Annotated in this window: 58 protein-coding genes and 1 other annotated feature (2 of these 59 running past the window's edge); of the genes, 44 read left to right on the forward strand and 14 right to left on the reverse strand. The window is 45.2% G+C overall.

Going from position 1 to position 57,671, the window contains the following annotated elements; translation table 11 throughout:
- Window positions 1-709: the 3' portion of a LysR family transcriptional regulator gene (locus ACVS9P_RS01075; protein ID WP_452103809.1), read on the forward strand. The gene continues 260 nt to the left of window position 1, outside the view; only the last 709 of its 969 coding nucleotides appear in the window; its start codon lies off the left edge, out of view; its stop codon occupies window positions 707-709.
- A 73-nt stretch (window positions 710-782) separates the two neighbouring features.
- On the opposite strand, the gene ACVS9P_RS01080 is transcribed toward ACVS9P_RS01075, so the two are convergent.
- Window positions 783-1,655 carry a DegV family protein gene (locus ACVS9P_RS01080; RefSeq protein WP_452103810.1) on the reverse strand — a complete coding sequence of 291 codons (873 nt, stop codon included), beginning with the start codon at window positions 1,653-1,655 and terminating at the stop codon, window positions 783-785.
- A 181-nt stretch (window positions 1,656-1,836) separates the two neighbouring features.
- On the opposite strand from ACVS9P_RS01080, the gene ACVS9P_RS01085 reads away from it, so the two are divergent.
- From ACVS9P_RS01085 to hflX, 16 genes are all read left to right on the forward strand, one after another.
- On the forward strand, window positions 1,837-2,142 hold the full coding sequence (locus tag ACVS9P_RS01085) for a hypothetical protein (RefSeq protein ID WP_452103811.1): 306 nt from the start codon (window positions 1,837-1,839) through the stop codon (window positions 2,140-2,142).
- On the forward strand, window positions 2,102-3,373 hold the full coding sequence (locus ACVS9P_RS01090) for a PBSX family phage terminase large subunit (RefSeq protein WP_452103812.1): 1,272 nt from the start codon (window positions 2,102-2,104) through the stop codon (window positions 3,371-3,373). Before ACVS9P_RS01085 ends, ACVS9P_RS01090 begins: the two co-directional genes overlap by 41 nt.
- Window positions 3,370-4,515, forward strand: coding sequence for a serine/threonine protein phosphatase (locus ACVS9P_RS01095; RefSeq protein WP_452103813.1), 1,146 nt, complete (start codon window positions 3,370-3,372; stop codon window positions 4,513-4,515). The genes ACVS9P_RS01090 and ACVS9P_RS01095 overlap by 4 nt, the downstream gene beginning before the upstream one ends.
- Window positions 4,508-5,377, forward strand: a complete 870-nt coding sequence (locus ACVS9P_RS01100; protein WP_452103814.1) for a hypothetical protein — start codon at window positions 4,508-4,510, stop codon at window positions 5,375-5,377. The genes ACVS9P_RS01095 and ACVS9P_RS01100 overlap by 8 nt, the downstream gene beginning before the upstream one ends.
- A 28-nt stretch (window positions 5,378-5,405) precedes the next feature.
- Complete coding sequence (locus tag ACVS9P_RS01105) at window positions 5,406-5,750, forward strand: hypothetical protein (RefSeq protein WP_452103815.1); 345 nt, start codon at window positions 5,406-5,408, stop codon at window positions 5,748-5,750.
- A 20-nt stretch (window positions 5,751-5,770) separates the two neighbouring features.
- Window positions 5,771-6,784 carry a phage major capsid protein gene (locus tag ACVS9P_RS01110; protein WP_452103816.1) on the forward strand — a complete coding sequence of 338 codons (1,014 nt, stop codon included), beginning with the start codon at window positions 5,771-5,773 and terminating at the stop codon, window positions 6,782-6,784.
- A gap of 3 nt (window positions 6,785-6,787) precedes the next feature.
- The gene (locus ACVS9P_RS01115) at window positions 6,788-7,123 is read left to right on the forward strand and encodes a hypothetical protein (protein ID WP_452103817.1); all 336 of its coding nucleotides are present in this window, start codon (window positions 6,788-6,790) and stop codon (window positions 7,121-7,123) included.
- On the forward strand, window positions 7,120-7,419 hold the full coding sequence (locus ACVS9P_RS01120) for a hypothetical protein (protein ID WP_452103818.1): 300 nt from the start codon (window positions 7,120-7,122) through the stop codon (window positions 7,417-7,419). The genes ACVS9P_RS01115 and ACVS9P_RS01120 overlap by 4 nt, the downstream gene beginning before the upstream one ends.
- 87 nt (window positions 7,420-7,506) lie before the next feature.
- Entirely contained in the window at window positions 7,507-8,019 is a 513-nt protein-coding gene (locus ACVS9P_RS01125; RefSeq protein ID WP_452103819.1) for a hypothetical protein, read from the forward strand.
- Window positions 8,019-8,903, forward strand: a complete 885-nt coding sequence (locus ACVS9P_RS01130) for a hypothetical protein (protein ID WP_452103820.1) — start codon at window positions 8,019-8,021, stop codon at window positions 8,901-8,903. Before ACVS9P_RS01125 ends, ACVS9P_RS01130 begins: the two co-directional genes overlap by 1 nt.
- Window positions 8,894-9,229, forward strand: a complete 336-nt coding sequence (locus ACVS9P_RS01135; protein ID WP_452103821.1) for a hypothetical protein — start codon at window positions 8,894-8,896, stop codon at window positions 9,227-9,229. Before ACVS9P_RS01130 ends, ACVS9P_RS01135 begins: the two co-directional genes overlap by 10 nt.
- A gap of 4 nt (window positions 9,230-9,233) precedes the next feature.
- On the forward strand, window positions 9,234-9,569 hold the full coding sequence (locus ACVS9P_RS01140; RefSeq protein ID WP_452103822.1) for a hypothetical protein: 336 nt from the start codon (window positions 9,234-9,236) through the stop codon (window positions 9,567-9,569).
- Entirely contained in the window at window positions 9,566-10,618 is a 1,053-nt protein-coding gene (locus ACVS9P_RS01145) for a baseplate J/gp47 family protein (RefSeq protein WP_452104652.1), read from the forward strand. Before ACVS9P_RS01140 ends, ACVS9P_RS01145 begins: the two co-directional genes overlap by 4 nt.
- Before the next feature lie 2 nt (window positions 10,619-10,620).
- Window positions 10,621-11,187: a hypothetical protein gene (locus tag ACVS9P_RS01150; protein WP_452103823.1), complete on the forward strand. Its 567-nt coding sequence runs from the start codon at window positions 10,621-10,623 to the stop codon at window positions 11,185-11,187.
- A 14-nt stretch (window positions 11,188-11,201) separates the two neighbouring features.
- Window positions 11,202-11,657, forward strand: a complete 456-nt coding sequence (locus tag ACVS9P_RS01155; RefSeq protein WP_452103824.1) for a hypothetical protein — start codon at window positions 11,202-11,204, stop codon at window positions 11,655-11,657.
- 64 nt (window positions 11,658-11,721) lie between these two features.
- Window positions 11,722-12,984 (forward strand): GTPase HflX, encoded by a 1,263-nt coding sequence (gene hflX, locus ACVS9P_RS01160; RefSeq protein ID WP_452103825.1) that lies wholly within the window; start codon window positions 11,722-11,724, stop codon window positions 12,982-12,984.
- A gap of 131 nt (window positions 12,985-13,115) precedes the next feature.
- On the opposite strand, the gene ACVS9P_RS01165 is transcribed toward hflX, so the two are convergent.
- A complete protein-coding gene (locus ACVS9P_RS01165) occupies window positions 13,116-13,616 on the reverse strand; it encodes a flavin reductase family protein (RefSeq protein ID WP_452103826.1) in 501 nt (166 codons plus the stop codon).
- 248 nt (window positions 13,617-13,864) lie between these two features.
- Here ACVS9P_RS01165 and ACVS9P_RS01170 point away from each other — a divergent pair, with 248 nt between their 5' ends.
- The 7 genes from ACVS9P_RS01170 (at window position 13,865) to argF (ending at window position 21,909) form a co-directional block, all read left to right on the forward strand.
- On the forward strand, window positions 13,865-15,112 hold the full coding sequence (locus tag ACVS9P_RS01170; RefSeq protein WP_452103827.1) for an argininosuccinate synthase: 1,248 nt from the start codon (window positions 13,865-13,867) through the stop codon (window positions 15,110-15,112).
- Window positions 15,113-15,230: 118 nt separating this feature from the next.
- Window positions 15,231-16,598: an argininosuccinate lyase gene (argH, locus tag ACVS9P_RS01175; RefSeq protein ID WP_452103828.1), complete on the forward strand. Its 1,368-nt coding sequence runs from the start codon at window positions 15,231-15,233 to the stop codon at window positions 16,596-16,598.
- Between the two features lie 54 nt (window positions 16,599-16,652).
- Window positions 16,653-17,693 carry an N-acetyl-gamma-glutamyl-phosphate reductase gene (gene argC, locus ACVS9P_RS01180; RefSeq protein WP_452103829.1) on the forward strand — a complete coding sequence of 347 codons (1,041 nt, stop codon included), beginning with the start codon at window positions 16,653-16,655 and terminating at the stop codon, window positions 17,691-17,693.
- 13 nt (window positions 17,694-17,706) lie between these two features.
- A complete protein-coding gene (gene argJ / locus ACVS9P_RS01185; RefSeq protein ID WP_452103830.1) occupies window positions 17,707-18,921 on the forward strand; it encodes a bifunctional glutamate N-acetyltransferase/amino-acid acetyltransferase ArgJ in 1,215 nt (404 codons plus the stop codon).
- Window positions 18,922-18,940: 19 nt separating this feature from the next.
- A complete protein-coding gene (gene argB, locus ACVS9P_RS01190) occupies window positions 18,941-19,798 on the forward strand; it encodes an acetylglutamate kinase (RefSeq protein ID WP_452103831.1) in 858 nt (285 codons plus the stop codon).
- 17 nt (window positions 19,799-19,815) lie between these two features.
- The gene (locus ACVS9P_RS01195) at window positions 19,816-20,985 is read left to right on the forward strand and encodes an acetylornithine/succinylornithine family transaminase (RefSeq protein ID WP_452103832.1); all 1,170 of its coding nucleotides are present in this window, start codon (window positions 19,816-19,818) and stop codon (window positions 20,983-20,985) included.
- 21 nt (window positions 20,986-21,006) lie between these two features.
- Window positions 21,007-21,909: an ornithine carbamoyltransferase gene (gene argF, locus ACVS9P_RS01200; RefSeq protein WP_452103833.1), complete on the forward strand. Its 903-nt coding sequence runs from the start codon at window positions 21,007-21,009 to the stop codon at window positions 21,907-21,909.
- Between the two features lie 73 nt (window positions 21,910-21,982).
- On the opposite strand, the gene ACVS9P_RS01205 is transcribed toward argF, so the two are convergent.
- From ACVS9P_RS01205 to ACVS9P_RS01215, 3 genes are all read right to left on the reverse strand, one after another.
- Window positions 21,983-23,218: a hypothetical protein gene (locus ACVS9P_RS01205; protein WP_452103834.1), complete on the reverse strand. Its 1,236-nt coding sequence runs from the start codon at window positions 23,216-23,218 to the stop codon at window positions 21,983-21,985.
- A 174-nt stretch (window positions 23,219-23,392) separates the two neighbouring features.
- The gene (locus ACVS9P_RS01210) at window positions 23,393-24,586 is read right to left on the reverse strand and encodes a pyridoxal phosphate-dependent aminotransferase (protein ID WP_452103835.1); all 1,194 of its coding nucleotides are present in this window, start codon (window positions 24,584-24,586) and stop codon (window positions 23,393-23,395) included.
- A 13-nt stretch (window positions 24,587-24,599) separates the two neighbouring features.
- Window positions 24,600-25,571: a hydroxyacid dehydrogenase gene (locus ACVS9P_RS01215; RefSeq protein WP_452103836.1), complete on the reverse strand. Its 972-nt coding sequence runs from the start codon at window positions 25,569-25,571 to the stop codon at window positions 24,600-24,602.
- Between the two features lie 334 nt (window positions 25,572-25,905).
- Here ACVS9P_RS01215 and ACVS9P_RS01220 point away from each other — a divergent pair, with 334 nt between their 5' ends.
- From ACVS9P_RS01220 to ACVS9P_RS01280, 13 genes are all read left to right on the forward strand, one after another.
- A complete protein-coding gene (locus ACVS9P_RS01220) occupies window positions 25,906-27,057 on the forward strand; it encodes a PucR family transcriptional regulator (protein ID WP_452103837.1) in 1,152 nt (383 codons plus the stop codon).
- A 617-nt stretch (window positions 27,058-27,674) separates the two neighbouring features.
- Window positions 27,675-28,832 carry an ABC transporter substrate-binding protein gene (locus ACVS9P_RS01225; protein ID WP_452103838.1) on the forward strand — a complete coding sequence of 386 codons (1,158 nt, stop codon included), beginning with the start codon at window positions 27,675-27,677 and terminating at the stop codon, window positions 28,830-28,832.
- Between the two features lie 93 nt (window positions 28,833-28,925).
- The gene (locus ACVS9P_RS01230; protein WP_452103839.1) at window positions 28,926-29,816 is read left to right on the forward strand and encodes a branched-chain amino acid ABC transporter permease; all 891 of its coding nucleotides are present in this window, start codon (window positions 28,926-28,928) and stop codon (window positions 29,814-29,816) included.
- A 14-nt stretch (window positions 29,817-29,830) separates the two neighbouring features.
- The gene (locus tag ACVS9P_RS01235; protein ID WP_452103840.1) at window positions 29,831-30,925 is read left to right on the forward strand and encodes a branched-chain amino acid ABC transporter permease; all 1,095 of its coding nucleotides are present in this window, start codon (window positions 29,831-29,833) and stop codon (window positions 30,923-30,925) included.
- A gap of 20 nt (window positions 30,926-30,945) precedes the next feature.
- Entirely contained in the window at window positions 30,946-31,728 is a 783-nt protein-coding gene (locus ACVS9P_RS01240) for an ABC transporter ATP-binding protein (protein WP_452103841.1), read from the forward strand.
- Window positions 31,721-32,428 carry an ABC transporter ATP-binding protein gene (locus ACVS9P_RS01245; RefSeq protein WP_452104653.1) on the forward strand — a complete coding sequence of 236 codons (708 nt, stop codon included), beginning with the start codon at window positions 31,721-31,723 and terminating at the stop codon, window positions 32,426-32,428. Before ACVS9P_RS01240 ends, ACVS9P_RS01245 begins: the two co-directional genes overlap by 8 nt.
- Window positions 32,429-32,444: 16 nt before the next feature.
- The gene (locus tag ACVS9P_RS01250) at window positions 32,445-33,275 is read left to right on the forward strand and encodes a hypothetical protein (protein ID WP_452103842.1); all 831 of its coding nucleotides are present in this window, start codon (window positions 32,445-32,447) and stop codon (window positions 33,273-33,275) included.
- A complete protein-coding gene (locus tag ACVS9P_RS01255; RefSeq protein WP_416232459.1) occupies window positions 33,272-33,601 on the forward strand; it encodes a (2Fe-2S)-binding protein in 330 nt (109 codons plus the stop codon). Before ACVS9P_RS01250 ends, ACVS9P_RS01255 begins: the two co-directional genes overlap by 4 nt.
- Window positions 33,598-34,734 carry an NAD(P)/FAD-dependent oxidoreductase gene (locus tag ACVS9P_RS01260; protein WP_452103843.1) on the forward strand — a complete coding sequence of 379 codons (1,137 nt, stop codon included), beginning with the start codon at window positions 33,598-33,600 and terminating at the stop codon, window positions 34,732-34,734. Before ACVS9P_RS01255 ends, ACVS9P_RS01260 begins: the two co-directional genes overlap by 4 nt.
- Entirely contained in the window at window positions 34,731-35,261 is a 531-nt protein-coding gene (locus ACVS9P_RS01265) for a 4Fe-4S binding protein (protein WP_452103844.1), read from the forward strand. The genes ACVS9P_RS01260 and ACVS9P_RS01265 overlap by 4 nt, the downstream gene beginning before the upstream one ends.
- Window positions 35,262-35,266: 5 nt before the next feature.
- The gene (locus tag ACVS9P_RS01270) at window positions 35,267-35,545 is read left to right on the forward strand and encodes a (2Fe-2S)-binding protein (RefSeq protein ID WP_452103845.1); all 279 of its coding nucleotides are present in this window, start codon (window positions 35,267-35,269) and stop codon (window positions 35,543-35,545) included.
- The gene (locus tag ACVS9P_RS01275; RefSeq protein ID WP_452103846.1) at window positions 35,535-36,698 is read left to right on the forward strand and encodes an NAD(P)/FAD-dependent oxidoreductase; all 1,164 of its coding nucleotides are present in this window, start codon (window positions 35,535-35,537) and stop codon (window positions 36,696-36,698) included. Before ACVS9P_RS01270 ends, ACVS9P_RS01275 begins: the two co-directional genes overlap by 11 nt.
- 26 nt (window positions 36,699-36,724) lie before the next feature.
- Window positions 36,725-37,357 (forward strand): cytidylate kinase-like family protein, encoded by a 633-nt coding sequence (locus ACVS9P_RS01280; RefSeq protein WP_452103847.1) that lies wholly within the window; start codon window positions 36,725-36,727, stop codon window positions 37,355-37,357.
- 90 nt (window positions 37,358-37,447) lie between these two features.
- Here ACVS9P_RS01280 and ACVS9P_RS01285 read toward each other — a convergent pair whose 3' ends face one another.
- The 3 genes from ACVS9P_RS01285 to ACVS9P_RS01295 form a co-directional block, all read right to left on the reverse strand.
- A complete protein-coding gene (locus ACVS9P_RS01285) occupies window positions 37,448-38,227 on the reverse strand; it encodes a TatD family hydrolase (protein ID WP_452103848.1) in 780 nt (259 codons plus the stop codon).
- A complete protein-coding gene (metG, locus tag ACVS9P_RS01290; RefSeq protein WP_452103849.1) occupies window positions 38,224-40,152 on the reverse strand; it encodes a methionine--tRNA ligase in 1,929 nt (642 codons plus the stop codon). Before metG ends, ACVS9P_RS01285 begins: the two co-directional genes overlap by 4 nt.
- Before the next feature lie 165 nt (window positions 40,153-40,317).
- Window positions 40,318-41,535, reverse strand: a complete 1,218-nt coding sequence (locus ACVS9P_RS01295) for an LCP family protein (protein WP_452103850.1) — start codon at window positions 41,533-41,535, stop codon at window positions 40,318-40,320.
- A 140-nt stretch (window positions 41,536-41,675) separates the two neighbouring features.
- Window positions 41,676-41,943: a binding site (T-box leader), on the forward strand.
- 158 nt (window positions 41,944-42,101) lie between these two features.
- Here ACVS9P_RS01295 and ACVS9P_RS01300 point away from each other — a divergent pair.
- Genes ACVS9P_RS01300 through ACVS9P_RS01310 form a run of 3 tightly spaced genes read left to right on the forward strand, consistent with a single transcriptional unit; the run spans window position 42,102 to window position 44,874 of the window.
- Entirely contained in the window at window positions 42,102-43,127 is a 1,026-nt protein-coding gene (locus ACVS9P_RS01300) for an ABC transporter substrate-binding protein (RefSeq protein WP_452103851.1), read from the forward strand.
- Between the two features lie 51 nt (window positions 43,128-43,178).
- A complete protein-coding gene (locus ACVS9P_RS01305; RefSeq protein ID WP_452103852.1) occupies window positions 43,179-44,096 on the forward strand; it encodes an ABC transporter permease in 918 nt (305 codons plus the stop codon).
- Window positions 44,097-44,100: 4 nt separating this feature from the next.
- Window positions 44,101-44,874, forward strand: coding sequence for an ABC transporter ATP-binding protein (locus ACVS9P_RS01310; RefSeq protein WP_452104654.1), 774 nt, complete (start codon window positions 44,101-44,103; stop codon window positions 44,872-44,874).
- A gap of 83 nt (window positions 44,875-44,957) precedes the next feature.
- On the opposite strand, the gene ACVS9P_RS01315 is transcribed toward ACVS9P_RS01310, so the two are convergent.
- The 6 genes from ACVS9P_RS01315 to ACVS9P_RS01340 form a co-directional block, all read right to left on the reverse strand.
- A complete protein-coding gene (locus ACVS9P_RS01315; RefSeq protein WP_452103853.1) occupies window positions 44,958-46,838 on the reverse strand; it encodes a serine hydrolase in 1,881 nt (626 codons plus the stop codon).
- Complete coding sequence (locus ACVS9P_RS01320) at window positions 46,835-47,317, reverse strand: hypothetical protein (protein ID WP_452103854.1); 483 nt, start codon at window positions 47,315-47,317, stop codon at window positions 46,835-46,837. Before ACVS9P_RS01320 ends, ACVS9P_RS01315 begins: the two co-directional genes overlap by 4 nt.
- A 31-nt stretch (window positions 47,318-47,348) precedes the next feature.
- A complete protein-coding gene (locus tag ACVS9P_RS01325; RefSeq protein ID WP_452103855.1) occupies window positions 47,349-48,635 on the reverse strand; it encodes a competence/damage-inducible protein A in 1,287 nt (428 codons plus the stop codon).
- Between the two features lie 61 nt (window positions 48,636-48,696).
- Window positions 48,697-49,869 carry a tRNA uracil 4-sulfurtransferase ThiI gene (thiI, locus tag ACVS9P_RS01330; RefSeq protein WP_452103856.1) on the reverse strand — a complete coding sequence of 391 codons (1,173 nt, stop codon included), beginning with the start codon at window positions 49,867-49,869 and terminating at the stop codon, window positions 48,697-48,699.
- Between the two features lie 45 nt (window positions 49,870-49,914).
- Complete coding sequence (locus tag ACVS9P_RS01335; RefSeq protein WP_452103857.1) at window positions 49,915-51,048, reverse strand: cysteine desulfurase family protein; 1,134 nt, start codon at window positions 51,046-51,048, stop codon at window positions 49,915-49,917.
- Between the two features lie 283 nt (window positions 51,049-51,331).
- Window positions 51,332-52,510 carry an MGDG synthase family glycosyltransferase gene (locus ACVS9P_RS01340; RefSeq protein ID WP_452104655.1) on the reverse strand — a complete coding sequence of 393 codons (1,179 nt, stop codon included), beginning with the start codon at window positions 52,508-52,510 and terminating at the stop codon, window positions 51,332-51,334.
- Window positions 52,511-52,727: 217 nt separating this feature from the next.
- On the opposite strand from ACVS9P_RS01340, the gene ACVS9P_RS01345 reads away from it, so the two are divergent.
- From ACVS9P_RS01345 to spoVAC, 4 genes are all read left to right on the forward strand, one after another.
- On the forward strand, window positions 52,728-54,209 hold the full coding sequence (locus ACVS9P_RS01345; protein WP_452103858.1) for a VanW family protein: 1,482 nt from the start codon (window positions 52,728-52,730) through the stop codon (window positions 54,207-54,209).
- 176 nt (window positions 54,210-54,385) lie between these two features.
- Entirely contained in the window at window positions 54,386-55,381 is a 996-nt protein-coding gene (locus ACVS9P_RS01350) for a glycosyltransferase family 2 protein (protein WP_452103859.1), read from the forward strand.
- An 11-nt stretch (window positions 55,382-55,392) separates the two neighbouring features.
- A complete protein-coding gene (locus tag ACVS9P_RS01355) occupies window positions 55,393-57,303 on the forward strand; it encodes an NAD(+) synthase (protein ID WP_452103860.1) in 1,911 nt (636 codons plus the stop codon).
- 74 nt (window positions 57,304-57,377) lie between these two features.
- Window positions 57,378-57,671, forward strand: partial view of a stage V sporulation protein AC gene (gene spoVAC / locus ACVS9P_RS01360; protein ID WP_452103861.1) — the 5' portion only. Its footprint extends 150 nt past the window's final position; the window shows 294 of its 444 coding nt (coding positions 1-294); its start codon is at window positions 57,378-57,380; its stop codon lies beyond the right edge, outside the window.

Here is a 57,671-nt window from a genome sequence, read left to right on the forward strand (position 1 = left end):
GAAAACCGGAACGATTACAATCGGGGGAACTCATTTTTATTCCTCTTACCTTTTGCCGCCGATTATTAAGGAGTTTAAACGTCGTTTCCCTGGAATTCAAGTACAGGTGGTGGAAGGAGATTCGGTATCTCTTTACGAAAGAATCAAAGAGCATCCAATCGATTTGATTATGGATGGTGGTACCGTAAAAGAATCTGCTTACGAGATGGTCCCTTTTATTGAAGAAACCGTTTTGCTCTGTGTGCCCCAAGAAAATCCCATCAATCAAAAATTACGCAAATATCAAATGACGGCAAAGGATATTTATAAGAATCGATATCAGCTTCCCAAAATGCCGGCAGTTCCTTTAAAGTGCTTTTCGGAAGAACTTTTTGTTTTGATGAAGCCAGGACATGATCTCTATGCAAGAGGAGTGGAAATTTGTGGGGAAGCAGGCTTTGTACCCCGTTCTTCTATGCGCCTAAGTCAGATGATGACTGCCTATAATTTTTGCAGTCAGGGATTAGGGGTTACGTTTGCTACTGATTTGTTAGTAAAAATGCAGCCGGGAAATTCCCATCTGGTTTTTTATCGAATCGGAGATCCACGCTCTAAACGCCCAGTGTTTTTGGCTTATCGGAAAGGCGCTTATATGACAAAATCAATGGCATCGTTTATTGATATTGCACGCAAACAACTTTTCCTTGACCCACAACAAAGTTCTCTGTAATTATTTTATAAATATAAAAAAAGGCCTGCCGCCGAATGATTTTTCGGGACAGGCCTTTTTATTATTTCTTAATTTAACGTTCCGTTCCAAGGAAAAACAAAGCAATCGTTCCCGGGCCGGAATGAGCACCGATCACGGGACCTATAAAATTGATAAAAACCGTTTTTGTTCCTAATCGCTCTTTTATCTGATTTGCTACATATTCTGCATCTTCTTTGGAATCTCCATGGCTGATAAAGACCGTTTCATTTTTCGGATTAGTTGCGGTTTGAGCCATATGATCCACTAAAGCATCCAGAGAAGCTTTGCGGCCGCGTACCTTACTGATCGGAATTAAGTGGCCATTATTATCTACATGCATGACCGGTTTAATGCCGAGAACAGTTCCAAAAAGTGCCGCCGCACCGTTTACTCTTCCGCCGCGTTTCAGAAAGTTTAAATCATCAACCGTGAACCAATGGCAAAGATGAAGTTTGTTTTCTTCAATCCAATCCCGTACTTCATCAATTGATTTTCCGTTTAAACGCTGATTAGCAGCATACCAAATTAAAAGTCCCTGCCCAAGTGATGCACAGAGAGTATCAATTACATAGATTTTTCGTTCCGGATAGAGAGCAGTTAGCTCTTCTCCAGCCATTTTAGCCGCTTGGTAGGTACCGCTCAGCCCCGAAGAAAAACAGGGACATAAAACATCCTGACCCTTTTTTAAATAGATTTCCATCAAATTTTTAAAGGATTCCATATTGACGGCACTAGTCGTACAGGTAGAACCTTCACGCAGCTTTTTATAGAATTTTTCCGGTGTGATTTCTGGCCAGTCTAACTCGTTTTTATGCTCTTTTCCATCAATGTGAAACGAAAGTGGCAAAACCTTTAAATCCAGCTGTTCGGCTATCTCTTGGTTGAGATCACAGGAAGAATCAGTGACAATTACGTAATTGGGCACAGAAGGAAACCTCCCCTTTACATTTTATTAAAATGATTGTATCACGCTTTGAAAACAAAATCAATTCGTTTTTAAAACCAGATGAAACATTTTGATAAAAGAATATTAATATTTTTAAAGAATTCGCTGATTAAGGCGAATTCTTTTGTTTGTTTTCCGGTGGAATGAAAGGAGGAATGAAATGAAATATCCAAAGACCGTGGAAGACGGCTACCGGAAACTGGCCTTCGGCGGAATCGGAAGTGCAGTACGGCTGCTCTTTTTACGAGAAGAGGAATCACTGCCGAATTTTGATAAGTTGGATCTCTATTGTGTGCAGGAAATTCGCAGAGGAAAAGATGGCATTTTGGAAATTAAATTCTACGACCGACTGCGTGCAATGGAATGTCTCGAAGCTTATCAAAACCATTCGGAAGGAGAACCACTGCAGGAAGCTTTATCAGCTTGTGCGAAAGCGCTCAATCACGATCATGATTCTGCACTTTAGCAAAAAGCAACTGACGGCGATGACGTGGTGGTGCAGAGAAAGCAAAACCGAAAATTTTGATGCAATTATCTGCGACGGTGCGGTGCGAAGTGGCAAGACGCTGTCAATGGGACTGGGTTTCATCTTTTGGGCAATGAGTACTTTTAACCATGGAAGTTTTGCGTTCTGTGGAAAAACCATTCGGTCCCTTTGGCGAAATCTAATGGGAAATCTTCTTCCTATGCTCAGTACCGCCGGGTTTTCGGTTTCCCTTCGCCGGAGCGAAAATAGGTTTCTCGTAAAAAAGGGAGACAAGCAAAACTGTTTTTTTCTCTTCGGAGGCAAAGATGAAAGCAGTGCCATGCTGATTCAGGGATTAACACTCTGCGGAGTCTTTTTCGATGAAGTTGCCCTAATGCCGCGTTCCTTTGTGGAACAAGCACTGGCGCGCTGCAGCGTGGATAATTCTCGATTTTGGTTCAACTGCAATCCGGAAGATCCTACTCATTGGTTTTACCAGAAATGGATCAAAAAATGCAAAGAAAGGAATGCTTTTTATTTACATTTTACAATGGAGGATAATCCGGGGCTCTCAAAAAAGGTGCGTTTGCGCTATGAACGGCTCTATGAGGGCACTTTTTATGAGCGCTTTATTAAGGGACGCTGGGTATGCGCACAGGGATTGATTTATCCGTTTATGACCTCGCCGCAGATGATCTTTTCTCCACCGGGAGTTTGCTCTGAATATGCGGTTAGCTGTGATTACGGAACCAGAAATCCAAGTTCTTTTGGCCTTTGGGGAAGAAAGAAAAATGTTTGGTACCGGGTGGACGAATATTACTATGACGGACGCCAAAATGATTCCCGCACCGATGAGGAACATTATAAAGCACTTGAAACGCTTTGTGAAGGGAAAAAGATTCATTGGATTACGGTGGACCCTAGTGCTGCAAGTTTTATAGAAGTGATTCGCCGCCACGGGAAATTTCGTGTGATCCCTGCTAAAAATGATGTACTCGAAGGGATTCGAAAAACAAACCTTGCTTTAAAAGAAGGCAAAATTCGAATTTGCAGTACCTGCGGCAATACCATTCGAGAATTTTCTCGATATCGCTGGCAGGAAAGCCGCGAGGCACCGGTGAAAGAGGAGGATCATGCGATGGACGATATCCGGTATTTTGTTATGAATCTATTGGGCAGAGAAGAAAATGCATGGGCGTTGGCTCTGCCCCGCGGAAAGGAGGATTCATGAAATCCTTATTCAAAAAGAAACAGGAACCTTCGGCAGTTGCAGTTCAGACGAGAAATAGCCTTTATCCTTTTCAATCTTTACGGGACTATATTCCACAAAACTCCGGTGAGCTGCAGCTTTATGACCAACTGCGCCAACTGGTCCCTATTATTGATGCTGCGATCGATAAGATCCTACGGCTGATTGGCTCTTTCCAAGTGCATTGCAGCGATGCTGACAAAGAAGCACCTTTGCAGAACTTTTTGCAGACGGTACAGGTGAACGCTACGAGTTGCGGGCTGGAACGCTTTTTATTGGAATATCTTGACCAACTGCTTACTTACGGCAATGCAGTGGGGGAAATCGTTTTACAGAACGGACAGATTGCGGCTCTTTATAACGCATCTTTGCGGGATGTAGAATTGGTTGCCAAAACACCGCTTTCTCTGGAGGTGAGAAGACGGACTCTTTCCGGCAGCGAACCGGTTCCCTATCCGCAACTGGTGATGGTAACAGCACTAAATCCACCCCCAGGTTCGGCCAAAGGGGTAAGCCTTTTGAGAAGTCTGCCGTTTGTAACGGGAATTTTATTGCAGATTTTTCACACGTTGGGGGTCAATTGGGAGCGCGTAGGAAACGTCCGCTTTGCTGTAACCTGTGAGCCGGGACGAGACGGGGAACCATTTGCAAAAGAACGTGCGGAACAGATGGCAACTCAATGGAAACGGGCAATGACTTCTAGAGACCCAAGTGATTTTGTAGCGGTAGGAAATGTCCATATTCAGGCGATCGGTGCAGATAACCAGATCCTTGACAGCGAAATTCCGGTGCGGCAAATGCTGGAACAGATTGTTGCAAAGTTGGGAATTCCTCCATTTTTACTGGGCCTCTCTTGGTCCAGTACAGAACGAATGAGCACACAGCAGGCCGATCTTCTTACGAGTGAACTGGAATCTTACCGAAGACTTCTGGAACCGGTCATTCGGAAAATCAGCACACTTTGGCTGAGACTTTCCGGCAGCTTTGGAACAGTCTCGATTGACTGGAATGACATCTCGCTTCAGGATACAACAGAACTTGCAAATGCAGCGCATGTACGCGCACAGACAAGTCTTTTGGAGGAACAAATTCGAAAACTAAAAAAGGAGAATGCAAATGCGTAACGGAACCGTTTTAAAAAGCGGTGATCTGCCGGACACAGACGCGCTAAATAAAATCAATCAATACACTCGAAGACCATTTTCCGCAGAGGAAGTTTATACCTTTCGGGTGGCGCTTTGCGATAATGAAATTGACAGGGATTATGAGCGCTTTACCACAAAGGCTCTCTCTGATCTCGGGAAGCTGTTTCTAGGAAAAACCGGAATTTTTAATCATAGTATGGACGCTTCTACGCAGGTTGCTCGTATTTATGATACGGCATTAGAAACAGATCAGAGTCGGAAAACAATGGCAGGAGAGCCATATTGCAGACTGGTCGCAATGGCCTATCTGCCGCGATGCGATAAGAATCGCGATTTAATGTTGGAAATTGACAGCGGAATGAAAAAGGAAGTCAGCGTTGGCTGTTCCGTTGGAAGTATGACCTGTTCGATCTGCGGAACGGACTTACGGGAAAAATCCTGCGGCCATCAAAAAGGAGAACTTTATAACGGCAAAGTCTGCTGTGCAGTGCTTTCCAATCCGCAGGACGCCTATGAATGGAGCTTTGTAGCGGTCCCCGCGCAGAGGGAAGCGGGAGTAACAAAAGGATTTAAAAATTCGGGAATGGAAGACGATGCAGCATGGGGAAAACGGTATCGCGAAAAGTTGATGAAAGAAACAGTAAAAGCAATTTCTTTACTGCATCCGGAAATTGAGGGTGATACGGTACGACGAATGGCCTTAGCACTTTCGCCGGAGGAATTGGAGCAGGTGGAAAATTCTCTGCAAAAAAATCTGCAGGAAAAGCTCCCCCTTGCGCCTCAGCTGATGCGCAGAGAGAAAAAAGCACAGAAAAATGACAACGAACCCTATTGTATTTGATTTTGCACCAAAAAGGAGAGAGAAAAAAATGAAAATTTCTATGAATGGTTTTGGAGAAAATATGGCGACCTTTGCATGTGGTGATACGACAGCTTATGGCAACCTGGTAAAAATGAGCGACAACGGAACGGTTTCTCCCTGTGTGAGCGGAGATGTCTTTTGCGGCATTGCAAATTCGGTAAGAAACGGATTTACAGCAGTTCAGCTCAACGGATATCGGGAGATCCCTTATACGGGGACAGCGCCAAAGGTTGGCTATCAGACCTTAGCAGCTTCTGGAGCACAAAGCGTTTCGGTCGTTTCTACAGGTGGGCGAAGCTATTTAGTTATCAGTGTAGACCCCAGCGCTAAAACAATCGGAATCATGCTTTAATTAAGAGAGGAGATTTTATTATGGCTTTTTATGAAAACTTGCGATTGGAAAAAGGAATGTATGGGACCGGAAAATCTTTTACGAATGTTCTGGAATCTTTGGACCATTCCGAAAACTATAAAGGGACGTCCCTCGAAAATTTGGACGCTTATCAGAGACAGCTAAAACGTTTTGATATTCGAGTGAGCGGACGAACCAGCGATCGGGTGGAAAAATTTTTCCAGTCCGGCGATAGTGCCGCTCTTTTCCCGGAATATGTCTGCCGGGCTGTTCGTCAGGGGATAGAACAGGAAAACCTACTTCCTTCAATTGTGGCAACAACCACACAGGTGGAGGGACTTGACTATCGTACCATTACCAGCACGCCGACGAACGAGGAAAAGTCGCTTAAGCCGGTAGCGGAAGGCGCAAAAATTCCGGAAACCGTTGTCCATGTGCAGGATCATCTGGTGAAGCTTCAGAAACGTGGCCGCATGTTGGTGGCAAGCTATGAGGCTTTACGATTCCAGCGGTTGGACCTTTTTACGGTTACGCTACGCCAAATCGGCGCCTATATTGCCCGTGCACAGCTTGGTGATGCGGTAGATGTTTTGCTTCATGGAGACGATGGAAAAGATAATGTTACTTCCATTACGGCTTTCGGTACCAGCGGAGTTGCTTATAAAGATCTCGTTTCTCTTTGGGCTTCGCTTTCTCCTTATCAGATGAACACCATGTTGGCGGGAACCGAAACTGTTCAGGACCTTTTGAATATTTCTGAATTGAAAGACGCGAAAGCGGGACTGAATTTTCAGGGAACCGGAAAATTGGGAACACCAGTTGGTGCAAATCTTTTGCATGTGCCGGATGTGCCCGCTAAAACAGTGGTTGGTCTTGACAGCACTTGCGCACTGGAAATGGTTCAGGCCGGTGATATTGTCACCGATTATGATAAGCTGATTGACCGTCAGTTGGAACGTGCTTCCATCAGCATGATTGCAGGCTTTACAAAAATTTTCGGCGGCGCCGTTAAAACGCTGACTTATCAGGCTTAACCTATGGATGAAATAGCAGTGATGGAGCGATTCGCTTTTTATCGGGGATTGAATGAGGAGGAAACGCAACCTTATTTTACCTTGGTGAGAGACGCGATTGCTCAGATTGAAGAAGCGCGGCGAAAAGACATTTCAGGGGGAGAGACGCTGCTCTGCGCCGCTGCTGCCGCTTTAGCAAACTGGCAGGCATCGCTTTTAAATGGCGGCGGCAGCTTCTCCGCAGGAGAAGTCCGGATGCAATCCGGTTGCGGCGCAACGGAAAAAGCTCTATGGGAGCAAGCCAAACGCGCAGCATCTCCTTTTCTTCAAGACCATTTTTATTTTGGGAGGATATTATGAGCCGCTCGGAATTGGTAAAAAGTCTTTTACAGCGATATGGAAATGAGTTTTTTTGGAATGAGAATTCTTATCGCGGACTTTTTCGGACGCTCGACAAAAAAGTGCAGGAAGGCAGATGTTACCGCCTGATTGCGTCTGCGGATTTTTTACCAATGATTGGCGATGAAGTTAGAGATGAAAAATATTTTTATACGATCCTTCGCGTAGATGGCGTATTCGTTTCAGGAAAACGCCTTTATACCTGGTGTATCGTAGAACAAAAAGACGGTTGGGAGAGATCGGAAAATGACGCTTGAACAAATAGAAAGCCTCACGGAAAAAATCAGCAAAGAGCTTGAGATGGAGGTTTTACGCGGAGAGCATTCTGTTGAGGGGGATACAGAATGAGGGAAACGATGAGTTTTCGTGACTTTTATTGGCCGCGTTTACCGGATCAAGTGGAAATTAAGGCCTCTCGGCGAGTACATGCTTTGGAACAGCCGTATGACGGAGAAGTTTTGCAGGAAATGGGAGGAAAAGGCCGAGAAATTTTAGGCAAAGGGATTTTTTTAGGAGAAAATGCCAGAGTGATTTTTAATCATTTAGCCGAACTCTTACAGGATCCTAAAGGAATTTTATCAGCGCCGGGCTTGTCCGTTCCGATTGAAGCAATTTTTGAGGAACTCAAATTGGAGGGAACTCCGCGACCGGACCGGGTTGCTTATTCGTTTCATTTTCTTGAAATCCTGCAGAGCAAGTCGGCTGTAAAGCCGAGAGAAACGATCATTGGAAAAGAAGGCTCCCTCTGGGTGGAGGCAACTCGCAATCATACGACGGTTGATCTTCTTTTGGAAAAGAATCCGTGGATTTGTAGACCCGATCAGCTTCCGGTAGGAAAGAAGTTGATCCTTTTCTGATGATTTATGATTATATTTCCGGGAAGGGGCAGCACTTGCGGCTGCCTCAGCCCGTTTCGATACAGATAGACTGGGAGGAAGATTCCCCGGCAGCTTCTTTTAAGGGAACCTTTCCAATGGGGAATGAAAAACTTTTTGGCGGAAAGATTCAGGTGACAGACGACAGTGGGGTAACGGTTTTTATAGGAATGCTGGATGAAATACGCACATTTCTCGGAAATAGCGCCAAGCTTTTTTTGCAGGCAAGAAGTCCCGTTGGGGTTTTGCTTGATAGTGAAGCAATGCCGGCAGCCTATCCTAATCCCAGTTTGCAAATTTTATTTTCCGCCTGTGCAGAGCCTTATGGATTTTATCTTTCTGAAGAAGAAAATGAATTTATGAAGACTTCTTATTCGGTGGAAAAGGGCAAAAGTGAATGGCAGGCACTTAACGAATTCTGCAAGAAATTTCTTGGCAAAACACTTTCTGCAGATGGATGGACTCTTTCCATGAAAAAATCCAAATATCCAACTCTTATTTTAGGAGATAATGGGCGGAAAATCCTGGAGGAAATACGGAGACAAGCTATTTATCAGCGCGTTTCTGCAGTTTACGGCAAGGAGCAAAACAACTGGAAATTAATGGGGGAAGATGCCGAGACAAAATCAATGGGAATTTTGCGCAGGCGATTTTCTGCCGATCCACAGGCCGCTTTACAGAAAGCACTCAAAAAAGAGGAAACGGTGCAGGTGCTTTGTGCCGGAGCGGTTGCTGCGCATCCACTGCAGCCCGTTTGGCTTCATGGAGAATCTGATTGGGTCGTTTCTGCAGTTCGCTACTGCTTAAACGAACAAGGAGAATCAACGAGACTTACCCTGCGAAAGGAGAAGCTAAAATGTGGTTAACAGAAAAAATGCGCGATCTTGCGAAAGCATCGCCCGCAGGAAAAGTGGCAGATGTAATAGGAGACGAAAGTCTTCAGACCGATTCCGAATATCGAAATGTTGCACAAGTTGGACCATGGGGAATCCTTTGGAAGGCACCGGTGAGTGCGCAGACAATTTTGGTCGATACCAATTTAGGAAAGACTTCGATTGGGGCAGTTCAGACCGAAAGAGATCTGGAACCGGGAGAACTGCTCCTCTTTTCACAGGGGGGAGCGGAAATTTATTTGAAAAATAACGGCGAAATTGTCCTTAACGGACAGGTATTCGCCGCAAAAAAGGAGTGACTGTGTGGAGGCAGCTTTAAAAGATGGAGATATTCTGCAAAATGCGGCCGGTCAGTTTCAGATGCTGGAGGGAATAAACGCACTGTTTCAGCGGGCGGCATTCCGATTAAATGTGAAAAAAGGTGCTTTTTGGTATGCGCCGGAGTTTGGAAGCCGCTTGTTTGAGCTGGATCGTTCAGCTCCGGAAAGCGAAAATATTGCGCTTTCTATGGCGGCTGAAGCGCTGCTCCCCATGCCGGAGGCGAAAGTGATTTCGGCAGAAATTTATGAGGACAGAATCTCTTTTATGGTGGAAATTTTTAACGAACGCAGAGAAATCGAGGTGAAATATTCTTGGTGATTACTTATGAAGACTTAGTGGAAGAAATGAAAAATCTTTATTTTGAAAAATCAGGGACTTTTCCGGATGATGCTTCTGATTTGGGAATCCGATTCCGCGTGCTGGCTGGGGAGTTATACAACCTTTTTGCAGAACTTGATTGGATGAAGAAACAAATGAACTTTACAACTGCAGAAGGGGAAGAACTCGACAAACATGCACTGGGGCGCGGCTTAACCAGAATAGAAGGAACGGCAGCTTTCGGAATTTTGCAGTTTAAAAGGGCAAAAGCGCTTTGGTTTGATGTCGCAATTCCGAAAGGAACGATTTGTCAGACGCTGGATGGCACTACATTTGAAACGATAGAACCAGGAATTCTTGGAGTTAACCAACTTTCGGTTTCAATCAAAGCAAAAGCTCAAAAAGAGGGGATTTCAGGAAACGCAAAAGCGGGAACAATTACCCGTTTTGTTACGGCTGTGTCAGGAATTGAAACGGTTACGAATTTGTATGATTTTTTCGGCGGGACAGATACCGAATCCGATGGGATGCTGCGGCAGAGAATTGAGGATAGTTTTAGCCAGATCAGTACCGGCAGTAATGCGGCGTTTTATCAAAACAAAGCAATGAGCCATGAAGGAGTCAGAGACGTTTATGTAGTGCCTAGGGAAAACGGAGTGGGAACCGTTGGATTATATCTTGCTGCAACAGGCGGAGTCCCATCGGATGCACTTCTTTCGGAGGTGGAACAGGATCTTCAAAAATCGCGTGAACTCAATGTGACGGTTCTGACTCATCCAATTTCTGTTGTTTCTCTCGATGTAGAAGCACAGCTCGTATTTGCAGAAGGAGTCGATAAGCAGGCGGCGATCGCTCAATGTAAGTCCACAATTCTTGGCTTATTTGATTCTTTAAAGATTGGACAGTCGCTTACTTATAGCGCTGTTTATGCTGCCATTTATGGGACCGGAGCAGTCACGGATATGACAGTCTATTTTTATGGGACGTCAGTTCCGACTCAAAATAAGCTTCTGATTGCCGGAACGATTACGGTAAAGGAGAAGAGCTAAAAATGGGCGCATTAGAACGAATGAAAGAACAAATGAAAGTAATCCCTCTTTATCGTTTAGATGGTACCACTACCGTTGATCATGAACTAGAAGCATACGCTGCCGTACTGGATCGATGTGAGCAAACCCTTCTGGAGCTTTATCGGGAAAATTTTGCAGCGACCGCAGAGAGCTGGGGGCTGGAACTCTTTTCAAAAGAACTTAAAACAGCAGATGGAACACTTATGGAACAGCAAAGTGCTGCGAAAGTCCTCTTTTCGCTTGATGATGACCATTTTACAAAGTGTGATATGGAAAAAATTACACAGGCAGCAGGGCTTTCCTGCAATGTAGAGGAGTATCCGAAAGAAGATACGGTTCGGTTTGTCCTTTTGGGAGAGCCGCAGAATCTTGCTCGTTCCGTCCGAATTTTAAGGCGATTTTTTCCAGTCCATCTGATTGGTTTGGTCGATCATCGAAAAGAAACTTGGGAAACTTTAGATAATCGAAATCTTACATGGTCTGATTTGGAAAGCAAAGGGCTTTCATGGAACCAAATGGATGGGACAGATGATGTGATTGAAATTTAAAGGGGGAAAATAATTTGTCAAATCAAAATAAAACTTCTCTTGGACTGCATGACTGGAAAGCAGACGATAAACCTGTTCGTTTGGATTTTGTACAAGATAATCAGCTTCTTGACAGCCTTTTGACAGCACATTTTAATGATAACAGCCGTCATAGAAATGCAGATGATCCAGTGCCGATGACAATAAATTCTTATGTAGGAGACGGTAAGGCACAGCAGGTAATCTCTTTGCCGTTTGCGGCAAGGCTGGTCCTTGTCTATTGTCAGAATCTATCTGCGGTTGGGGTGCGTACCGGCGGAGAATTGGGAGCCTATTGTGCGTTTGCAGTTCCATCGGAAAGAGCAATGGCAGGATTGTTCCTCGATGGGACCAGTCTTATCGTAATGCAGGATTCTGATACAAGCACTACGAAGGTTCACAATTCTTTTAATGAAACAAATACAGAATATGAATACATAGCTTTTCGATGATTTGCAATACTAAAATAATTGCAGTAGAATAGGAAATACAAAATTGCGCAGTCGGAGGGTTCTTATGCTGGAAAATGAAGAAAAAAAGGTAAAAGTAATTCTGGTGGAAGTTGATACCGGGGAATATGATGTGGAATCTTCTCTTGCGGAACTGTATGAATTAGTATACAGCGTAGGCGCGGAACCTTTCGGCACGATCACGCAGAAGCGCCCTGCACCGGATCCGGCAAGCTGTGTTGGTTCCGGAATGCTACAGCAGATTGCTGATTTTTGTGCGGCTCATGAAATTGGTCTGGTCGTATTTGACCGGGATCTTTCCCCAACTCAAATTCGTAATGCGGAAGAAGTGACAAAGGTTCGGGTAATTGACCGAACGATGCTGATCCTCGATATTTTCGCAAGCCGTGCAAGATCCAGCGAAGGAAAACTACAGGTGGAACTGGCACAGCTTCGGTATCTTTTGCCGCGCCTTTCCGGCAGAGGAAAAGAGCTTTCTCGGTTGGGCGGCGGAATCGGAACTCGTGGACCCGGCGAAACGAAGCTGGAAACAGACAGACGCCATATTCGTGCACGGATTGAAAATCTCAAGGCACAGCTGCAAGATGTAGAAAAACACCGAGCACAGATTGATCGCCGTCGTAAAAAAGAGGGCGTAATCACAGTTGCGCTGGTGGGCTATACAAATGCCGGAAAGAGTACTTTGATGAATGCTCTGACTAATGCCGGCGTACTTGCGGAAGACATGCTTTTTGCAACACTAGACCCGACCGCCCGTGCCTTAAAGCTTCCCAATGGAGTTACGGTCATGCTGATCGATACGGTTGGTTTTATCCGGAGACTGCCCCATCATCTGGTGCAGGCATTTCATTCTACACTGGAACAAGCAGTTCAGGCAGATATTATTTTAAATGTTTGTGATGCTTCCAGCCCGGAAGCACAGACCCATTTGAAAGTGACCCAAGAAATTTTAACGCAGCTTGGCTGCCGAAATCGTCCAGTGATATCGGTTCTCAATCAATGTGATAAGGTACCGGAGCTTTCCGAGATCCCAATGATTGGAAATGCGGTGCGAATCAGTGCCAAGACCGGTGCAGGGCTGGATTCCCTTTTGAAAGCGATTGAACAGAATCTGCCGGTAAATGTCAGAAAAGTTTCTTTGCTTTTGCCTTTTGAAAAGGCTGGTTTGGCGGCAAAAATTCGAAAAGAAGCAACTTTGCTTTCAGAAAGTTATGTGGAAAATGGCCTTTGTATTTCTGCTATGGTAGGAGAGGAACTTTATAATCTTTTAAAAGAATATGAGGTCAAAGATCCTCAGGAAAAACCATAATCATAAAAAGCAACTCTAAATTCTACTTGACATGGCAAATGCCCCAATCGTAGTTTTATTTCTACGATTGGGGCATTTCTTTGATTGTTTAGTCTTTTTAAAGCCTGTTTAAAATTGAAATGTAAAAATTTTTAGTCGTTAGAAAAAACGCGTACAATCTCGCCTACAAACATATTGTGGTAATCTTTGTTTGGGTACCAGCGCTCATCAAGCGTCTGATCAAGCAAATATTTTGGCTCCAGAGGCTGACGATAAAGTTTTTTACAAATAAAGGTGAGCGAAGCTTCTTTAAAAATCGGTGCCTCTTTAAATTCTGCCAGATGCAGACCTGCTTCCGTAATCTTCTGATTTTCTCCGCCGGAGTGACTTCCGCAGTAATTGAGTGCGTCACGGTAGCCATCTTTTAAAAAGGTGATAGAAAAATAATCATTCTGATCAATGAACTTTAATGTGTGACGCTGCGGCCGAATAAAGGAAAACACCACATTCTTTCCCCAAAGTACACCAACACCGCCCCAGGAGGCTGTTAAAGTGCTGCAGGATTCCGGAGTGCCGGCAGAAACCAGCATCCAGTCCTTTGCAATTTTGTTAAAAGGCGAAAATTCAAATTTGTCCAAAGAAATTTCTTTCATAGCAGATAACCTCCAATCATCTGTAAACATACATTTTATTTGATTTATTATACCATATTGTATAAACTTTGAAAACTCGTTATTCCGATAAAATTACGTTTTTAGAGAGATTGCACAGCCTTTGTCAGGTTATTTTTATACAAAACTGTGGAAACTGTGGAATATGAATATTTATGCAATAAATCCTTGATTTTATGAATAATAAGTGTATAATAAGAGCCACAAAGAAAAACAACGGAGGCATTATCATGGATAAGAAAAATATTAAAAAAGTGGTTCTAGCTTATTCAGGAGGCTTAGATACCTCTATTATTATTCCCTGGCTGAAAGAAAATTATAACAACTGCGAGGTCGTTGCAGTTGCAGCAGATGTTGGACAGGGAATGGGCGAACTGAATGGTCTGGAGGAAAAAGCAAAGAAGACAGGTGCTTCTAAACTTTATATTGCCGACCTTAAAAAGCAGTTTGTCGAGGATTATATTTGGCCGACACTGAAGGCAGATGCCGTATATGAAAATAAATATCTTTTGGGAACCAGTTTTGCTCGTCCGCTGATTGCAAAGCGTTTGGTGGAAATCGCAGAGGCCGAGGGCGCCGACGCGATCTGCCACGGCTGTACCGGCAAGGGCAACGATCAGGTTCGTTTTGAGCTTTCCATCAAAGCCTTTGCTCCTAATATGCCGATCATTGCTCCATGGCGTGAGTGGAGCTTAAAATCCCGTGATGAAGAAATTACTTATGCAGAAGCTCATAATATTCCGCTGAAAATTACACGGGAAACCAATTATTCCAAAGATAAAAATCTATGGCATCTTTCTCATGAAGGGCTTGACCTGGAAGACCCTGCAAATGAGCCGCAGTATAATAAACCCGGATTCTTGGAACTGGGGATTTCACCGGAAATGGCGCCGGACAAAGCCACTTATGTGACGATTCATTTTGAAAAAGGCGTTCCTACGATGCTGGATGGTCAAAAGCTCTGTGCGGTCGATTTGCTCAGCAAGCTCAATGAATTGGGCGGTAAAAACGGAATCGGCATCGCCGATATCGTAGAGAATCGGCTGGTTGGCATGAAGAGTCGCGGCGTTTATGAAACTCCCGGCGGAACGATTCTTTATCATGCGCATAACAAATTGGAAGAAATCTGCCTCGATAAAGATACTTATCATTATAAGCAGGGCATCGGCGATAAAATGGCGGAATTGGTCTATGACGGCAAATGGTTTACTCCTTTGCGGGAAGCAATCAGCGCATTTGTAGACAGCACGCAGGAGCATGTAACGGGCGATGTGAAGCTGAAGCTCTATAAGGGAAATGTGATTGACGCCGGTGTTAAGAGCCCCTATAGCCTTTATGATGAAGAGATCGCAACCTTCAGTGAAGATGAGGTATATGATCAGGCAGAAGCCAAAGGATTTATTGATCTGTTTGGATTGCCGATTAAGGTGCAGGCACTTAAAAATTTAAATCATCAGGTGATTTCCTCTAAAAAATGAGGAATCCCGGAAGAGGATCGGAACGTAAAGTTCCGTCCGGTCTTTAAGACTTGGAAGGGCGGACGAAGGTTCGCCCTTCTGCTTATTTTAAAGGAAAACAAACAACCGGAGGAGTTCTATGAAGCTTTGGGAAAATAAATTTCATAAGGGCCTGGACGAAAGGACAAATGATTTTAATTCCTCTATTTCGTTCGATAGCCGTATGGTACAGGAAGATATCGAGGGCAGTATCGCTCATGCAACGATGCTTGGAAAAATCGGGATTCTTAAAAAAGAAGAAGCCGAAGCAATCTGTGCAGAACTAAAGAAGATTGCAGAAGAAGTAAAGAGCGGCACGCTTTCGATCGACCCCACTTGCGAAGACATCCATACTTTTGTGGAGGGGGAATTGACGAACCGCTTGGGGGATGCCGGAAAACGGCTCCATACCGCGAGAAGCCGAAACGATCAGGTTGCGCTGGATATTCGGCTTTATCTGAGAAATCAGTGTGATTCTTTGAAAGAAGAACTCAAGGAGCTGGTCAAGACCCTTGGAGAGCTTGCACTCAAATATAAAGCGATTGTTATGCCGGGCTATACGCATCTTCAGAGGGCACAGCCGATCGTTTTTGGGCATCATCTTCTTGCCTATGCCGAAATGTTTTTGAGGGATATTGATAGGATTAAGGATACCAGACGACGCATGAATGTTTGTCCATTAGGTTCCGGGGCTCTCGCAGGAACAACGTATCCGCTGGACAGAAATTTGACGGCTTCGCTGTTGAAATTTGATGCACCGACACATAATAGTCTAGACGGCGTTTCCGATCGGGATTTTTGTTTGGAACTGCTTTCGAATATTTCAATCTGTATGGTTCATCTTTCCCGTTTCTCAGAAGAGATCATCCTCTGGTGCAGTTGGGAATTTAAGTTTATTGAGCTGGATGACGCATTTTCCACCGGCAGCAGCATTATGCCGCAGAAGAAAAATCCGGATATTGCTGAATTGATTCGCGGGAAAGCCGGAAGAGTGATCGGAGATCTGACGGGGCTTTTGGCTACTATGAAAGGTCTTCCGCTCGCTTATAATAAGGATATGCAGGAAGATAAAGAGCCGGTTTTTGATGCCTGTGATACCCTGCATATGTGTCTTACTACTTTTATTCCGATGATTAAGACCATGCGCGTTTTGCCGCAGAATATGCGCAAAGCTGCCGCCGGTGGATTTATCAATGCCACTGACGCTGCCGATTATCTGGTAGAAAAGGGAATGCCTTTCCGAGATGCTTACCGGGTTGTCGGAGAATTGGTCGGCGAGTGTGTGGAAAAGGGAACAACACTGGAAGCACTGCCTTTAAAAAATTATCAGGCACATTCTGAACTTTTCGATGAAGGAATCTATGATGCCATCAGCCTCGAAAAATGTGTAAACGGCAGAACCGTTTTAGGCGGACCTGCTCCGCAAAATGTCGAAAAAGAAGCAAAACGTATCTTAGCAATGGTATAAATAAAAAAACAGCTCTTTTTTCTAGAGCGCGTATAAAAAAGGGGGAACCAATCGATGAAATCTATCAAAGTCGGCGTCGTCGGCGCCACCGGATATGCAGGCGCAGAATTGTGCCGTCTTCTTGCAAATCACCCGCAGGCATCTCTTACAGCTATCAGCAGTGTAAGCTTTGAGGGAAAAGCACTGAGCGAAGTATACCCTTCCTATTATGGCTTGTGTGATCTGGTCTGCGGCAACCAGGAACAGGTTGTGGAAAAAAGTGATGTGATTTTTGCTGCTTTGCCACATGGACTTTCACAGGTACTGGGAAAAGAGTGCTGGGATCAGAATAAAGTTTTTATTGATCTCGGCGCAGATTTTCGATTGGAAAAAGCGGAGGATTACGAGCTTTGGTATAAGAATACGTTTCAGTATCCAGAGCTCCACAAAGAGGCTGTTTATGGTCTGCCGGAGCTTTTCCGCGAGGAAATTAAGGGAAAGCGCCTGATTGCAAACCCCGGTTGTTATACTACGGCTGTGCCTCTGGCACTTGTTCCGGCATTAAAGGCAGGATTGATTGAGCAGGACGGAATCATTGCCGACTGCAAATCCGGCGTGACCGGAGCGGGGCGGAACAGTACCCAAGATACGCATTACCCGGAACTCAACGAGGGCATGCATGCCTATAAGGTCGCTGCGCACCGCCATACGCCCGAAATTGAGCAGAGTCTTTCTAAAATTACCGGAAACTCAATGAAGGTGCTTTTTGTGCCGCACCTTCTGCCCGTCAACCGCGGAATCCTTGCAACTTGCTACGCAAAGCTAAAAAATGGCACAACGCTTTCACAACTTCAAGAGGTTTATGAGAAAGCCTATCAGAATGAATATTTTATTCGCCTTTTGCCGAAGGGAAAAGAAGCGGATATTCATAATGTAAGGTATTCTAATTTTTGCGATATTTCACTTCATATTGATCCGCGTACCAATACATTTATCGCGGTCAGCGCGCTTGATAATATGGTAAAAGGCGCGGCGGGTCAGGCAATTCAAAATATGAATCTGGCATTCGGATTAGACGAAACAGAAGGTCTTACCGCATGGCCGCCGGCATTTTAAGGAGGACGGATCTATGAAGTTTATAGACGGAGGAATTACAGCGCCAAAAGGTTTTATGGCAGGTGGAATGCACTGCGGGATTCGTCCTAATAAAAAGAAGCCGGATCTGATGATGCTCAAAAGTGAAGTTTCCTGTAATGCTGCCGGCGTTTATACCAGTAACCTGGTAAAAGGCGCATCGATCGAGGTTTGTAAAAAGCATCTGACGGATGGAGTTGCTCAGGCTGTGATTGCTAATTCCGGCAACGCCAACACCTGCAATTCAGATGGAGTGGAAAAGGCCGAAAAAATGGCAGAAGCTGCTGCACACGCATTAAAAATCAAAGCACAGGATATTTTGGTTGCGAGTACCGGAGTTATCGGGCAGCCACTGCCGATTGAGCCGATTTTAAAGGAAGCACCTGTTCTGGCAAAAAAGCTCAGCAAAGAAGGCGGCGATGATGCCGCGAAAGCACTGATGACGACCGATACGGTTCCCAAAAATCTTGCGGTAGAGTTTATGCTCGGGGGGCATGTGGTGCGCTTAGGCGGCGCTGCAAAGGGCAGCGGAATGATTCACCCAAATATGTGTACCATGCTTTGCTTTTTGACGACGGATGCCGCAATTTCGACCGAGGCGCTGGAAAGTGCTTTGCAGGAGTCAGTAAAGAACAGCTTTAATATGATCAGCGTGGATGGAGATACCAGTACGAATGATACCTGCTGCATTATGGCGAACGGCCTTGCGAAAAATGAGCCAATCACAACGGACGGAGAAGATTATCAAACCTTTTTAAAGGCAATGAAAATGCTCTGTACCGCGCTTTGTAAGATGATGGCAAAAGACGGAGAAGGCGCAACAAAGCTTCTTGCTTGCCGGGTAACGGGAGCTTCTTCCGATGAAAATGCTAGAATCGTTGCAAAGACGATTATCTGTTCTTCCCTGGTAAAAGCTGCGATGTTCGGAGCAGATGCCAACTGGGGACGGGTGCTTTGTGCGATTGGATATTCCGGAGTGCCGGTAGATATCCATGCCGTCGATGTTGCGTTCCGTTCTAAAATGGGTGCAATTAAAGTTTGCAAAGATGGTGCCGGAATCGATTTTGATGAAGAAACCGCTAAAAAAATTCTTTTGGAAGATGAAATCGGAATCGATGTAACGCTCCATGACGGCGATTTTGAGGCAACTGCCTATGGATGTGACCTCACTTACGATTATGTGAAAATTAATGGTGATTATCGGACCTGATGAAAAGGAGGAACCCCCCTTGAATATTTTAGATGCAGAGCGGGCACAGGTTTTGGTGGAGGCATTGCCTTATATCCAAAAGCTGGCGGGAAAAACAATCGTTGTCAAGTACGGCGGAAATGCAATGATCGATGATCATCTGAAAGACGCTGTGATGAGTGATTTGGTTCTGATGCAGCTTGTCGGAATCCATGTGGTTTTGGTTCATGGCGGCGGCCCGGAAATCAATGCGATGCTCAAAAAGATCGGAAAGAAAAGCGAATTTATTAAAGGAATGCGCGTAACCGACCAGGAGACAATCGACATTGTTCAAATGGTCTTGGCAGGAAAAGTCAATAAAGACTTGGTACAGCTTTTGCAGCGACATGAGGGCAAGGCAATCGGACTTTGCGGTCTGGATGGCGACTTGATGCGTGCGGAAAAGAAAGTCTCTGAAGATGATCTTGGGTTTGTCGGAGAAATTACAGAAGTCAAAAATGAAGTGATCAATGATGCAATCGAAAAAGGATATATTCCGATCATTTCCACGGTAGCCGGCAGCCGAGAGGGCCAAGTATATAATATCAATGCAGATATTGCCGCGGCACATATCGCTGCAAGTCTTCATGCTGAAAAGCTGATCCTGATGACGGATATCCGCGGGCTTTTACGAGATAAAGACAATGAGGAAACCTTGATCCCGATTGTCAATCTTTCTTCTGTACCAAAACTGCAGAAAGATGGGGTTATCTCCGGCGGGATGATCCCCAAAATTGATTGTTGTGTAGAGGCGGTTCGGCAGGGTGTTAAACGTGCGCATATTATCGACGGGCGGGTTGCGCATTCCATTTTGGTGGAACTCTTTACCGATGCCGGTATTGGCACGATGTTCTGTTAATATAGAGGAGGCACTTTATGGAATTTGAAAAGATCAAAGCGCAGGCAGATCAGTATATAATGCACACTTACCACCGCTTTTCCGCAGCGCTGGTAAAAGGAAAAAATGCGACCGCATGGGATGCAGATGGGAAAAAGTATATTGATTTTACTGCCGGAATTGGTGTAAACAGTCTGGGATATGCCGATCCAAAATGGGTCGCGGCGGTTTCAAAACAGGCGGGAGAAATTCAGCATACCTGTAATCTGTTTTATAACCCGCAGGTTACGTCACTAGCAGAAAATCTTTGTAAAACAGCAGGATTTTCGAAAGTGTTTTTTGGAAACAGCGGTGCAGAAGCAAACGAGTGTGCCGTTAAGGTTGCAAGAAAATATAGTTCCGATCGGTATGACTTTGACCGCTGCGAAGTGATGACTCTTCAGAATTCTTTTCATGGCAGGACTCTGGCAACTCTAGCTGCTACCGGTCAGGAACATTTTCATGAACTGTTTAAGCCGCTGCCGACAGGATTTATTACTGCGGAACCAAACCTCCAGAGCGTCATGGAGAAGCTCAGCGATAAGACCTGTGCGATTTTTTATGAACCGATTCAGGGAGAGGGCGGCATTTTGCCCTTGACTGCGGAGTTTGTAAAGGCGCTGCGGAAACTTTGTGATGAAAAAGATATCATTTTGGTGGCGGATGAAGTGCAGACCGGTGTGGGGCGTTCCGGAACTTTTTATGCGACGGAGCAGTTTGGAGTAAAGCCGGATGTACTGACCAGTGCCAAGGGATTAGGCGGTGGCCTGCCGATCGGGGCATGTCTGGTCGGCGAAAAATGCGCAGAGGTTCTCGGTGTTGGCGATCACGGTACTACCTTCGGCGGGAATCCGGTGGTTTGTGCAGGCGCAAATGTGGTTTTGGAGAGACTCAATACACCGGGATTTTTACAAGAGGTTTCTAAAAAAGGTGCCTTTTTGCAGAAATCACTTAGTGAAATGAAAAACATTGAAAACGTGCGTGGCATGGGATTAATGATCGGTGCGAAGCCGACCGGAAAAACCGCTGCTCAAATTGCAGATCAGTGTGTGGAGAACGGATTGTTGGTGCTGACGGCAAAAGATGTTCTGCGCTTTTTGCCGCCGCTTACTATTACCATTGAGGAATTAAAAACGGGCCTTTCTATTTTGGAAAAGGTACTGGCTTAAAATTTTTGAGGAGGCTTATCGATGAAACATCTTTTAAAAATGCTGGATCTTTCTTCTCAGGAGATCACAGAGATTCTGGATCTTGCCGATCAGCTCAAGTATGAGAAAAAGCATGACATTGCGCATCCGCGTCTGGCAGGAAAAACATTGGGAATGATCTTTGAAAAGGCCAGTACCCGTACGCGTGTTTCCTTTGAGGTTGGTATGTATCAGCTGGGCGGACTGCCGATCTTTCTTTCTTCAAAAGATATGCAGATCGGCCGCGGGGAACCGGTGCAGGATACCGCAAGGGTCCTTTCCCGTTATCTGGACGGAATTATGATCCGTACCTTTAAACAGAGCGAAGTAGAAGCGCTGGCTAATTTCGGTACGATTCCGATCATCAATGGTCTGACGGACCTTTCCCATCCGTGTCAGGTGCTTGCGGATCTGATGACGATCCGTGAAAAACATGGCAGTCTGGACGGCCTTAAAATGTGCTTTATCGGCGACGGAAATAACATGATGAATTCCCTGATCGTCGGCGGCCTTAAGATGAAAATGGAAGTATCGGTTGCTTGTCCTCAGGGGTACCGTCCGGCAGCAGAAGTGCTGGATTTTGCGCAGGCTTATCCGGCGTTCAGCATGACGACCGATCCGAAAGAAGCGGCTGTCGGAGCAGATGTTGTGATCACAGACGTTTGGGCTTCGATGGGACAGGAAGAGGAAGCTGCAAAACGCCGCAAAGCGTTTGAAGGATTCCAGATAAACGCAGAAGTGATGGCAAAGGCCAAAAAGGATGCAATGGTACTGCATTGCCTTCCGGCACATCGCGGAGAAGAAATTACCGCGGATGTATTTGAAAAACATTCCACAGAAATTTTTGAAGAAGCTGAAAACCGTCTACATGCTCAAAAAGCAGTCATGGTAAAACTGCTCGGCTGAGATCTCTTTGCTTCGATGTAAATAAAAAGTGCCTCAGAAATCGTTTTTCGGTTTCTGAGGCACTTTTTTATAATTATAAGGCTTTTATCATCTTTTTCCATGCCTTTTGCAGGTCATGAAATTGCTGATTATGATTCGGTACGTTCTTGACGTATTTTTCCATTTCATAGAATAGATTCAAGTACCGTCGGTCATTAAAATAAGAACAGATAGATGGCAGACATTCCTGAAGATTTTGGAGGGACTGATCCATTATTTCTGTAAAGGAATCCGGTTGAGTCAGATAGGTATAAAGAGGTTTATAACGAGCCCAGCCGAGGCAGGCTTTATAAAAACGATTGTTAACAGCCGCAGAATCATAAAGGGAAATCTGTTTTAATTTTAGAGGAAGAACACCGCGCAGAAGAGATTCATAGAAGGAAAACCCATCATGAAATGTATAGACGGGAATCCACTTTACGTTATATTCATCCAGACAAGTACTGAGAATACTGTCTTCGCCCCGCGCTTCCGGTGGATTATAAAATGGCAAAACTTTTGTCCGTTTTGTCAGATTGATTCCGAGATTTCCTCCGCTTATAAATTTTGCACCATTTGTTTCCAAAGCAAATTTTGCCTGATGTTCTCTCAAAATGGTTTTGTCTGCATATGTAACTCCGCCGGATGCAATCAAACTCTCGACCTCGTCCCATTTTAGTACATCACTGCTCAGAGCGTCTGTAAAGCGGTGAAAGATTTCTTTTGAGAGAATCCCATCGAAATCAATAGAAGGAACAGGCGTTAGATAGCCGCAGTGATATCCATTTGTGATATCGGAAAATTGCAGGTAACGGATATGCTCTTCCAAAACATTTTGACCGCTCCAAAGAGAAATTCCGTTTGATTCTGTCACCGCCATGGGATATTCATCGTCATCAAGAAAGATAATTCCATCAACGTTTTCACGCAGAGCTTCATATAAAATAATATTTCGCTGCATCGCATAACCGGTTCCAAATACACCGGCTGCTTCTTCTTTTGTTAGAATGGATTCTTTTACAAGCTGCTGCTTTTCTTTTTCAATGTCGTCCGGCCCGATAAAGCGGCATAAATAAAAGGATTCTCTCTCTTCTGTACTGAGATCATCATAATCTTCTTTTTTGGTATTATTATAGCTGGGATCATATGCGACAAATAGAGATAAAAGAAACTGGTGATCGGATGGAGAATGGGATTCTTTTAAATGATAGATATAAGAATGCAGTACATTTTTAAAGCCAATTCGTCCGGTTGCAAATCCGATTGCAATGTGCTTCTTTCCATCTATCATAAAATTCGCTCCTATTCTGTGTGGTTTAATATATTTTAATTATACCATTATTTAACCTGGAATGCAAAAAATTGGACAAACTTATTTTATGATGATAATTGTTGCTATAAAAAAAACAAAAAGACCGGCTCAGAAAAACGAGTCGGTCTTTTTGCTTATAAGGAGATAAATCTTTTATGCAAGTGATTTTACGAAATCGGCCATCCGATTGGTTGCTTCCAAAATGTTTTCATTAGAAGTCGCGTAAGAAAGGCGGACAAAATTTCCGCATTCTTTTCCAAGGCCGATGCCGGGGACAGTACCAACGAGCTTTTCTTCCAGCAGCCGTTCGGAAAATTCCTGTCCGGATAGTCCGGTATCGGAGACATCAATAAAAACATAAAAGGCGCCGGAGGGGTGAACATAATGAATCTGTTGAATTTTATCGAGCTGTTCCATGATTAGTTTTCTGCGTTCCCTAAACTTTTTTTGCATTTCTTTTACGGCTGCTTCTGTTTCAGGAAGATCCACAGAATTTGCAAGACCAATCTGCAAAAAGGTGGGACAGCAGGTGGTAGAATACTGATGAAATTTTAAAATATAATCCATATGCCGTTTGTCAACTGCTAAATATCCGAGTCGCCAGCCGGTCATGGCATAGGTTTTTGAAAAACCGCACATGATAAGCGCCCGTTCCCGCATCCCGGGAAAAGAAGCCATCGAGCAGAAAGGTTCATCATAAGTGAGGCGGTCATAAATTTCGTCCGAAAAGACGAGAAGATCATATTTACAGGCAAGTTTTGCGAGGCCTTCCAAAATTTCACGGTGATAGGCAACGCCGGTTGGATTGCAGGGGTTATTAAGAATAATCATTCTGGTACGGTCGGTGATATGGGCCTCGGTCTCAGCAAGATCAATCTGAAAGCCATTTTCCTCTTTTAAAGGAAGCGAAACGACAGTGCCGCCCGCTAGATGAACCAGATTCTCATAGCTTACAAAAGCGGGGGAAAAGATGATGACTTCATCTCCCGGACTGATTGTCGAGAGCAAAGCGTTGTTAATTGCTTCTGCGCCGCCGCATGTCACAAGAATTTCGGTTGCAGGGTCGTAATGAACTCCCATATCCCGTTCCAGAATTTTCGAAATCTTTTCGCGCAGTTCCGGCATGCCGCGGTTGGAACCATAATGTGTAAAGTTAGCTTCCAAAGCGGCAATCGTTGCTTTTTTAATTGGTTCCGGTGTATTGAAATCCGGTTCCCCTGCTACCAGAGGAATCACTGTTTTACCGGCGTCTTTCATGGCACGGACCTTATCGAGCATGACGCGAATTAAAGAGGAAGAAGTGGAATCCATACGTTCGGCACCCGCAAAAATATCTCTTTTTTTCATAAGAAGTCCTCCTTTAGCTGGCTTTGTCAATCGGGTTTGGATTGTTTACAGGAAAAGTAGGAACTTGCCCTTTAAGTGTTTCCACAATTCCCAAAGCAGCCTGATAGCTCATTCGTTCCAAAGAACGTCCGGTAAAGGCTGCGGTATGCGGAGAGACAATTACATTATCTAGATGGAGAATGGGATTGTTCATATTTGGAATCCCACCATCAAAAACATCAATGGCAGCACCGGCAATCTTTTTTTCTTTCAATATTTTAGTCAATGCTTTTTCATCGGTCACTTCTCCGCGGGCCGTGTTGATCAAATAAGCGGTTGGTTTCATCAAAGCAAGCTTTTCCGCGCTGAGAAGATTTCTGGTAGAAGAGGTGAGCGGTACATGAAGGGAAAGAAAATCAGCGGAACGGATCACTTCGTCCAGATCATTTGTGAGAATTCCATACTCTGTTTTCATTGGCTTGGTTAAACGGCGTTTGTGGCCGATAACGTTCATGCCAAGTCCGTAAAATGCTTTTTTGGCAACCATGGTACCGATGGTTCCAACACCGATGATTCCAAGTGTTTTGCCCTCTAGGTCCATTCCGCAGATGGAACGAATTCCCCAGTTTCCTGCTTTGAGTCCTTCGTTATATTCAAAGGTACGTTTAGCCAGAAGCAAAATCAGACCAATTGTATATTCTGCTACAGAATTTTGATTTGCCTTGGCAGCGTTTGTAACCTGAATCCCGAGTTCGGTAGCGCTTTTCACGTCAATTCCATTGACACCGACTCCGTGCATGGAAACTGCTTTTAGTTTTGGGCAGTGTTCCATGATCTTGCGGCTGATTGTTGCGTTACGAGTCAGAATTGCATCGCAATCCGACGCCTCTTTTAAAACGGTTTCTTCATCGATCCCCGTTCCCATTCGGATTTCATATCCCTGTTCTCGGAGAAGCTCTTTTCCGGCTTCGTTGATATCTTCTGTAATTAGCACCTTATAACTCATGTATGCCATCTCCTTAAAAGCACAGTGTGTACTAGCATGAAACTTCGAATGTGTAATCCTGCATTTGAGAACATTTTAACAAGTCCTCGATTTTTCTGCAAGCGACGATTCGTCCAGAAAATATGAAAGTTATGGACGATAAGTCCATCTGAAAAGTAAAAGCTTATATGAACAATTTTTTTTAAATAATTCATTATAAAATTTTTATTTATAAAAAATCATTGACAGAAGTATTTTGGCATTATTATAATAAGGGAAACGACGATGTTTTTCTTTGTGTTCAAAGAGAAGCGTCGCCGTTTTTTTTAACAAGCTTTAAGGAGGTGTATGAGTTTTGTCCCTGCACATAAGAGAAATCGTCGATCGTCAGATCCTAAATGGAATTAAATTGGTAGCAGGAGCCTCTGGAGCAGAAAATTCGGTTTTGTGGGTAAATGTAATGGAGATTTTGGATACCCCTGATTCTCTGCAAAAAGATGAATTGCTGGTGACAACGGGATATCAGCTTGCAAATGAAAAGCGATACAGCGATTTAATCCAAAAGCTGGAACGCCGAGGAATTAGCGGAATCTTAATTCAGCTTGGCTATTATGTAGATGATGTGCCGGATTATATTATTCGGGAAGCAAATCGGCTGCGGCTGCCAATCTTAACGATTCCGCCTCATTTGACCTTTTCGGCGATCATGCATATCCTGATTGACGAAATTCAGCGCCAGACTGCAGCGCAGGAAGATGAAAGTACAAAAAAGCTGTTGCCCCTTTTAAAGAAGCAGATGGAACAGAATCAACCGCCAAAAGAATTGCCTGGCTATATTTTTGTGGCGATCCCTGCTCCGGATCGTCAAGTCCCGCCAAAAGAGCTGCAGGAGGGAATTAACCGCATCTCTTCTTACCTGTATTCGCAGGCTGCATGGTATATCCGGTCGCAGCTTCCGGATGGAAAAACGGTTTTCTATCTAAATTTAGCGGAAAAAAATACGATTCAGGATGTTATTTTTGAGCTGACAATTCTCCTTACTTTTTTATCAGAAGAACAAAAAATCAGCTATTATGTAGGGGAATATGACTTGGAAAATTCCGATGATTTAGAAAAGAGTTTCTTTGCTGCCGCAAAATGCTGTAAGGCTTTGGAACAGATTGGTGCAAAACGAGGAGTCTTTCGCAGTAAAAACATGTCGTTCTTTTCTATTTTCAGCAGTTTCCATCAAAACGGGGAAGAAATTTTGCGCAGTCAGCGGCCAGAGCTACAAAAGTTGCTGGATTATGATCGGACCCATAGCACACATTACGTCCATACACTTCGGGTATATCTTGCGCATGAGGGCAGTCAAGCTAAAGCTGCAAGCAGACTTTTTATTCACCGGCATACGATGGCGAAGCGCCTTGAAAAGATCTGTGACTTGGGGGATTGGGATCTGGAAGATTATTATACGCGCACCTATCTTTCGCTTTGCTTAATGCTGCATGATTATTACGGAGTTTAAAATGCAGGAATCAATATTATAAAATTCAAATATCTAATTTATGAAAAAAGAATTATAAAAGAGAATTTATACAGATATAGGGAACAAAAGGGAAAACGTGGTGGACAAAAAGTCCATTCAAATCAAAAATTATGGACGAAAAGTTTATGAGGTACAAAAAAGATTTCAATTTTAAAAAATATAGGTACTTCTTAACAAAATGAAAAAGAAGCAAGAAAATCGATTGACAAAGCAGATTCTATGCCGTATCATGTTACCAAACAAAGGCGTTGACCTCCTGGTTTACAGAAGGTCAGCGCCTTTTGTTTATTTTTTAAAAGAGGAGGGCTGCTTTGAAGTTTGTTTCTGTAAAATGAAAGCACAAAAATTTAACTTTTAAAGAGAGTGAATATTTAAACTATTTTAGAAGGCTGAAAAGAAAATGTTAAATTTAGAAATTGCATTTTATAGCAATAAATGATTCATAATGGCGTTTTTTCAATCCGAAAAGTCATAAAAATGTGTATCCTGCTTTTTTCGGAAAGAACAAAACACCCAAAGGCCCAAATCATTTTTAATTCGAAAATAGTGTCCATTGGTTTTTGTTTTTTGGCTTCAAAGTTAAAGGAGGGTACATTATGAAAAAAATTCGCATTCTTGCACTTGCTCTTGCAGCAACGATGGTGACGGCGAGCGTTACCGGCTGCGGGAGTGGCAGCAGCTCAGGCTCCGCTTCCACGGCGGCAGCGTCTGGAGGAACCATTAAGATCGGGTTAGTTGCTCCTCTTTCAGGAGACAGCGGCGTTATGGGCGAGAGTCAGCAGCACGGCTACGAACTTGCGATCAATGAGATCAATGCAGCCGGCGGCGTCAATGGAAAGAAACTGGAATTGACTACTTATGATGATCAGGGCGATCCGCAGAAAGCAGCTTCTGGTGCTCAGAAGTTTGCGGATGATGAATCCATTTTGGCCATTGGCGGTTCCTGTAACTCTTCCGCTACTTTGGCAATGGCTCCAATTATAGACGCTGCGGGACTTCCGGATTTGGTTATCAGCTCCAGTTCGCCTGCTTTAACAGGCTGCAGCGACTATTTCTTCCGGATGGCTGTGCAGGATAATGCTGTTGGCCCACAGATGGCACAGGCTTTATTGGATCGGGGCAAAAAAAATATTGTAGTGTTCTATCCAAATAACGATTACGGCACGGGCTTAAATACAAATTTGAAAAACTATATGGAACAAAAAGGCGGAAAGGTACTCAACAGTTTGACTTATCTTGCTACCGATCAGGATTTTACCGCTCAGATTACGACGGCAAAAAGCTTGAATCCAGATGCAATTGCTCTTTGTGGAACTCCGGCAGACTCCGGTCTGATTATCAAGCAGCTGAAACAGAATGGAGTAAATGTTCCGATCATCGGTGGCACCGGCCTTTATAATTCTAAAACAGTTGAAATTGCAGGAGATTCCTGTGAAGGCATTTATGTGATTGGCGTTTATGTTGCAAATAATCCGGATCAGAAAGTACAGGATCTTGTCAAGAAATTCCAAGAAAAATATGGTTCTGTGCCAGATGGATTTGCAGCGCTTGCCTATGATCAGATGTATGTCATTGCAGAGGCAGCAAAAAAAGCAGGCGATAAGCTGTCCCGTGATACTTTAAAAGATGCACTCAAAGAGACAAATTATAATGGCGTTACAGGGACGGTTAAATTTGACAGCAATAATGACTGGGTTCGCGATTATCTGACTTTGACCGTTAAAGGCGGAAATTTTGTTATGGCAGATAAATAAACCACAGCGGTTGGAAGCTGGAAGAAGGACAGCGGCTGGAGAAAATTTTCCAGCCGTTGTTGTTCTTTATCAAAGCTTTGGGGGTGTAAGAATATGGATTTTGTACAGCAAGTAATTAACGGCTTGGCACAAGGCGGTATTTATTCGCTGATTGCCATTGGCTGGACAACAGTTTTTGGAATTGTGGGTGTTATGAACTGGACCCACGGTGAAGTTTATATGTTAGGTGCTTTTGCAGGGTATTTTCTCTGCATCATGGGGATACCGTTTGTTCCGGCATTGCTCTTATCCATGCTGATTGGTTCGGGGATTGCAATGGCGATTGATGAATTTGGATATAAACCGCTTCGTAAAAAAGGGAAAATGGCAGTCGCAGGATTTATTACTGCACTGGGCCTTTCCACATTCCTCCGCTATGGCGCCAATGCGGTATTTACGCCGAATCCGCGTGCATATCCGGATGTAATTGATTATCAGCTCATTCCGATTTTAACAGTGGACGGTAAAACATTGACGATCAGCTCGATTCATTTGACCATTCTTGCGGGAACGATGCTGATCATGGTTTTGCTGGAACTCTTTATTCGCCGTACCATCACCGGAAAAGCGATGCTGGCAGCTTCTCAGGATATGCAGACGTTGGGATTGATGGGCGCAAACAGCGAAGTCCTCATTAAAGTCACTTTTGCAATCAGTGGGGCCTTGGGTGCAGCTGCCGGTGTCTTTGTCGGTACGATTTATGCGATTAACCCAATGATGGGCGAACTCGCAGGACTCAAAGGCTGGGCTGTTGCAATCCTTGGAGGAATTGGTTCCATTACCGGTTCTCTGATTGGAGGACTGATCCTCGGAGTGGCAGAAAATTTAACGGCCGGATTTATTTCTACCGGCTATAAAGATGCAATCGGCTTCATTATTATGATTGCAGTTCTTTTGATTAAGCCAACCGGTTTGCTGGGCTTTAAGTTTGATGAAAAAGTTTGAGAGGAGGGCTATACATGAAAAACGATTCGTCAGCAAGTGAAGTGCTGACAGCAGGGATCGAAAGTGTTCCTGCTGATGTGCTTACCAATACAAAAAAGAAGTTTGCCCTCCCCAAGGGAAACTCGAAATGGTTTTTTGGAACGAGTGGAAAGACCACTTTTATTGGAGCGACAATCTTCTTATTGGTGATCTGTTTTTTGGATAGTTTTACGCCGGTTAAAGTGATTCCGGCTTATGTTAAGCATATTTTAGTGAGCTGTTTGATTTATGCAATTCTGGCGCTTGGCCTCAACTTTGTTTCCGGGTATATCGGGCAGACTTCTTTGGGTCACGCAGCTTTCTTTGGAATCGGTGCCTATGGAACAGCAGTATTGATGAAATATTCCGGAATGAATTTTTGGCTTACCATTCCAGTTGCCGCCTGTATCGCCGCTTTGGCGGCTCTTCCATTAGCAGCTTCTGCATTGCGTGTAAAAGGTTCTTTTCTGGTCGTCATTACATATGGCTTCGGTGAAGTGCTGAGATATGTTGCAATTAATACGGATTCGCTGGGGGGATCTTCAGGTATCCCGGGAATTAAAGTCCCAACTATTTTTGGGATTAAAATGAGCAAGATTGGTCCTACCGGAAAAGAAGGATATTTGATTCTTTGTTTCCTCATTGTCGCTTTGCTTGCTTTCTTCATGAACCGAATTGAAAAATCCCGCACCGGATATGCGTTTGCGGCAATTCGAGAAGATGAGATTGCAGCGGTCGCCATGGGGATTCACACCAAATATTATAAGATACTGGCGTTTGTCATATCGGCCTTTATCTGCAGCATTGCAGGAAGTATTCAGGTAGCTTATTCTTCGTTTGTCAGTCCGGAGCTTTTAACTTCCACACAGTCCATCCTGATTCTTACCATGGTAATCGTCGGTGGACGCAGAAGTATTAAAGGCGCAATTCTCGGAGCGGGGCTGATGACGATTCTGCCGGAAGTCCTTCATTCTCTCAAGGATGCAATTGGGCTTTCGTTCGATCCGTGGTATATCCTCTACGGCTTGATCCTTGTAATTGTAATGCGTGTACGTCCTCAGGGATTCTGGGGAAATAGCAGTGATGCCTGAAAAGGAGGGAGTGAATTCTGATGCCAGTATTACTTGAAACAAAAGCGGTCACCAAATCTTTTGGGGGCCTGCTCGCAAACAGTGAAATCGATTTTCATATTGATCAGGGCGAAATCGTCTCCATTATTGGACCAAATGGTTCCGGAAAGACCACTTTTTACAATCTTCTGACGGGAATTGCTCCGGCAACTTCCGGACAGGTGTTTTTTGAAGGGGAAAATATTACCCATAAAAAGCCGGATCAGATTACAAAGATGGGAATCTCCAGAACCTTTCAGAATATTCGCCTTTTTGGAGATCTGACGGTAGAGGAAAATATTGTAATTGCACGCCACTGCCGCCGAAAGACAGAGATAATGGGCGCTTTTCTAAATACACCGACCTATAAAAACGAACTCAAAACCAATGATGAATTTATCAAAGAATGCCTTAGCTATGTCGGTATTTATGATAAAAAGGATTGGAAGGCAAAAAATCTGCCTTATGGAATGCAGCGCCGCCTGGAAATTGCCAGAGCGTTAGCAACCGAACCGAAATTAATCCTTTTGGATGAACCGGCTGCCGGAATGAATCCTCACGAGACAGATGAGCTGATGGAAATTATCCGGAGACTGAAAAATGATCAGTATTCTATTATTTTGATCGAGCATGCGATGCGCCTTGTGATGCGAATTGCCGAAAGAGTGGTTGTATTTGATCACGGGCAGAAAATCGCAGATGGACTTCCCAAAGAAGTCAGCTCAGATCCGGTCGTCATCGAAGCTTATCTCGGAAAGGACGATGATGATAATGAAATTGCTTGAGGTCGAGAATTTACATGTTTATTACGGGAATATCCATGCGCTGAAAGGCTTGAGCCTGGAAGTAGAGGAGGGCGAAATCGTTTCTTTAATTGGTGCTAACGGCGCCGGAAAGACGACTTTGCTGACCTCGATTATGAGTCAGGTCAAAAAATCAGAGGGAAGTATTTCCTTTATGGGAAAAAGCTGCGAAGGAATGCTGCCGCCGCAGATTGTGCGAGAAGGTATGACTATGGTGCCGGAAGGCCGCCGTGTGTTTCCGCGCAGCAGCGTATTGGATAACCTGCTTTTGGGTGCCTATTTTCGAAAAGACCGCACTCAAATTAAAAGTGATGTTGAAAGCGTTTTTAATATTTTCCCCAGACTGGAAGAACGGAAAGCGCAGCTTGCCGGAACCCTTTCCGGCGGCGAGCAGCAGATGCTTTCAATGGGGCGCGCACTGATGAGTCGCCCAAAGCTTTTGCTGCTTGATGAGCCTTCTATGGGACTTTCGCCTTTAATTGTAAAACAGATATTTAAGACGATTCGTGATATCAATCAGACGTCAGGAACAACGGTAATGCTGGTAGAGCAGAATGCAAACCAGGCGTTAAAAGTTGCTAGCCGCGGATATGTCATTGAGACAGGCGAGGTCGTTTTGGCGGATACCGCAGCCAATTTGCTTTCTAATCAGCAAGTCAAAGAGGCATATCTTGGAAGTTGAAAAGGAGACATGTTTTATGCGTGGGGCTGTTTTTGCAAATGACGAACGAATTTATTTTGCATCGGAAGCTCTAAAAAAACTGAGGATCGAAATTGATTGCGCAAACGATTACTCAAAAGGGCAGAACCTTCTAATGAAAAATCCAAAAAACTATGATTTCGTATTGCTTCCGGTTCGCGGAACAGAAGACGGAACGATTTTGCAGTCGGAGGGAACATCGCTTTTTGTCGGAGACTTTCTAAAAGGACTTTCAGAGGGAACACCGGTTTTTACCGGGAGACAAACAGAATATCTTCGTCAATTGCATTTAAACCTCTATGACCCGTTTAAAGATCCGGAGGTTTCCAAAAAAAATGCGGAGCTTACAGCTGAAGGTGTTTTGTGGTTTCTTCTGGAGTATACAAAAAAGAGTCTTTTTGAAAATTCTTATGATGTGATCGGTGCCGGTCATACCGGAAAAGCCATTACGGAGATTTTAAGAAAGCTGAGACTGCCGGTAAGACAGGCTGCGCGAAACGAACATCTGGATACGATTTCTATGGAGCAATGGAAGAGAGAGACTCCGTCTGATGTGGTGATTATTACGGTACCGGCATTGGTGCTGCCAGTGGAACTTGCAGAAAGTTGGAAAAAGCCAGTCTTTGTATTGGATATTTCAAGCGGACAGCTAGGGGCAGATCCAAAAATTGCAGAGCTTCAAAATATTACTTATTATGCGGCGCCGCCGCTGCCGAGCAAGGTGGCTCCCCAGTCGGCGGGAGTATTGATTGCAGATTATATCGGTCGGGTAATGTCTGACAAAAATATCCGGAAAGCAGATGCTGCTCCGGCAAAAAACGAGGGATGATTTTGAGAGTAATCGAACACCCAATTCTGGGTACACTGACAGATCTTAAAAAAGTCACGCTGTATTTTAATGGAGAACCGATCGAGGCTGTCGAAGGGGAACCAATTGCAGCGGCACTTTTGAATGCAGGAATTAAAGTATTTCGTACCACAGCAAAACGCCATGAACCGCGCAGCGTTTTTTGCGCGATCGGGCGTTGTACGGACTGCATGATGATTGTAGATGGAGTCCCGAATACGCGCACTTGCGTAACGCCTGTTCATGACGGAATGCATGTAGAGCGGCAGGAGGGACTCGGTGTAGTTCGAAAGGAGGCAGACAAATGAAAACACTGGAAACAGAGGTTGCGATTGTCGGCGCCGGTTCTGCCGGACTTTCGGCTGCCTATCAGGCGCGCAATGCCGGGGCAAGGGTATTGGTCATCGATGAAAACAGCCGCCCTGGCGGACAGCTTTTCAAGCAGATTCATAAATTTTTTGGTTCTCATGAACATCAGGCCGGAACCCGTGGCTATGTGATCGGGCAAAAACTTCTGAAAAAAACGCAGGGCTGCGGAGCGGATGTCATGCTTAACAGTCTTGTCTATGGAATTCAGCCCGAAGATCTTACGATGGGCATTATTCAAAATGGGGAAAATTGTCAGCTGCACGCCAAAAAAATTATTATCGCAGCAGGGGCAAAGGAAAACTATTTGCCGTTTCCCGGTTCTACACTGCCGGGCGTAATGGGTGCGGGTGCTGCACAGACCATGATCAATGTTAACCGGGTTCTTCCCGGTAAAAAAATCGTGATGATGGGTTCCGGCAATGTAGGGCTGATCGTTTCTTATCAGCTCATGCAGGCGGGAGCTGATGTTCTTGGAATTGTCGAAGGAGCCCCGAAAATTGGCGGCTATGGCGTCCATGCCGGAAAAATCCGCAGAGTGGGGGTTCCGTTTTATCTGGGACATACGATCAAGCAGGTATATGGAAAAGACTGTGTGGAAGCAGTCGAAATTGCAAAAGTGGATGAAAAATTCAATCCTATTGAAGGAACTGAAATGATGATCGAGGCGGATACCGTTTGCATGGCAGTAGGGCTCAATCCCATGACGGAGCTTGCATGGATGGCGGGTTGTCAGTTCGATTTTATTCCTGCTTTTGGCGGGCATGTTCCGCTGCATGATTGGAATATGGAAACAACGGTTCCCGGTGTTTATGTTGCTGGTGATATTACCGGTGTGGAGGAAGCTTCTACCGCTATGGAAGAAGGAAATCTTGCCGGAGTTGCTGCAGCCGAAGCTTTGGGCTATTTGAGTGAGCAGGATGCAGCAGAGAAAAAAGCCGCAATCGTAGAGCGGCTCAATACACTGCGCTGCGGACCTTTTGGAGAAGGGCGCAGAAAGTTTAAAGAGCATCAGATTGCCGATATGGAAGCGCTCAAACGCGGTGAGTTTTTTGGGAGGTGCATTGAGAAATGATTGAAAAAGAAGGAATCATTTATACCGGATTTCCGTCAAAGGAAGAACTCATGTCCTGCCCTGGAGTTCCCAGCGAGGAACGCATGAAAAAAGGGCGTGTGGCGGTCATCGAATGTGTTCAGCAGATTCCCTGTAATCCCTGCGCCAGTGCCTGCCCTATGGGTGCGATCACAATCGGGGAAAACATTACGAATCTTCCGCATCTAAACGAAGAAAAATGTTCCGGTTGCGGGCTGTGCATTGCGAAATGTCCTGGCCTTGCAATTACGGTTGTCAATAAAGCTTTCGGAGAAGGAGAGGCTTCCATTGATTTTCCGTTTGAATATTTGCCGCTCCCTAAAGAGGGCGATCTTGTGGATGCGGTTTCCCGTGCAGGGGAGCCGGTTTGTAAAGGCAGAATCCTCAAAGTGAAAAATCTTGCAGCTTATGCGGGAACAACAGTGATCTCCATGGCAATTCCAGTCGAGTTTGCCGATACGGTCCGCAGCATGAAGCGCCTGCCGAATCCGGCAGTGGAAGGAGCGTGAGCAAAATGAATGATGATGTTCTGATTTGCCGCTGCCAAGAGATTACCCGCGAAGAGATCATTCAGGCGATCCATGACGGCGCGACGACAGTAGACGGTGTAAAACGCCGCACCAGAGCTTGTATGGGACTTTGTCAGGGAAAGACCTGCGAACGTCTGATCCAGGGAATTATTGCGGAGGAAACGGGGAAAAATCGCGCGGAAATTCAGCCGCAGAAGACCCGTATGCCGGTGCGTCCGTTAAAGTTGAGTGTGCTGGGGGGGAGTGGAAAAGATGAAGTATGATGTCATTATCGTTGGCGGAGGTATTATTGGATGTTCTGTCGCCTATTATCTTTCCAAACGGAATCAGAAAGTTCTGCTCCTTGAAAAGCGTGACCATGCACAGGGTTCTGCCGGTGCTACAGATGGTGTTGTCAGCTATCATACCAAAAAACCGGGAGCGCAGATGGATTTGGCAGTTCAGTCTTTAAAACTTTACCAGACGTTGGAAAAGGAACTCGGAGAGTCCGTTGAGTTTGTTCCAGACTGCGGCGGAATGCAGTTGGCAGAGAATCAGGACCAGTGGGATATGCTCAGTAAGATTGCGGATAAACAGCGCGAGAGCGGTGTGGATATCCGCATGATCTCGATCGATGAGGCAAGAGAAATTGAACCTCAGCTAGCACCTGACCTTTATGGAGTACTTTATGCACCATGCGGAGGCAAGGTAGAGCCAATCAAGCTGACAATGGCATTTTTGCATGCGGCAAAGCGGCAGGGAGTCGAAGTAAAAAACCATCTGGGGGTTACTGAAATCAAAAAGGACAGTGCAGGCAAAGTAACGGGTGTTGTGACCGAAGACGGCAGCTTTTATGAAGCGCCAAAAGTGGTGATTTCGAGTGGCTCTTGGTCGGCTGAGGTTGGAAAAATGGCGGGACTCGATCTGCCGATTAAACCCCGCCGCGGACAGCTTTTGGTGACAGAAGCGGTCGGTCCGTTTATGCATTGCACAGCACAGTGTGCTTTATATAATGTAATTAAATTCATGCCGGAGACAATCAAAGACCCTAAAATCCTTTATATAGGTGCTTCTCTGAGTATACATCAAACGAAAAACGGCGGACTTTTAATTGGAGGCACCCGCGAATGGGCCGGGTTTGACCGCTTTAATTCTTTGGAGGCAGTGGAAGCAATCGCGCATCGGGCGCTGCGCTTTTTCCCGGCTCTTAAAGATGTCAGCGTCATTCGCGCGTTTGCAGGGCTGCGGCCCTATACGCCGGACGGAAAGGCACTGATCGGCGGGACAAAAAAAGTACCGGGCCTTTATCTGGCAGCAGGCCATGAGGGGGATGGAATTGCTTTGGCACCAATTACCGGGAAATTGCTTTCTGAAGAGATTGTAGACGGAAAGTCCTCCTATCCGCTGGAGCCGTTCTCCCCGGATCGGTTTTCCTGAGTAAAAAGAGAAAGGGTGGATTTACATTGAAACAGTTTGTGATAGCCCTTACCAGACGATGCGGCGCCGGAGCAACCCCAATTGGCAAAATCCTCGCTAAAAATCTCGGCGTACATTTTTATAATCGGGACCTTTTGCGGTTGGCTTCAGATGATAGCGGAATTAGTGAAGAGCTTTTTGCCAAGGTGGATGAAGAGACCAAAAAGAGTCTGCTTTATAGGGTTTCGAGAAAAGTATACGACGGTACCATAATTCCGCCGGAAAGTGATAATTTCCTTTCAAATGAAAATCTTTTTAATTATCAGGCGAAAGTGCTCAATGAGCTCGCAAACAGAGAATCTTTTGTGGTGGTTGGCAGAGCGGCAAATTTTGTGTTAAGAGACCGCCCCAATGTCGTTTCGGTTTATCTTTATGCACCGGAAGAGATTTGTGTCCGCCGCAAGATGAATTTGATGAATTTTTCCTATGATGAGGCAGTTCACTATGTTAAGAAACAGAATAAGTACCGCCGCGGTTATTTTACGCATCACACCGGACAGATCTGGGAAGATATGCGCAATTATGCACTTTGCATCGATACCAATGAGCTGGGGGATGAAGGGACCGCAAAACTAATTGAAGATTTCCTTATGAAGCGTATGGAACGGATTCCATTTTGATTTTTAAAAGGCAATAAAGAATGACGGTTCATAATAAAAAGGCTGCTCTCCAAAATTTTCTAGAGAGCAGCCTTTTTTATTTTTAAATATTTAAAGAGCAATATGAAACAGCCTGCAGGCATTTTCGATTCCTAATTGAAGCACTTCTTGGGTTGTACAGTTGCGGGCCTGCGCAATGACTGCCGCTGATTTTGGAATCATGGTACTGTCACAGCGCTTTCCGCGGAAAGGGACCGGTGCCATATAGGGACAGTCGGTTTCTGTTAAAAGCCGATCGGAAGGAACTGCTGCCGCAACCGCAACCGGAACCCGCGCATTTTTAAAGGTAACAGCTCCGCCTAATCCTACATACATCCCAAGCTTTACCAGCTCCCGCATCATTTCGACGCTGCCGGAAAAACAGTGCATAACGCCGCGCGGACGATATTTTCGCAGGATTTCCATCGTATCTCCGTGCGCCTCTCGGTCGTGAATGATAACCGGAAGATCATATCTTTTTGCAAGCTCCAACTGTGCGATGAAAGCTTTTTTCTGATCTTCTCTCGAAGCGTTTTCAGCAAAATGATAATCGAGCCCAATTTCGCCGATCGCAATCAGCTTGGAGTCTTTTTTTTTCAACATTTGTTCTAATTCGGTCAGCCAATTTTCCGGAGCTTCTTTTACTTCTTCCGGATGAAGTCCAATCGCTGCATAAATATAGGAGTATTTTTGAGCAAGCAAAAGTGCTTTTCGGCTGCTCTCAAGAGAAGCACCGCAGTCAATTAAACCGCAGACACCATTCTGAGGTAAAAACGTATCCAAAACCATTTTACGGTCAGAATCAAATGCGGCGTCATCGTAATGCGCATGACTGTCAAAAATTTTGTTCATCGAATTCGGCTTCCTGCCGGGACACCGTCCAGAAATACAACTTTTACTTCATCACCGGCATCCGCTGCCAAAAGCATTCCTTGACTTTCTACGCCGCAGAGCTTTGCAGGTTTCAGGTTGGCGACGAGAACAATGGTTTTTCCGATCAAATCTTCCGGCTGATACCATGGCGCAATTCCGCTGCAGACCGTGCGTCCTTTTTCTCCATCGTCCAAAGTTAATTTCAGCAGCTTTTTTGCACGCTTGATGTGCTCGCAGTTAATGATCTTTGCAGCGCGCAGTTCCACTTTCTGAAAATCATCGATCGTGATCTGAGCAAGTCCTTCAATCTTTGGCTTTTGCAGCGCGGCGGGATTCGGGATCAGCTTGTTGAGTTCCTCGATTTCCTTGTCAACATCAATACGGGGGAAAAGGGTATCTCCTTTTTGCACGGTTACATCAGAGGGGAATTCACCAAACTTTGCGGCGCTTTCATAGCTGCATTGATTGCCGCCAACACCAAGCTGTTCCTGAATCTTGGGCGCTGTTTCGGGCATAAAAGGCTTAATCAGAATCGAGACGATGCGCAGACTTTCGCAGAGGTGTGCCATAACGCAGGCAAGTCGATCTTTTTTAGTCTCCTCTTTTCCAAGAGCCCATGGGGTCGTTTCGTCAATATATTTATTGGTGCGCGCGATAAAACGCCAAATTTCTTCCAATGCTTTGCTAAACTGATAGCCGTCAATGTTTTGGTTGCACTTTGCCCGCAGCTCATTGCCCATTTTTTCCAATTCACTGTCGGGATCGGCGCTTTCCCGCTGAGCAGGAATTTTGCCGTCAAAATATTTTTGCACCATTGCGGTCGTGCGGGAGAGCAGATTTCCAAGATCGTTGGCGAGATCGGCATTGATCCGCGAAATAAGTGCTTCGTTTGTAAAGACACCGTCACTGCCAAACGGAATTTCGCGCAGCAGAAAATAACGAATCGCATCTACGCCATAGCGTTCGCAGAGAACATAAGGGTCTACAACATTGCCCTTGCTTTTACTCATCTTTGTACCGTCGCCAAAAAGCAGCCATCCGTGGCCGTAAACCTGTTTTGGCAGAGGCAGATCAAGAGCCATCAGCATGGCAGGCCAAATGATGGTGTGGAATCTAACAATTTCTTTTCCGACAAAATGAACATCGGCCGGCCAGTATTTACGGTAGGCACTGTCATCATCGCTGCCGTAGCCCAGCGCGGTGATATAGTTCGTTAAAGCATCCAGCCAGACATAGACGACATGTTTGGGGTCAAAATCAACCGGAATGCCCCAGGTGAAGCTGGTACGGGAAACGCAGAGATCCTGCAGACCCTGATTGATAAAGGCAATCATTTCATTCTTGCGACTTTCCGGCTGAATGAATTTTGGGTGATCCTGATAGTATTGCAGTAACCGATCCGCATATTTGGAGAGTTTAAAGAAATAGGCTTCTTCTTCCGCCCATTTAACTTCACGGCCGCAGTCCGGGCATTTACCGTCTTTTAGCTGATTTTCTGTCCAGAAGGATTCGCAGGGGGTGCAGTACCAACCCTCATATTTGCCTTTATAAATATCACCCTGATCGTGTAACTGCCGAAAAATTTTCTGAACCGCCTTGACATGATAGTCATCCGTCGTGCGGATAAAGCGGTCATTGGAGATATTAAGCAGTTTCCAAAGATCCTGAAAGACTTTGGAGATACGGTCGACATACTGTTTTGGAGTGATGCCTTCCGCTTCTGCTTTTTGTTCAATTTTCAGGCCGTGTTCATCTGTTCCGGTCAAAAACATCACATCATAGCCCTGCATGCGTTTATAACGGGCGATCGCGTCGCTCGCCACGGTACAGTAGCTGTGACCGATATGAGGATTGCCGGACGGATAATAGATCGGTGTTGTAATATAAAATGTTTTCTTTTCCATATTGAGAACCCTCCATGCGGATTTTACTAAACGATAGATAATATCATTATATATCGAATGAGGGGGAATTACAAGAAAAAGCCATTTGTATAGGAAATGTGTGTAAATTGCATGCTGAAAAAAGTAGTTAAAGCGAATTAAAAAAATCTAGTTTACTTTTTGATTTTAAGAGGTGCTGTCAGTCTCATAAATAAATTTCCGGACTGCAAGACAGTTTTGCTTCAAATCGGGGACCAAAACCATTCCAACGTCTACGGTAGCGTCCTGCCAGGAGCCGTCTATAGGAACATAAAAGGTTTTTGTGGGATAGAAGACTGCCGGAGAGGAAAGAAACGTGATGCCGGTCAATTCAATTGCCGGGATATTCGTACGCAGCTTTTTGAGAATATCCGGCAGCTTCATAATTCCAGAAGGGCTAAGAACCTTTTTCAGAAGTTTCTGAATCACTTCACGCTGTCTTGTTGTTCTGCCAAAATCAGTGCCGACTTTTCGGATACGGGCATAATAAACGGCATCAGCGCCGGTTAGATGGAGATTTCCGGCAGGATAGGAAGTTCCCTGATCGTGATTGAGCTGATCGACCAAATCTTGATCCATGGTGACATCAATTCCGCCGAGGTCCGTAATGATATCGGCAAGCCCGTCCATATCGACGGCAATGTATTTATCTACTTTAATGCGGAAATTATTTTCGATGGTCTGCATGGTTAACGCCGCACCACCATAAGCATAGGCAGCGTTAAGCTTGTCCATCCCATTTTCCGGTACGGCAAGATACATATCCCGCAGAAAAGAAGTCAACTTTAGAGTGTGATGACGATGATCGATCGAGAGCAGCATGATCGAATCACTGCGCTGTGCGCCTGCATCCAATTTGTCAAGCCCTAACAGCATAATATTGGTGACAAACGGATCGGACATGACGCTGTAGGTGGGCGCATTTGTAGGCTGCGCCACGTATTTGCTTTGATCGGTGTTCCCAGAGCGATTCATCTGAGAATAGAGCATCGTTAAAATAACACCAAGAATGATTAGAAGGACCAGTAGAATGCCGAGAATCCGGCGAAAAAGATGACGGTGACGACGACGAGGCTTTTTGTGATTGTCCCAATCGTCTGGGTCGTTCCGACGGGATTGGCGGTTCTTTTCGGAGCGAGAATCCTGATTTCCCGGTGCCTCTACATAATTATAGCAATCAATCGGCAGCGTTTCTTCCTGCGTTTTATAGCGAGAGGAAGGAGAGACTTTTTTGCTCTTTTGAGAGCCTTTTTCGGCAGCAGAGGAAGGCTTTTTTGTGGAGGAATAAATATCTTTTGCTTTTCCTTTTCCTTTGCTGTATGAATAAATATCCCGGTCTTTTTCGGGGTGGGACGAATCACTCATCGGGAGATCCTCCTTATGATATTAATATAGAATCATTCTAACTGTTTCCCAAAAAACTGTCAAGTTATGTAAACTTTTGAAGAAAAATTTTCTTGAGAGTTGACTTTTTTAAAAAGCAAGCATATAATAACACCAAATATAAAAAACCGACGAGAAAGAATAGTAACTCTGAATATCTTTTGCAAAGAGAGCCGCAGCGGGTGTGATTGCGGTAAAAAGAGGTAGAGTGAATGGGCTTTTGAGGGCAGGATGAAAGACGGATTTTGAGCCGTTTAGTAGTTCCTGACGGGGACTTTACCCGTTATCCGGAAAGCGTGTATTTTGTGAAGTACATGAAATTGAGTGGGCGTTTTTTTGAAACGTCAATTTGGGTGGTACCACAGGAGTTTTATAGCTCTTGTCCCTGTGTTTTTGCAGGGACAAGAGCTTTTTTTATGCAGAGAAAGGGGTGAGGCAGATGCCGGATGGTTGGTGGCAAAGCTTTTTGTCAAAAAACAGGGATCTTCGTACGAGGGTAGGCATTTGCCTATATCAGTGATTGAGTGACAGAATTTGGAGGAATTAAAATGAAAAAAAATCTTTTGAAAAAAGTATCCGCATTTGTGATGGCAGCATTTTTGGCGACGGCAGCTACCGGTTGTGGGAGCAGTTCTTCTTCTACCGGCGCTTCTTCAGAGGCTTCAGGAAAAAAGACGATCGGGGTCATTCAGTTTGCGACGCACCCATCCCTCGATAATTGCTATGAGGGATTTAAAGAAGGTCTTGCCGAAGGCGGATTTAAAGAGGGCGAAAATCTGACGATCAATTTTCAGAATGCACAGGGAGAAACAGCCAACGCAGATATGATTGCAAAGAGTCTTGCTGCCAAAAATTATGATATGATCGGTGCAATCGCAACGCCTGCAGCGCTGAGCGCATACGGAGCTACCAAAAATGCCGGAACACCGGTAGTCTTTACAGCGGTCAATGATCCGGTCGGTGCACAGCTTGTTAATAGCCTTGATAATCCAGGAACCAGTTGTACCGGAAGCAGTGACGTACTTCCCCTGGAAGCGCAGGTCAAGATGATTCGTGCGTTTTTGCCCAATGCGAAAAAGATTGGAGTTCTTTATACGACCAGCGAGCCGAACTCCATCTCCATGTTGGAAAAGTTTAAGGGAATTGCGGCAAACGAAGGCTTTGAGGTCGTCGAACAGGGCGTAACCAATTCCAGTGAAGTTGCTTCCGGTGCAACAGCATTGGCTGCAAAAGGAGTGGATTGCTTTAATAACTTTACGGATAATAATGTTGTTAACAATCTTTCGAGTGAACTGCAGGCTGCTAAAAAGGCTGGGATTCCGGTATTCGGCAGCGAAGTGGAACAGGTGAAAAACGGTTGCCTCGCAAGCCAGAGCATTGACTATGTGGCGCTGGGAAAACAAACTGGTTTGATGGCGGCAAAAATTCTTAAGGGAGAGGCAAAAGCTTCCGATTTGCCGGTTTATACGGTAGAAGATGCTACCCCTGTTTATAATGAAACAGTGCTGCAAGAAATGGGACTGAGCCTTCCGAGTGAATATCAGACGGCGGAAAAAGTGACTTCTGCAAAATAAAAAGCACCTTTTTTAGAATGGGATTTTTGGAAAGAGAGCTGAAAAGAAAGCATGGATGTGTTTTTTAATCTAATTCTAGCGATCCTCGAGGAGGGATTCATCTACGGAATTATGGCGATCGGTGTTTATATCACCTATCGCGTTCTGGATTTTCCGGATTTGTCTGTAGATGGGACTTTCCCAATGGGAGCCTGCCTTACGGCGGTGTTGATTTCGCATGGAATGAATCCGTGGCTTGCATGTTTGTGTGCATTTTTCGCGGGAACAATCGCAGGCGGAGTAACAGGGCTTTTGCATGTTAAGCTTCACATTACCGATCTGCTCTCTGGAATTTTGGTTATGACAGCTCTTTGGAGTGTCAATCTGGCAGCCGTCATGGGTGGAAAAGCGACGATTACGATCTTTAATTCCAACACGATTTTTAATTCAGGACTCGCGATGCTTTTGCCGAATGCAGGAGCGAAGTTTCGAGTTGTGATTTTGGCAGCAGCCGTTTGTCTTTTGATTAAATATTTGACGGATGCTTATTTACGAACACGTTCCGGATTGTTGCTGCGTGCGGCAGGGGATAATGCCCAGTATGTGATTTCCCTAGGAAAAGATCCGGGCAGCATGAAAATTCTGGGATTGATGATTGGGAATGGCTGCACGGCACTTTCCGGCAGCATTTTGGCACAGCAGGCGGGTTCTGCCAACGTAGCGAGCGGAACCGGTATGGTTGTAATGGCGCTTGCTTCGGTAATTATCGGAACGACCGTCTTTAGAAAAGTCAAGTTCATGCGTGCAACGAGTGCAGTAGTCTGCGGTGCGATCCTTTATAAGGCTTGTCTTGCAGGAGCAATGCAGATGGGACTTGATACCAATTATTTAAAGCTTTTGATGGCGGTCATCTTTACCATTGCTTTGGTGGGGAATCAATTTACTTTGGGAAGGAGGAAAAAGCAGCATGTCGATCCAACAAAAATCTGAGCCTTTGGTTCGAATGGAACATATTGCTAAAGTTTTTCACCCGGACGAGGTGAATGAAGTTACTCTTTTCCAAGATTTTAACCTTACTATTTGTGAGGGCTCCTTTGTTTCGGTTGTTGGGAGCAATGGTTCCGGAAAAACGACGATCCTTAATTTGCTCTGCGGCTCCATTCCGGTGGACAGCGGAAAAATTTTTGTGAGGGATCGGGAGATTACCAAGCTTTCAGAATATGCGCACAGCCGGTTTATCGGGCGTGTGTTTCAAGACCCCGCGAAAGGAACTTGCCCGCAGTTGACCATTCTCGAAAATATGGCGCTTGCCGACCAAAAAGGAAAGCCCTATGGCCTTGCTCATGGGGTGAACCGCAAACGGGTGGATGCTTATCGCAGTCAGTTAGAGCTTTTAAAGCTGGGATTGGAAGATAAGCTGGAGGTGACGGTTGGGAGTCTTTCCGGCGGACAGCGTCAGGCTTTGGCTCTTTTGATTGCCACGATGACGCCGATTGATCTTCTGATCCTTGATGAGCATACGGCAGCGCTGGACCCGCGTTCCAGCGAGACGGTGATGGAGCTAACGGAACGGGTCGTCAAGGAAAAACATTTGACGGCGCTGATGGTTACGCATAATCTGCGGTTTGCAGTGCGTTATGGGGATCGTCTTCTCATGATGCACCGCGGAAAAATTGTTTTAGATCATGAAGGGGCGGAGAAGAGTTCCCTGGAAGTTCGTGACCTGACGGATCGGTTTAACGAAATCTCGATTGAAGATGGAAATTGATATAAAATTGCAAAAAAGGGACGCCTTTCGATTAGAAAAGCGTCCCTTTTTATGATTAAAAATAAAATAAGACGAAAGAAAATTTAGCTCTCAGAATCATTTCTTTCGGATGGTTGTTCCGGCTTATCCGAAATCAAGGTCCCTTTTACACGGGGACGCATGATTTCTTTTGCACGCTGCCGCAGACGATTTTTGGAGATTGCCTCCATGGTTATCTCCTTGAGACTGCCGCTTCCGCTGTCTACTAAACCAAAGAGCATCTCGGTAGCGGTTTTGACGCTTGGAAGTTCATCCATCCGCAGAAATACCTTATGACCGTCTTTATAGAAAATAAATTTCATCAGGCGCGTACAGGGTGCTTGTAGAAAATGAATATACAGCTTTAAAACAGTACGATCCTCCTCGTCTGTAGTGAGTTCTGCAGATGAGCCAATAAAATAATCCTCACCGCCTAATCGAATCCAGCTGCGGATGGCACTTGTCTGCAGCCCCGCGTCAATCGTAATCTCTGATTCTCCACAGAGAAAAATGCAGCGACAAAGATCCGGTTCAAAGGAAAATCGGACTGCTTTTGGTGAAGATGGGAAATTATTAGTAACACTGCGCAGAATCAAAGGCATCAAAGAAGCAAATCCGTCTTCTAACAGGAAAGCACCGCCCGGAATTGTCTTTGCGAGCGGTGGAATTGAGGGAACATGCTTTGGTTCCTGATGAGAACCTTTCAGTGCATGAAATAAGCGGGAAAGCCCTTTTTGAGGAGGCTCTTCCTGAGAAGGAGCCTGCTTTGTATGGTTCGGTTCTGCATAGAGATGATCAATCACGTCTAAAAGCTTTTTGACGCCCATTACATCACTCGGAAGCGGCATTTCTGCAAAAGGCTCAGCCTGATCTCCAAAGAATTTTTCAATAATTTCCAGAGAGGAATCATGAAAAAGCTGGCCGCTTCCGCTGGTGATAGCAATTACCATATCGCGCGCCGGAAGAACGACTACATATTGTCCGAAGACGCCGTTAAATTGATAGGCATCTTTTGCGGGAAAACGCCGAATCTGATACCCATATCCGGTGGGGCGGTCTCCCTCTTGAAAAGGAATCCAGTTCGAAGTACTGTCAATTACCCATTGTTCGGGGATGATCTGAATCTTTTTATTGCCTTTTTTCCAAGCACCCTGCTGCAGATAAAGCTGACCGAGTTTCAGCATATCAACCGAGCGCAGATAGAGTCCCCAGCCGCCTTTTTCAATTCCCATGGGGCAGGTGTCCCAGCGCGGTTTTGGAATTCCGAGTGGAGAAAAGAGGCGTGGCATCAGAAAATCGACAAGGGACATCCCTGACTTTTTGCAGATAAGCGCCGAAAGTATGTAGGAATTCATACTGTTGTAGTAAAATGCGGTTCCGGGTTCGAAAAGGCAGTCGGAAGAAAGGAAGCCTTTTACCCAGTCTTTATCGGTAATGCTGAATACCTCGTTATATTTGACGCCGGAAGTCATGGTCAGAAGATGGCGTACCGTGATATTGTTAAAACGGGCACCGCGAAACGGCGGTCTGATCTCAGGGAAAAGATCAACCAGCTTGTCATCCACTGAAAAAAGTTTTTCTTCTACAGCAAGTCCCACAGCCATACCGACGACGCTTTTGGAGAGGGAAAACATCATATGGGGGCATCCGCTGGAATAGGGCTGAAAGCTGCTTTCTGTAATCATTTTTCCGTGGCGCATGATGGCGACGCTGTGAACCCGGATATCCGGACAATCGCGAAGCGCTGCATAAAAATCGGCGATCGTACGGCTAGGTACCCCTTGTGCTTCTGGAACCTCGCGTTCCATGCCGTAGATTTCAGAATCCGGGTTCTGACGGTTTGGATAAGGAACAAACGGATAAGGTGAAATCTGTTCGGGAGTCCCCTGTAAAAAATGGATTAATAAATTTGCAGTTTTCACCTGCGGCATAAGATCTGGAATCATAGGGATTCCTCCTTTTGGTCCATGGAATTTGTCACAATATTTTGATAGTCAAGATGTAATTCCGGCTCAGGAGCCGGAAGGCTGAATTTGTCCCGCAGCCGACGGTTTAAATCAGGAAGCATTGCTCCCAAAGAATCCGGATCGTCCGGAAGAAGTGCAATCGCCTGACTGAGGCTTTCAATCAGATATCCTTTTGTATTTTTCTGTCCGGAGAGCCTTAAAACGCCGTCAGGACGGCCGCCTTTTGTAGGGACCCCCAGAATTCGGCAAATCTCCAATGTGCATTCCGGCTGCCCCCCTTCAGCAGGGCCAACGATTAGAATGACAGGGCTTTCACTTAAAAGCTCGGCTAAAGCGGCGTGCAGCCGTTTTAGATTCGTTGCGGTACGGATTGCAGTAAAAGTGATTCCGCTGTGCCCTAGAAGTTCCTGGCAAATGCTGGTGCGATGTGCTTCATAAAAAATAACAGCGGTATCCATTTTGGAAACTCTTCCTTTCTGATTGTAAATTTTATTTAGCGCGGCGCTCGTGATGGAAGGCCGGCACTTCGATGTCAGGCAATCCTAAAAGACGGCGGCGCAGCATATCAAGCGCATTATTTGCGGCGGCTAAGCGCAGGAAGGAACGCTCGCGGATATGACCGTTTTTGGGGTTCAATTCCCGAATCCAAGTGCTGCAGCCATCGCAGAGCCCAATATAAATCAGTCCGACCGGCTTTTCGGCAGTTCCTCCGTCGGGACCGGCGATCCCGGTAATGCCAATGCCAAAATCGGCGCCTGCTTTTTCCCGAACCCCTTTTGCCATTGCGGCGGCAACCTCCGGACAGACTGCACCTTTTTTGCGCAGTAACTCTTCCGGAACGCCTAATAACATCGTTTTAATATCGTTGGAATAGGTGACTGCTCCCATATGAAAGACCGCAGAAGACCCCGGAATATCCGTGATTCGTTTTGCTACTAGCCCTCCGGTGCAGCTTTCTGCTGTTGCCAGTGTCATTTTCTGCTCTGTGAGGGATTTGACGACTACTTCTTCAAGACTTTCTACATCAATTCCATAGACTGCGTCTCCGAGGCGATTGCAGACTTCATGTACCATGGGTTTACATAATTTTTGTGCTTCCTTTTTAGTAGAAGCTTTTGCGGTGACCCGGACATACATTTCATTGGTAGCTGCATACGTTGCAACAGTCGGATTTTTGTTTTGGGTCAAATCCACAATCCGTTCTTCGGCGGCACCTTCTCCGATTCCATAAACGCGGATATCGGTGCTCCAAATGGTACTGTCTGCTAATTTAGAAAGAAAAGGAATTGCATAATTTTCCATCATGGGGACCAGTTCTGACGGAGGTCCGGGCAGCATGATGACCACTTTTCCGTCTTTGGTGGTAAATGCACACCCGGGAGCGGTACCGTGATCGTTTTGAAGAACGGTGCAGCCTTCCGGCAGCATCACCTGTTTTAGTTGGTTAGGGCCGCAGTCCCGGCCTTTAAAATACTCTTTGAGGCGTTCAAGACTCTTTTTATCCTGTACGAGGGGACGCCCTGCGAGACGTGCACAGGTTTCTTTTGTCAGATCGTCTCCCGTGGGTCCAAGGCCGCCGGTGGTAACGATTAAATCTGCGCGGGAAAAAGAATCGGTGAGTGCGGTGGTAAGCCTTTCGGAGTTATCACCAACAATGCTGGAATATTGTACATCAATGCCAAGAGCAGCCAGACTGCGTGCTACATAAGCAGTGTCGGAGTTGATCACCTGACCGAGAAGAAGTTCTGTGCCGACCGAAATAATTTCAGCTTTCATAGTAAAGAGATCCCTCCTAATTTTTAATAACGGCCGATTTTACGGCCGAAAGAATCAAAATCTAAACGGGAATCCGACGAATGGTTGTGTTTTGTACGCATTCGTCGAGAAGTGCTTCTACGGGAAGTACGGATTCTGCCTCTAAAACATCTTTCAAATTTGGGCGAGTGCGGGGATGCTTTGGGGTAAAGACAGTGCAGCAGTCTTCAAAAGGCTCAATAGAAGTTTCAAAAGTGCCGATTTTTTGAGCCATTGCAACGATATCCCGCTTGTCGTCCCCAATCAGAGGACGGAAAACAGGCATGGAACAAGCTTCGTCGGTACAGCAGATTGCCTGTAGAGTTTGGCTTGCTACTTGTCCGAGACTTTCTCCGGTAATCAATGCGCGGCAGTCCTCTTTTTGTGCAATTCGTTCTGCGGCCTTCATCATAAAACGGCGCATCAGAATTGTAAAATATTCTTCGGGACAATGATCGCGAATCGCTTCTTGAATATGAGTGAACGGGACAGTAAACATATAAATTCTACCGGCGTAAGCACTTACTTCGGTGAGCAGATCGACTACCTTCTGTTCGGCACGTTCACTGGTGTAAGGCGGACTTGCAAAATGTACGGCCGAAAGTTCCAGCCCACGGCGCGCCATCATCCATGCGGCGACCGGACTGTCGATTCCGCCGCTGATGAGAATGGCGGCTTTTCCGCCGGTGCCGACGGGAATTCCGCCTGCACCGCGCAGCGGTTCGCCATGGATATAAGCTGCAAAATCACGCACTTCCACGCGCACGATTAAATCGGGATGATGGACATCGACCGAAAGATTCGGAAATTTTTCCAGTAAATAAGCGCCGGTCTCAGCACTGATCTGCGGAGAATTGAGCGGAAATTTTTTATCGCTGCGCTTTGCTTCCACCTTAAACGTTTTGGCAGAAAGCAGCTGATATTTCAGATATTCGGCGCAGGCGGGCAGAATTTTTTCCATACTCTTTTCGGCAACGCAGGCTCTGGAATAGGTGGCGATACCGAAAATCTTTCCGATTCGTTCGGAAGCTTCGTCCATATCGCAGTCGTCGGAAAGCGGGGTTACCGTGATGGTAGACTGCAGGGAACGTATTTCAAATTTTCCGGCGGGTGCAATTCTTCTGCGAATATTTTTGAGCAAAGTCTGCTCAAAGGTTTGGCGGTTAAGCCCTTTTAATACCAATTCGCCTAATTTAATCAAAATGATTTCTTTCATGATCAGAATCCGTTTCTATGTTTATTTTGAATTTATTGAGAAATTTTATACATGCTGAAGGGAACGAATTCCTTCCTTTATGGCGTTGCAGAAAGCGAGAACGTCCTCTTCCGTATTATAGCGGGAAAAGCTGACTCGCAGAGCAGAATCAATTCGCTCGCTTGAAAGCTTCATAGCAGAAAGAACGGGGCTCTTTTTTCCCTTGGAACATGCAGAACCGGAGCTGACGTAAATATTTTTCGAAGAGAGAAAATGCAGCATGGTTTCAGCACGAATTCCAAGAATGGAGAGATTGCACACAAAGGGAAGTGCATCAGAGGGACTGTTGCGGACGACTCCCGGAACCGGTGCCAGTGTCTCAAAAAGAAGATCGGAAAGGGTCTGTGCTTTTTTGCGGGAGACAAGGGGACTCGGTAAAACGGAGCAGGCAGTGCCAAAAGCACCAATAAGGGGCAAAGCCTCTGTGCCGGGACGAAGATTTCTTTCCTGTCCGCCGCCGAAAGTATGGGGACGGATCGTAATACCTTTTTTCAGATAAAGAGCGCCGACCCCTTTTGGTCCGTGAATTTTATGGGCACTGATCGATAAAAGATCAATCCCTAAATGCTTTGGAGAAATCGGAAGCTTGCCAAATGCCTGTACCGCGTCCACGTGAAGGAGCGCAGGGGCACCGGAAGATTCGATTGCCATATGGGCAGCCTCAATCGGAAGGATCGTTCCAACTTCATTATTGACCGCCATCATGCTGACGAGAATGGTATCCGGGGTGACGGCTTCAAATATCTGTTCCGGAGAGATATGGCCCTCTTTGTCCGGCATGAGATAGAGAACTTCGAAACCTTCTTCCTCAAGAGCATGTAATGTATTAAGCACAGCCGGGTGCTCGATCGTGGTAGAAACAATGCGGTTTCCACGTTTTTTTCTGGCATGTGCTGCTCCAAAAAGCGCAAGGTTGTCCGCTTCGGTTCCGCCGGACGTAAAAATGATTTCTTCCGGTTGGGCGCTCAAAACTTTTGCAACCTGTTCGCGCGCAAGACGCAGAGCTCTCTCTGCTTCAAACCCCATTTTGTGCAGAGAAGAGGGATTTCCGTAAGTTTCTGTCATGAGGGAAAATGCTGTTTTAGCGGCTTCTTCGCAAACCTTGGTGGTAGCCGAATTATCAAGATAAATCTCCTGCAAGATGATCCTCCTGTTTTGTATATGATTGAATCTTTATTATACACCCACAAAAGTGTGGAAGCAACTGAATCAAAGACAATCAATTGGCTGCTTTTTGTTCATGTTTGTGGCATCAAAAAGAAAAGAATGCACGGATACAAACAGAGTCATTTATTTGCAGAGTTTACGATTTCATACAAATAAAATTAAAAAAGGATCGACTTTCCAACAAAAAATTTGGACGGAAAGTCGATCCCCATTTGTTTTCATGGAATGATTTTGGACAAAGCAGCATAAAACTCGATTAGGTGGGGTTATTCAGAGATTTAAGCCGTTCCTGTGGAGAGGGAATTTCTGCATAGGGGCCGGTGTGATAGACTTTCATAAGTTCTTCCATGAGTGAAAAAATCTGTTTTTTGGAATCAGTCTTATCAAATTCTTCGCAGGAAGCGCGCATCTTTTTGAGTTCTGTTTCATTGCTGAAAAGATCTGAGATGATCGCTGCACAGTCTTTTCCACTGCCCAGCTCCACCGCCATGTTATGGTCCAAAAGGAAATCGGTATTGTCTTCTTCCTGACCGGGAATTGCATCAAACACGGCCAGCGGGATTCCGCAGGCAAGCGCTTCGCTGACGGTCAGACCGCCGGGCTTTGTAACCAGAAGATCCGAAGCATGCATATAGGATTCTACTTCATCTGTAAAATAGATAAGCTTTGTTGGCTTTTTGCTGTGAGGGACGGCTTTTTCTTTGAACATTTCATAGAGCTTTTCATTTTTGCCGGTGATTACAATCATTTGAAAATCCTGTGGCAGAGCGGCGATTCGTTCATAGATCCGCAGAACACGCGTCACTCCGAAAGAGCCTGCCATAATCAGGATCGTAGGCTTGTCCGGATCAAGACCCAGACGAATACGAACAGAGCGGCGATCTTCTTTTTTAAAGAAGGCATCCCCTACTGGAATCCCAAAAGGATGGACCAATACCCGCGGAACCCCCATTGTTTCCATTTCAGCGATCATATCTCCGGTGCTGACAACATAGGCATCTACATTGGAGGCAATCCACGCCATGTGTGGGCCGTAGTCCGTCATCAGGCAGATAAGCGGAACTTTCAGGACACCCTCTCGTTTCAGATTGGAAATCATTTCGGTTGCAAAAGGATAGGTGCTCAAAATCACATCGGGTTTTTCCTTTTCTAATAGAGGAATCAGCTTTTGCGCCGCACTGTGATTAACACGGACCATCAGGCTGTTAAGGGGGGTATCTTTATTTGTTGCTTTATAGAGAGAGCCAAAAAACTTTGGCGCATTTTTGGCGATCAGCTTGTAGCCGTCACAGCAGGTCCAGTCCAGTGCTGCACTGACATTTTTTAGTGCATCTGCGACCAGAACTTCAGCGTTTGGCACATTCTGCTTGATATAATCTTCTACTGCATGAGCTGCACGTAAGTGTCCGCCGCCTGCTGCGGCAGAGAGAATCATAATTTTCAAATCATCACTCCTTTAAAATATTCATAGAAATTATAGCATAAACTTTCTATTTTTTCTACATGGCGTTTTTGCTAAAAAGGTACTTGTTTGCAAAGCTGTAACTTTACACGCAATCCCAAAGTTACTATAATGAAAAAAGAAGAAAATTGGCATAAAATGTGTTTTTAGGGAGATCCTTCAGGATTCCCCTTTATAGGAGGATATATATATGCAGCATTGCCAGGCTGAACCTGTAAGAAACATGATGAAGTCAAACAGACATAAAAAAAAGCTCATTTTTATCTGTTCAGCTTCTGTTGTTGGCGTTTTGATTATCGTTGGTGCCATTGTGTTTACCTTGATTCGGCAGGGGAAGCTTGCAAATCCATGGAGAAGTGCGAATACTTTTGCAAACGGTGTAACCGTAGAAGAAATTGATTTAAGCGGCAAGACGATGGAGCAGGCAAAAGATGCACTTGCAGATACGGAAAAGCAAAAAACTTCCGGATATCGGTTTGAACTCAAATATCAGGATCAAACTTTTACTGTGTCTGACCAAGATTTTAAGGTTACCTGTAATACAGATGAGGTGCTGGGAGAAGCACTCCAAGCGACAACGGCGGAAAACTTTTCTCTTTCAACGGCAGTTGATCAGTCGACTTTAAAAACTGCATTGGAAAATGCGGTGGCGCCTCTTAATAAAGAGGCAAAAGACGCACAGGCAAAATCATTTGATCCTTCTTCCGGAAAAGTTACCTGTGATGCAGCGCAGACGGGTGTGGAAGTACAGAATGACCAAGTCCTTCAAGATGTTCAGAAAATTTTGGATGAGGGAAATAAAACCGGCAGCGTGGCCCTTACAGTGAAAACGGTAGACCCGCAGGTTACAGCGGATGATATTCAGAAAAACACTGTGAAATTGGGAACTTTTAGCACGGTTTCTACGAATAATGCCAACGGTACGTTTAATATGGCGCGTGCCTTGGCAACGGCTAATGGAACGATTATTCAGGGTGGCGGGACATTTTCTTTTCTTAATACGGTAGGCGCCTGTGATGAAGCTGCCGGATATAAGTCGGCCGGAGCGATCGTAGATGGAAAAGTAGTAGATTCTTATGGCGGTGGGATCTGTCAGGCAAGCACGACTATTTATGGTGCTGCGCTGCGTTCGGCATGTGCTATCACTGTTCGATACAATCATACCTATGCTTCTTCTTATGTGCCTTTGGGACTGGATGCAACGGTCAGCTGGCCGAGTGCGGATTTACAGTTTAAAAATCCGACGAAATATCCGATGTTCATAGTGAGCGGTTCTAACGGGAATACGATGTTCTGCACTATCTATGGATATAATGACGGAACGTGGGATAATATAGAGGTTTCTTCCTGGCAGGCTAGTAAAGATGACAAAGGTGCCGTGACAGCAGATGCACAGCGTACTTACTATAAGAATGGTGCAAAGGTGCGTTCAGAACAGCTGCCAAGTTCTTATTATTCCAACAAAGAAGCAGCTTCATCCGATTCTGCAGGAACAAATAATGCCGTCGAAAATAATACGAGCCAGACGGAGCAGCCTTCGGTAGGAACAACGGGAGCGATTCCACAAGGTTCGGGTAATAATGCAACACCTCCTTCTAGTGATACGGGGGGCAATACAAAACCGCCACAAGGAGAAAATTCCTCCGTTTCTGAAAGCTCGAAAGCCGCCTAAAAATTATTTAAAAAAATATCGAAACGGGCTGAACCGAAGATAAACGGTTCAGCCCATTTTACGGGCAAGAGAAAAACTTGACTTTTTGGTTTGAATTTGAGAAAATAACTAAATATAGTATGCACACGCTTTTTGCAAAAAATCCGGAAATATTGGAGAAGAAAGGACGGATCACAGTGGCGTTTTGTGTTCAAAATCCCGAGATCAGCGTCATCGTGCCGGTCTATAATGTGGGAGAGTTTGTTGAGAAGTGCATTTCTACGCTTGCGGAACAGTCGATTAAGGTTCCTTATGAAATTCTCGCAGTGAATGACGGAAGTACGGATCAGTCTTTAAAAATATTACAGAAAATGGAACAAAAATATTCTAATGTCTGCATCTTGAATCAAAAAAATTCAGGAGTTTCAGTTGCACGGCAAAATGGCCTCAAGCAGGCGCGGGGAAAGTATATTTGCTTTGTAGATGGAGATGATTATGTATCGAGGAAATACCTTGAAAAGCTTTATCAGGCGTGTGAAAAGAATCATGCTCAGATCGCTTGCTGTTCTTATGATTGGCATTTTGTCTTTAGTGGATTTTATTTGCCGTATCCATTTCGAGCTTATCACGTGATGAATACCGAAAAAGGATTGCGCACGCTGATTCGTGATTATCAGATTCAGAGCTTTTGGTGGAGCAAGATGATAGAGAAAAGTGTGATTCTTGCGTCTCACGTGACTTTTCCGAAAATGTGCTTTGAGGATTTGGCAGTTCTGCACAGGGTCTTTGCCTGTGCGGATAAAGTCGTTCTGATTCCAAATGGACTTTACTATTATAATGTCCATACGGAAAGCACACTCGGAACCATGAACCCGCAGAAAATCTGTGATTACATACGGGCAGTGGCTATGGTTCGGGAAGGCTTGATGCAGAAGGGATTGTATACTGGAAAATACCGCAATGCCCATAATGCTCTCGCGAGTAAATCACTTTCCTGCTGCCAATGGAATGTTATGAAAATGCATATAGAGGCGCATCACCTGAAAGGTGCCATGGCAAATTTGCATCGTGTTCACTTGTTGATGAAGCAGGTGACGGCAGATGAATTTAACCCGAATACTTTTTATGAGGAATTGTCAGGAGAAATTTTAACTCCTTCTGATAGAAAAGAAGCGGACGATACCATTTGCTGAGGAGGCATAAAATGAAGGACGGCTTTTTAAATGTTGCTGCGGTAACTCCCGCACTTCGGGTAGCCGATTGTGACGGAAATGCTGAAAAAATTTTGGAACAATTAAATCTCTGTACTCAAAAGGGAATCTCTGTGGCCGTTTTTCCGGAACTTTCCCTGACAGGCTATACTTGTGGAGATTTATTTCATGATGTTGCGCTTTTACGTTCGGCAGAAGAAAATTTAAAAATGGTGATCCAAAAGAGCAGCAGTCTTTCCATTTTGGCAGCAGTAGGAGTGCCGGTTGCCGTTGGGGGAGCGCTTTATAATTGTGCCGCTGTTTTTTGCAAGGGAAAGCTTTTGGGGCTGACCGCAAAAAAGTTTATTCCGAATTACGGAGAATTTTATGAGATGCGTCAGTTTACCCCGGCGCCCGAGGAACCAATGACGGTTTCTTATTGCGATACGGAAGTCCCATTGGGGAGCGGGCTTTTGTATCAATGCGAAAATAATCCCCAAATGACTGTCGGCGTAGAAATCTGTGAGGATCTTTGGGTGCCGGAACCGCCCAGTGTGCAGATGGCAAGAGAAGGAGCACTCCTGATTTTGAACCTTTCTGCCAGCGATGAGACAATCGGAAAAGCGGAGTATCGAGACAGCCTCGTTGGAAATCAGTCTGCACGGCTTTACTGTGCTTATGCCTATGCAGACGCAGGCGAAGGGGAATCGACTACTGATATGGTTTTTGCCGGGCATGATCTGATTGCCGAAAGCGGTGCGATTCTCTGTCAAACCAAACTCTTTTCCGGTGCCTGCGCAATGGCACAGGTGGATTTGGAACGCCTTTTGCAGGAGCGCCGCCGTGCGACTACATGGACAAATCTCCCTCCTAAAAAATCCAAAATTCTGTTTTCAATGAATTCGGCGGAGACGGGGCTCTTGAGACAGTTTTCTCAGACACCGTTTGTGCCGGAAGATCAAGGGGATTTAAAATGCCGCTGTGAGCTGATTTTATCAATTCAGGCGAACGGACTGAAGACCCGATTAAAGCATACCGGAATTAAAAATGTCGTGATCGGTGTTTCCGGCGGATTGGATTCCACCTTGGCTTTGCTGGTCGCAACCAGAGCTTTTGAACTTTTAGGACTTTCCAAAAAGGGAATCCTTGCAGTTTCCATGCCGGGATTCGGAACCACCAGCCGTACGCGCTCTAATGCAGAAGGGCTGGCAGTCGCCTTGGGGGCGCAATTTAAAGAAGTGCCGATCGGAAAGGCCGTTCGGCAGCACTTTTCCGATATTGGGCATGATGAGTCTGTGCAGGATGTCACTTATGAGAACAGTCAGGCGCGAGAACGCACACAGGTGCTGATGGATTTGGCCAATCAGGTCAATGGCCTTGTGATCGGGACGGGAGATCTTTCCGAATTGGCGCTTGGTTGGGCAACTTATAACGGTGACCATATGAGTATGTATGGGGTAAATGCTTCTATCCCCAAAACGTTGGTGCGTCATCTTGTGCGCTATGCTGCAGAGGATTTTGGCGGTGAGATTGGGAAAATCCTGCTTGATGTGCTGGATACTCCGGTAAGTCCGGAACTTCTGCCTCCGAAAGATGGTAAAATTGCGCAGAAGACGGAAAACTTGGTGGGACCCTATGAGCTTCATGACTTTTTCCTTTATTACATGCTGCGCTTTGGATTTGCACCGGATAAAATTTATCGGATGGCCTGCCATGCCTTTGAGGGGCAGTATGACCATGAGACCATTTTGAAATGGCTTAAAACTTTTTACCGCAGATTCTTTACCCAGCAGTTTAAACGCAGCTGTCTGCCGGATGCGCCGAAAGTTGGCAGCGTGACGCTTTCACCAAGAGGCGATTGGAGAATGCCAAGCGATGCGGCGGTTACTTTATGGATGAAAATTCTCTCGAGCTTGGAATCCTAGTAAAAGGACAAAAATCTTTTAGAATATTGAGTGCCCTCTTCGGAAAGAATAAAAATCCGAAGGGGGCACTTTTGATGAAATTGACCGATAAGGAATATCAAAGCCTATACGAGAAGGCATCACCGAACAGCAAATGGGGTAAAAATTGCCTTTGGGCATTTTTTGTCGGCGGAGCAATTTGCGCCGTTGGACAAATGCTTTGCAATCTTTACGTAATGTTGGGAGAAGATCTTTCGGATGCGCGTACATGGGTCAGCCTTTCGCTGGTACTCTTTTCTGCGCTGCTCACCGCATTTCAAGTTTATGATAATTTGGCAAAGCATGCAGGCGCTGGCACTTTGGTGCCGATCACCGGCTTTGCCAATTCG

Source organism: Caproicibacterium sp. NSD3 (assembly GCF_053613275.1).

Coding starts and splice junctions, on each gene's coding strand:
- ACVS9P_RS01085 (WP_452103811.1), top strand. CDS start 1,837: ATGAAATATCCAAAGACCGTGGAAGACGGCTACCGGAAACTGGCCTTC.
- ACVS9P_RS01095 (WP_452103813.1), top strand. CDS start 3,370: ATGAAATCCTTATTCAAAAAGAAACAGGAACCTTCGGCAGTTGCAGTT.
- ACVS9P_RS01100 (WP_452103814.1), top strand. CDS start 4,508: ATGCGTAACGGAACCGTTTTAAAAAGCGGTGATCTGCCGGACACAGAC.
- ACVS9P_RS01105 (WP_452103815.1), top strand. CDS start 5,406: ATGAAAATTTCTATGAATGGTTTTGGAGAAAATATGGCGACCTTTGCA.
- ACVS9P_RS01110 (WP_452103816.1), top strand. CDS start 5,771: ATGGCTTTTTATGAAAACTTGCGATTGGAAAAAGGAATGTATGGGACC.
- ACVS9P_RS01115 (WP_452103817.1), top strand. CDS start 6,788: ATGGATGAAATAGCAGTGATGGAGCGATTCGCTTTTTATCGGGGATTG.
- ACVS9P_RS01120 (WP_452103818.1), top strand. CDS start 7,120: ATGAGCCGCTCGGAATTGGTAAAAAGTCTTTTACAGCGATATGGAAAT.
- ACVS9P_RS01125 (WP_452103819.1), top strand. CDS start 7,507: ATGAGGGAAACGATGAGTTTTCGTGACTTTTATTGGCCGCGTTTACCG.
- ACVS9P_RS01130 (WP_452103820.1), top strand. CDS start 8,019: ATGATTTATGATTATATTTCCGGGAAGGGGCAGCACTTGCGGCTGCCT.
- ACVS9P_RS01135 (WP_452103821.1), top strand. CDS start 8,894: ATGTGGTTAACAGAAAAAATGCGCGATCTTGCGAAAGCATCGCCCGCA.
- ACVS9P_RS01150 (WP_452103823.1), top strand. CDS start 10,621: ATGGGCGCATTAGAACGAATGAAAGAACAAATGAAAGTAATCCCTCTT.
- hflX (WP_452103825.1), top strand. CDS start 11,722: ATGCTGGAAAATGAAGAAAAAAAGGTAAAAGTAATTCTGGTGGAAGTT.
- ACVS9P_RS01165 (WP_452103826.1), bottom strand. CDS start 13,616: ATGAAAGAAATTTCTTTGGACAAATTTGAATTTTCGCCTTTTAACAAA.
- ACVS9P_RS01170 (WP_452103827.1), top strand. CDS start 13,865: ATGGATAAGAAAAATATTAAAAAAGTGGTTCTAGCTTATTCAGGAGGC.
- argH (WP_452103828.1), top strand. CDS start 15,231: ATGAAGCTTTGGGAAAATAAATTTCATAAGGGCCTGGACGAAAGGACA.
- argC (WP_452103829.1), top strand. CDS start 16,653: ATGAAATCTATCAAAGTCGGCGTCGTCGGCGCCACCGGATATGCAGGC.
- argJ (WP_452103830.1), top strand. CDS start 17,707: ATGAAGTTTATAGACGGAGGAATTACAGCGCCAAAAGGTTTTATGGCA.
- ACVS9P_RS01195 (WP_452103832.1), top strand. CDS start 19,816: ATGGAATTTGAAAAGATCAAAGCGCAGGCAGATCAGTATATAATGCAC.
- argF (WP_452103833.1), top strand. CDS start 21,007: ATGAAACATCTTTTAAAAATGCTGGATCTTTCTTCTCAGGAGATCACA.
- ACVS9P_RS01205 (WP_452103834.1), bottom strand. CDS start 23,218: ATGATAGATGGAAAGAAGCACATTGCAATCGGATTTGCAACCGGACGA.
- ACVS9P_RS01210 (WP_452103835.1), bottom strand. CDS start 24,586: ATGAAAAAAAGAGATATTTTTGCGGGTGCCGAACGTATGGATTCCACT.
- ACVS9P_RS01215 (WP_452103836.1), bottom strand. CDS start 25,571: ATGAGTTATAAGGTGCTAATTACAGAAGATATCAACGAAGCCGGAAAA.
- ACVS9P_RS01225 (WP_452103838.1), top strand. CDS start 27,675: ATGAAAAAAATTCGCATTCTTGCACTTGCTCTTGCAGCAACGATGGTG.
- ACVS9P_RS01230 (WP_452103839.1), top strand. CDS start 28,926: ATGGATTTTGTACAGCAAGTAATTAACGGCTTGGCACAAGGCGGTATT.
- ACVS9P_RS01235 (WP_452103840.1), top strand. CDS start 29,831: ATGAAAAACGATTCGTCAGCAAGTGAAGTGCTGACAGCAGGGATCGAA.
- ACVS9P_RS01240 (WP_452103841.1), top strand. CDS start 30,946: ATGCCAGTATTACTTGAAACAAAAGCGGTCACCAAATCTTTTGGGGGC.
- ACVS9P_RS01250 (WP_452103842.1), top strand. CDS start 32,445: ATGCGTGGGGCTGTTTTTGCAAATGACGAACGAATTTATTTTGCATCG.
- ACVS9P_RS01255 (WP_416232459.1), top strand. CDS start 33,272: ATGATTTTGAGAGTAATCGAACACCCAATTCTGGGTACACTGACAGAT.
- ACVS9P_RS01260 (WP_452103843.1), top strand. CDS start 33,598: ATGAAAACACTGGAAACAGAGGTTGCGATTGTCGGCGCCGGTTCTGCC.
- ACVS9P_RS01265 (WP_452103844.1), top strand. CDS start 34,731: ATGATTGAAAAAGAAGGAATCATTTATACCGGATTTCCGTCAAAGGAA.
- ACVS9P_RS01270 (WP_452103845.1), top strand. CDS start 35,267: ATGAATGATGATGTTCTGATTTGCCGCTGCCAAGAGATTACCCGCGAA.
- ACVS9P_RS01275 (WP_452103846.1), top strand. CDS start 35,535: ATGAAGTATGATGTCATTATCGTTGGCGGAGGTATTATTGGATGTTCT.
- ACVS9P_RS01285 (WP_452103848.1), bottom strand. CDS start 38,227: ATGAACAAAATTTTTGACAGTCATGCGCATTACGATGACGCCGCATTT.
- metG (WP_452103849.1), bottom strand. CDS start 40,152: ATGGAAAAGAAAACATTTTATATTACAACACCGATCTATTATCCGTCC.
- ACVS9P_RS01295 (WP_452103850.1), bottom strand. CDS start 41,535: ATGAGTGATTCGTCCCACCCCGAAAAAGACCGGGATATTTATTCATAC.
- ACVS9P_RS01300 (WP_452103851.1), top strand. CDS start 42,102: ATGAAAAAAAATCTTTTGAAAAAAGTATCCGCATTTGTGATGGCAGCA.
- ACVS9P_RS01305 (WP_452103852.1), top strand. CDS start 43,179: ATGGATGTGTTTTTTAATCTAATTCTAGCGATCCTCGAGGAGGGATTC.
- ACVS9P_RS01315 (WP_452103853.1), bottom strand. CDS start 46,838: ATGATTCCAGATCTTATGCCGCAGGTGAAAACTGCAAATTTATTAATC.
- ACVS9P_RS01320 (WP_452103854.1), bottom strand. CDS start 47,317: ATGGATACCGCTGTTATTTTTTATGAAGCACATCGCACCAGCATTTGC.
- ACVS9P_RS01325 (WP_452103855.1), bottom strand. CDS start 48,635: ATGAAAGCTGAAATTATTTCGGTCGGCACAGAACTTCTTCTCGGTCAG.
- thiI (WP_452103856.1), bottom strand. CDS start 49,869: ATGAAAGAAATCATTTTGATTAAATTAGGCGAATTGGTATTAAAAGGG.
- ACVS9P_RS01340 (WP_452104655.1), bottom strand. CDS start 52,510: ATGATTCTCTCTGCCGCAGCAGGCGGCGGACACTTACGTGCAGCTCAT.
- ACVS9P_RS01345 (WP_452103858.1), top strand. CDS start 52,728: ATGCAGCATTGCCAGGCTGAACCTGTAAGAAACATGATGAAGTCAAAC.
- ACVS9P_RS01355 (WP_452103860.1), top strand. CDS start 55,393: ATGAAGGACGGCTTTTTAAATGTTGCTGCGGTAACTCCCGCACTTCGG.